This window comes from Streptomyces sp. NPDC044061, from assembly GCF_056434305.1.
In genome coordinates this window covers 259,906-307,497 of the sequence record NZ_JBWKFL010000006.1, presented here as the reverse complement: position 1 = coordinate 307,497, position 47,592 = coordinate 259,906, and the positions used below count along the sequence as shown (strand labels likewise).

General features: G+C 72.5%; 32 protein-coding genes. 14 read left to right on the top strand and 18 right to left on the bottom strand.

Annotated elements, in window-relative coordinates; genetic code table 11:
- Positions 1-275 precede the first annotated feature (275 nt).
- Positions 276-1,832, bottom strand: a complete 1,557-nt coding sequence (locus AC07CM_RS12745; protein WP_478876376.1) for a hypothetical protein — start codon at positions 1,830-1,832, stop codon at positions 276-278.
- An 80-nt stretch (positions 1,833-1,912) separates the two neighbouring features.
- On the opposite strand from AC07CM_RS12745, the gene AC07CM_RS12740 reads away from it, so the two are divergent.
- Together AC07CM_RS12740 and AC07CM_RS12735 are read left to right on the top strand one after the other, a co-directional pair.
- Positions 1,913-3,076, top strand: coding sequence for a hypothetical protein (locus AC07CM_RS12740; RefSeq protein WP_478876375.1), 1,164 nt, complete (start codon positions 1,913-1,915; stop codon positions 3,074-3,076).
- A gap of 37 nt (positions 3,077-3,113) precedes the next feature.
- A complete protein-coding gene (locus AC07CM_RS12735; RefSeq protein ID WP_478876374.1) occupies positions 3,114-3,419 on the top strand; it encodes a hypothetical protein in 306 nt (101 codons plus the stop codon).
- Here the strand turns inward: AC07CM_RS12735 and AC07CM_RS12730 are convergent.
- From AC07CM_RS12730 to AC07CM_RS12715, 4 genes are read right to left on the bottom strand one after another with little or no spacing between them, the layout of a single operon-like run.
- Positions 3,400-4,170, bottom strand: coding sequence for a succinate dehydrogenase/fumarate reductase iron-sulfur subunit (locus AC07CM_RS12730; protein ID WP_478876373.1), 771 nt, complete (start codon positions 4,168-4,170; stop codon positions 3,400-3,402). The two genes, AC07CM_RS12735 and AC07CM_RS12730, sit on opposite strands and share 20 nt — an antisense overlap.
- Positions 4,167-6,098, bottom strand: a complete 1,932-nt coding sequence (locus tag AC07CM_RS12725) for a fumarate reductase/succinate dehydrogenase flavoprotein subunit (protein WP_478876372.1) — start codon at positions 6,096-6,098, stop codon at positions 4,167-4,169. The genes AC07CM_RS12730 and AC07CM_RS12725 overlap by 4 nt, the downstream gene beginning before the upstream one ends.
- A 17-nt stretch (positions 6,099-6,115) precedes the next feature.
- On the bottom strand, positions 6,116-6,937 hold the full coding sequence (locus AC07CM_RS12720) for a hypothetical protein (protein ID WP_478876371.1): 822 nt from the start codon (positions 6,935-6,937) through the stop codon (positions 6,116-6,118).
- A gap of 25 nt (positions 6,938-6,962) precedes the next feature.
- On the bottom strand, positions 6,963-7,253 hold the full coding sequence (locus AC07CM_RS12715; protein WP_478876370.1) for a hypothetical protein: 291 nt from the start codon (positions 7,251-7,253) through the stop codon (positions 6,963-6,965).
- Between the two features lie 312 nt (positions 7,254-7,565).
- On the opposite strand from AC07CM_RS12715, the gene AC07CM_RS12710 reads away from it, so the two are divergent.
- The 7 genes from AC07CM_RS12710 (at position 7,566) to AC07CM_RS12680 (ending at position 18,445) form a co-directional block, all read left to right on the top strand.
- On the top strand, positions 7,566-9,746 hold the full coding sequence (locus AC07CM_RS12710; RefSeq protein ID WP_478876369.1) for an ABC transporter family substrate-binding protein: 2,181 nt from the start codon (positions 7,566-7,568) through the stop codon (positions 9,744-9,746).
- Between the two features lie 138 nt (positions 9,747-9,884).
- The gene (typA, locus tag AC07CM_RS12705) at positions 9,885-11,792 is read left to right on the top strand and encodes a translational GTPase TypA (RefSeq protein WP_478876368.1); all 1,908 of its coding nucleotides are present in this window, start codon (positions 9,885-9,887) and stop codon (positions 11,790-11,792) included.
- A gap of 414 nt (positions 11,793-12,206) precedes the next feature.
- Positions 12,207-13,253, top strand: coding sequence for an ABC transporter permease (locus tag AC07CM_RS12700; protein WP_478876367.1), 1,047 nt, complete (start codon positions 12,207-12,209; stop codon positions 13,251-13,253).
- A gap of 103 nt (positions 13,254-13,356) precedes the next feature.
- Complete coding sequence (locus tag AC07CM_RS12695) at positions 13,357-15,165, top strand: ABC transporter substrate-binding protein (RefSeq protein WP_478876366.1); 1,809 nt, start codon at positions 13,357-13,359, stop codon at positions 15,163-15,165.
- Positions 15,166-15,264: 99 nt separating this feature from the next.
- Positions 15,265-16,242, top strand: a complete 978-nt coding sequence (locus tag AC07CM_RS12690) for an ABC transporter permease (protein WP_478876365.1) — start codon at positions 15,265-15,267, stop codon at positions 16,240-16,242.
- 15 nt (positions 16,243-16,257) lie between these two features.
- On the top strand, positions 16,258-17,319 hold the full coding sequence (locus tag AC07CM_RS12685; RefSeq protein ID WP_478876364.1) for an ABC transporter ATP-binding protein: 1,062 nt from the start codon (positions 16,258-16,260) through the stop codon (positions 17,317-17,319).
- A 13-nt stretch (positions 17,320-17,332) separates the two neighbouring features.
- Positions 17,333-18,445, top strand: coding sequence for an ABC transporter ATP-binding protein (locus tag AC07CM_RS12680; RefSeq protein WP_478876363.1), 1,113 nt, complete (start codon positions 17,333-17,335; stop codon positions 18,443-18,445).
- 15 nt (positions 18,446-18,460) lie between these two features.
- On the opposite strand, the gene AC07CM_RS12675 is transcribed toward AC07CM_RS12680, so the two are convergent.
- The gene (locus AC07CM_RS12675; RefSeq protein WP_478876362.1) at positions 18,461-19,240 is read right to left on the bottom strand and encodes a class I SAM-dependent methyltransferase; all 780 of its coding nucleotides are present in this window, start codon (positions 19,238-19,240) and stop codon (positions 18,461-18,463) included.
- 56 nt (positions 19,241-19,296) lie between these two features.
- A complete protein-coding gene (locus AC07CM_RS12670) occupies positions 19,297-20,589 on the bottom strand; it encodes an MFS transporter (RefSeq protein WP_478876361.1) in 1,293 nt (430 codons plus the stop codon).
- Positions 20,590-20,811: 222 nt separating this feature from the next.
- On the opposite strand from AC07CM_RS12670, the gene AC07CM_RS12665 reads away from it, so the two are divergent.
- Genes AC07CM_RS12665 through AC07CM_RS12650 form a run of 4 tightly spaced genes read left to right on the top strand, consistent with a single transcriptional unit; the run spans position 20,812 to position 28,471 of the window.
- Complete coding sequence (locus tag AC07CM_RS12665; RefSeq protein WP_478876360.1) at positions 20,812-23,712, top strand: condensation domain-containing protein; 2,901 nt, start codon at positions 20,812-20,814, stop codon at positions 23,710-23,712.
- Positions 23,713-23,759: 47 nt separating this feature from the next.
- Entirely contained in the window at positions 23,760-24,476 is a 717-nt protein-coding gene (locus AC07CM_RS12660; RefSeq protein WP_478876359.1) for a thioesterase II family protein, read from the top strand.
- Between the two features lie 22 nt (positions 24,477-24,498).
- Positions 24,499-26,973 carry an amino acid adenylation domain-containing protein gene (locus AC07CM_RS12655; protein ID WP_478876358.1) on the top strand — a complete coding sequence of 825 codons (2,475 nt, stop codon included), beginning with the start codon at positions 24,499-24,501 and terminating at the stop codon, positions 26,971-26,973.
- Between the two features lie 13 nt (positions 26,974-26,986).
- Positions 26,987-28,471, top strand: a complete 1,485-nt coding sequence (locus tag AC07CM_RS12650; protein WP_478876357.1) for a condensation domain-containing protein — start codon at positions 26,987-26,989, stop codon at positions 28,469-28,471.
- 90 nt (positions 28,472-28,561) lie between these two features.
- Here the strand turns inward: AC07CM_RS12650 and AC07CM_RS12645 are convergent, their stop codons facing one another.
- The 11 genes from AC07CM_RS12645 to AC07CM_RS12595 form a co-directional block, all read right to left on the bottom strand.
- Positions 28,562-29,797, bottom strand: coding sequence for a phospholipase D-like domain-containing protein (locus AC07CM_RS12645; RefSeq protein WP_478876356.1), 1,236 nt, complete (start codon positions 29,795-29,797; stop codon positions 28,562-28,564).
- 41 nt (positions 29,798-29,838) lie between these two features.
- Positions 29,839-30,348 carry a DinB family protein gene (locus tag AC07CM_RS12640; RefSeq protein WP_478876355.1) on the bottom strand — a complete coding sequence of 170 codons (510 nt, stop codon included), beginning with the start codon at positions 30,346-30,348 and terminating at the stop codon, positions 29,839-29,841.
- Between the two features lie 14 nt (positions 30,349-30,362).
- Positions 30,363-31,127 carry a 3-oxoacyl-ACP reductase gene (locus AC07CM_RS12635; protein ID WP_478876354.1) on the bottom strand — a complete coding sequence of 255 codons (765 nt, stop codon included), beginning with the start codon at positions 31,125-31,127 and terminating at the stop codon, positions 30,363-30,365.
- A gap of 77 nt (positions 31,128-31,204) precedes the next feature.
- The gene (locus AC07CM_RS12630; RefSeq protein ID WP_478876353.1) at positions 31,205-31,927 is read right to left on the bottom strand and encodes a thioesterase II family protein; all 723 of its coding nucleotides are present in this window, start codon (positions 31,925-31,927) and stop codon (positions 31,205-31,207) included.
- A complete protein-coding gene (locus AC07CM_RS12625) occupies positions 31,924-33,195 on the bottom strand; it encodes a cytochrome P450 (RefSeq protein ID WP_478876352.1) in 1,272 nt (423 codons plus the stop codon). Before AC07CM_RS12625 ends, AC07CM_RS12630 begins: the two co-directional genes overlap by 4 nt.
- A 16-nt stretch (positions 33,196-33,211) precedes the next feature.
- The gene (locus AC07CM_RS12620) at positions 33,212-35,536 is read right to left on the bottom strand and encodes an amino acid adenylation domain-containing protein (RefSeq protein ID WP_478876351.1); all 2,325 of its coding nucleotides are present in this window, start codon (positions 35,534-35,536) and stop codon (positions 33,212-33,214) included.
- Positions 35,533-40,092, bottom strand: coding sequence for a condensation domain-containing protein (locus AC07CM_RS12615; protein WP_478876350.1), 4,560 nt, complete (start codon positions 40,090-40,092; stop codon positions 35,533-35,535). The genes AC07CM_RS12620 and AC07CM_RS12615 overlap by 4 nt, the downstream gene beginning before the upstream one ends.
- 62 nt (positions 40,093-40,154) lie before the next feature.
- Positions 40,155-40,913, bottom strand: a complete 759-nt coding sequence (locus AC07CM_RS12610; protein WP_478876349.1) for a thioesterase II family protein — start codon at positions 40,911-40,913, stop codon at positions 40,155-40,157.
- Positions 40,910-41,749, bottom strand: coding sequence for a 4'-phosphopantetheinyl transferase family protein (locus AC07CM_RS12605; protein ID WP_478876348.1), 840 nt, complete (start codon positions 41,747-41,749; stop codon positions 40,910-40,912). Before AC07CM_RS12605 ends, AC07CM_RS12610 begins: the two co-directional genes overlap by 4 nt.
- Before the next feature lie 56 nt (positions 41,750-41,805).
- A complete protein-coding gene (locus tag AC07CM_RS12600) occupies positions 41,806-43,188 on the bottom strand; it encodes a serine hydroxymethyltransferase (protein ID WP_478876347.1) in 1,383 nt (460 codons plus the stop codon).
- The gene (locus tag AC07CM_RS12595; RefSeq protein ID WP_478876346.1) at positions 43,188-46,508 is read right to left on the bottom strand and encodes a non-ribosomal peptide synthetase; all 3,321 of its coding nucleotides are present in this window, start codon (positions 46,506-46,508) and stop codon (positions 43,188-43,190) included. The genes AC07CM_RS12600 and AC07CM_RS12595 overlap by 1 nt, the downstream gene beginning before the upstream one ends.
- Before the next feature lie 209 nt (positions 46,509-46,717).
- Between AC07CM_RS12595 and AC07CM_RS12590 the strand changes: the two genes are divergently transcribed.
- On the top strand, positions 46,718-47,449 hold the full coding sequence (locus AC07CM_RS12590; RefSeq protein ID WP_478876345.1) for a hypothetical protein: 732 nt from the start codon (positions 46,718-46,720) through the stop codon (positions 47,447-47,449).
- The last annotated feature ends 143 nt before the right edge of the window (positions 47,450-47,592 follow it).

The window sequence follows — 47,592 nt, the reverse complement described above, 5'->3', positions numbered from 1 at the left end:
GACGCCCGCCGGGGGCCGGGGCGAGTGGAGTCGGTGGCGGCCGTCTGTTTCCGGGCTGCCGACGCCCACCGGGGCCCGCCCGCTCCCGGACCGAGGGAGTCGCCGAAGTCCCCCGTCGGCTACTGGAGTCGTCGGCGGCCGCGCCTCTGGTCTGCCGACGCCCGCCGGGGGCCGGGGCGAGTGGAGTCGGTGGCGGCCGTCTGTTTCCGGGCTGCCGACGCCCACCGGGGCCCGCCCGCTCCCGGACCGAGGGAGCCGCCGAAGTCCCCCGCCGGCTACTGGAGCCGTCGGCGGCCGCGCGTTTCCGGTCCGCCGAAGCTCACCGGTGGGCCCGCGTCCGGGTCTTCCGTCAGGAGGATGCCGCCGAGGACGGCGCCGGGGAGGCCGACTATGTGGCCGGCCGCTTCGGTGTAGGGGTTGCCGCGGGCCCGTACGTCTCGTTCGGCCAGGTCACGGGCCTGCCCGGCGAGTACGTCCGCCTCGGCGCCCGCGTCCGGCGCCCGTACCGCCTCGGCCAGCCGCGCCCGCGCCTGGGCGCCCACCGCGCCCCGGTGCACGGCGACGAAGTCCTCCGCCCCGCCGACCGCGCTGCGCGCCACCAGCAGCGCGGCCGCCTCCACCGCCCCGGAGCGCCCCACCTCCAGCCGCTCCACCGCCCGTGCGAGGCGCCGCAGCGCGTCCACGGGGTCGTACGGCCCGCCGGTCAGCTCCGTGCGTACGGCGGCCAGCACGCCGTCGGCGTGGGCCAGCCGGGCCTGCAGCTCACCAGTGGCCACTGAGGTCCGCCCGCCGTTCTTCCGCGCCTCGGCGATCTCCGCCTCGCCGCCGGTCAGCGCGGCCGGCAGCAGCCCGGCCGCCTCCCGCAGCTCAGCCGCGAGCCGCTCGACCCCGCCCACCAGAACACCGGCCTGGATCACACCGCCCTCGGCGGAGCGCAGATGCCGGGCCGCCCGTGCCCCCTCACCCGAATCGGCGGCCTGACGTGCCTCGTTGAGCTGTGAGGTCGCGAACACCAGCCGGTCCTTGGCCTGCTCGACGTACCCGACGACCGGCGCGCTCGCCGAGGGCGCGTACCGCTCGTGCAACTCCACCGCCGTGGCCTGGGCCACCGCCGTGCGCGCGGTCAGCTCCCGGAACCGCCGCTCGGCGACCTCCAGCGCCTCCCCCAGCCCCTCCTCCAGCCCCCGCAGCCGGTCCAGCTCCGCCGCCTCGGCGTCCAGCCGCCGCCCGGCCTCGGCGCACCGCCCGATCACCCCCACCAGCGCCTGCCGCCGGGCACCCTCGTCCCCCGGAACCCCCTCCTCGTACCGCCGCCATATCGCGAACGCGGCCGCCAGCTCCGTCCGGGCGGCGCGCAGGGCGTGCGTGAACGGCTCGACCGCCGCGGCTCCGAACCGCTCCCGGACGAAGGAGAGTTCCTCCTCGCTGCCGCGCACACAGTCGTCGGCGAGCACCAGCGCGGCCCGGGCCTGCCGCTCGCTCTCGAGCGAGGTGGGCACGGGCGGCGCCGCCGACACCACGCCCGGCGTCGTCCGGGTCCGGGCCCGCCGGGTGCGCCGCAGGTACCCGTAACCGGCCAGCACCCCGGCCGCGCCGACGGCGGCGAGGGGCAGCACGAGGTCGGTGGTGGACGTCTCGTCCTGATGCGGCGCGGAGGCGCTCGCGACGGGCCCGCCGGGGGAGGCGGGAACCGGATCACCGTCACCGGCCGTCATCATCGGCAACACCAGCCACCCGGCTCCCACCACCGCGCCCACCACGGCATGCGCCACCCGCACCCGTATGTGCGCCTTGGCACACCGGGACCGGCCCCGGGTCAGGGAGGACGTCACATTTCGGAGCGTATGGGCAGGTAGGCGGCTCCGCGAGTGGGGCGGACACGGCTGGGGGAACAGAGGGACAGGGGGTCGGAATGGACGCGGAACGACACCACGGGCGACCGGAGCCCGAGCAGGGAGCAGCACACGATCCGGCCCCGGCCACCACCGAGACCGACCCACACCGGTCACCGGCACCCCCCGACGGGGAGAACTCCCCGGAAGGCGACGGCGCAGCCGGGCCGAAACGCGCCCGCCGCCGCCCCCGCCGCCGCACTCTCGTCGCAGCCGCCCTGCTCCTCCTGCTCCTCCCCCTCCTCGCCGCGGAGACGGCCCTCCGCCTCAACTACACCGGCGACCCCGCTCCGGGCACCCGCACCCGCCACAAGGACGCCCTCTGGCTGGGCCACGCCTGGGTCGACGGCCGCAAGACCGAAGCGGACGTGACCGCCCTCGCCCGCCGTCTGAACGACACCGGCATCCGCGACCTGTACGTCCACGCGGGCCCCCTGGAGCACGACGGCACCCTCCCGAAGTCGGCATACCCCAAGGCGCGTTGGCTGACAGCGGCCCTGCACCGGGCGGCGCCCGGCGTCCGGGTCCAGGCCTGGCTCGGCGACAAGCTGGCCAGTGAGAGCCCCGACGGCCTGCACCTGGAGCGCGCCGCCACCCGCACCGCCGTAGTCGCCTCCGCCCGCGGGATCCTCGCCGCCGGCTTCGAGGGAACCCACTTCGACCTGGAGCCCCTCCACTCCGGCGACCGCGACTACCTCTCCCTCCTGGACGACCTGCGCGACCTCACCCGCGCCCACCACGCCCTGCTCTCCGTCGCCGCCCACCAGATCGACCCGCTGCCCGCCTTCCACTCCTTCTGGGGCGCGACCACGGGCCACCCCAAGTGGTGGTCGCAGGCCTACTTCGGGCAGGTGGCCCGCCGTGTGGACCAGATCGCCGTCATGTCGTACGACACCATGCAGCCGCTGCAGAGCCTGTACGGCGGCTACGTCGCCCAGCAGACCAGCCTCGCCCTGGAGGTCACCCCGGACACCACCGACCTGCTGATGGGCCTGCCCTTCTACCACGAGAACCGTTTCGGCCACTGGGCCCACGCGGAGACCGTCCCGGCCGCCGTGCGCGGCGTCCGTCTGGGCCTGTCCCGCACCGACGCCGACCGCACCCGCTTCGGCGTCGCCCTGTACGTCGACTTCGCGGCCACCGAGGCGGACTGGCGGGCTTACCAGGAGGACTGGGCGGAATGACTTCCCCCGGGCCCACCCTGGTGGCACGATGATCGTCATGCACATGTACGTGGTGGTCGCGGCCTGGGTGGCCGTCGGGCTGCTCGCCGCCTGCGGTGTCGCGTCCGTCGTGGCGGACTGGGTGCCGTGGCCCGCCCGCCGCCGGGTGCTGCGGCCGCGGCTGTGGGGGTACGGCACTCTGCTGGGCGCGTTCGGGGTCGGCCTGTTCATGTTCCTGGGGCCGCTCGACGACGCGGGGTTCGGCGTCGTCGCGGTCACCGGCTGGTGCCTGTTCCTGGCCGGGACGATCCTCCAGGTCCTCGCTCAGCGCCCCGGCCGGGACACTACGAAGACCGCCTCCTGATCTTCGAGCCCAGCCACACCAGCGGGGCGTACTTGCGGTCGACGGCCCGCTCCTTCAACGGGATCAGCGCGTTGTCCGTGATCCTGATGCCCTCGGGGCAGACCTCCGTGCAGCACTTGGTGATGTTGCAGTAGCCGAGGCCGTGCTCGTCCTGGGCGGTGCGTTTGCGGTCCAGGCCGGTCTCGGCGGCCGCATCCAGCGGATGCATGTCCAGCTCCGCCACCCGCATCAGGAAACGCGGGCCCGCGAACGCGGTCTTGTTCTCCTCGTGGTCGCGCACGACATGGCAGGTGTCCTGGCACAGGAAGCACTCGATGCACTTGCGGAACTCCTGCGAGCGGTCCACGTCCTCCTGCATCATCCGGTACTCGCCGGGAGCGAGCCCGGGCGGCGGCACGAACGCCGGGACCTCCCTGGCCTTCTGGTAGTTGAAGCCGACGTCGGTCACCAGGTCCCGGATCACCGGGAACCCGCGCATGGGCGTGACGGTGACGGTCTCGTCGCGGTCGAACACCGACATGCGGGTCATGCACATCAGCCGCGGCCGCCCGTTGATCTCCGCCGAGCACGAACCGCACTTGCCCGCCTTGCAGTTCCAGCGCACGGCGAGGTCGGGCGCCTGGGTCGCCTGGAGCCGGTGGATGATGTCCAGCACCACCTCGCCGTCGTTGACCTCGACCTTGAAGTCCTCCAGGTCGCCGCTCTGCACATCGCCCCGCCACACCTTGAAGCGGGCCTCGTAGCTGCTCACTCGTACAGCTCCTCTTCGGCGAGGTACTTGACCAGCTCCTCCTTCTCGAAGAGGGCGAGCAGGTCGTGGCGGATGGGTTCGGTGGTCTCACGGGTCAGCCGGATCTGCGCGCGGGCGGGGTCGGCCGCCGCGAGGCCCCCGGTGGGATCGGCGAGGGCGCACAGGAGGTTCACGTTGCGCCAGGCGCGGTCCATCGTCGGATGGTCCTCGCGGGTGTGCCCGCCGCGCGACTCGGTGCGTTCCAGCGCGGCCCGCGCCACGCACTCGCTGACCAGCAGCATGTTCCTGAGGTCCAGGGCGAGGTGCCAGCCCGGGTTGAACTGGCGGTGCCCCTCGACACCGGCCCGGCGGGCGCGTACCCGCAGCTCGGCGAGCTTGTGCAGGGCCTGCTCCATCTCGCCCTCGCGGCGGATGATGCCGACCAGGTCGTTCATGGTCTGCTGGAGTTCCTGGTGCAGCGTGTAGGGGTTCTCCGGCGGACCGGCCTCGCCCTCCGTCTCCGCGGAGAACGGCCGCAGGGCCTCGGCGGCCGCCAGGTTCACCTGGGCGTCGTCGACCGCCGGGCGCCGCCGGTCCGTTTCCCGCGCGTACTCGGCCGCGTGCCAGCCCGCCCGGCGCCCGAACACCAGCAGGTCGGAGAGCGAGTTGCCGCCGAGCCGGTTGGAGCCGTGCATGCCGCCCGCGACCTCACCGGCCGCGTACAGTCCGGGCACCCCGCGCGCGGCCGCCGTGTCGGAGTCGACCGCGATGCCGCCCATCACGTAGTGACAGGTGGGCCCGACCTCCATCGCCTCCGCGGTGATGTCGACGTCCGCCAGCTCCTTGAACTGGTGGTACATGGAGGGCAGCCGGCGCCGGATGACCTCCGCCGGCATCCGTGTCGACACGTCCAGGAAGACACCGCCGTGCGGTGAGCCGCGGCCCGCCTTCACCTCGGAGTTGATCGCCCGGGCCACCTCGTCGCGCGGAAGCAGTTCGGGGGGTCGCCGGTTGTTGTCGGGGTCGTCGTACCACCGGTCGCCCTCCTCCTCCGACTCGGCGTACTTCTCCTTGAAGACGTCCGGGATGTAGTCGAACATGAACCGCTTGCCCTCGGAGTTCCTGAGCACCCCGCCGTCACCGCGGACCGACTCGGTGACGAGGATGCCCTTGACCGACGGCGGCCAGACCATGCCCGTCGGGTGGAACTGCACGAACTCCATGTTCAGCAGGGGCGCGCCCGCGAGCAGCGCCAGCGCGTGCCCGTCGCCGGTGTACTCCCACGAGTTCGACGTGACCTTGAAGGACTTGCCGATCCCGCCGGTCGCCACGACCACGGCGGGAGCCTCGAGGACGAAGAAGCGGCCGGTCTCGCGGTCGTAGGCGAAGACGCCGGAGACGCGTCCGTCGTCCTTCAGGACCCGGGTGACCGTGCACTCCTGGAAGACCTTCAGCCGGGACTCGTAGTCCCCGGTCTCCTTCTTGTCCTCCTGCTGCAGCGCGACGATCTTCTGCTGGAGGGTGCGGATCAGCTCGAGGCCCGTACGGTCGCCGACGTGGGCGAGGCGCGGGTACTCGTGGCCGCCGAAGTTGCGCTGCGAGATCCGGCCGTCCTTCGTTCGGTCGAACAGCGCGCCCCAGGTCTCCAGCTCCCACACCCGGTCCGGGGCCTCCTGCGCGTGCAGCTCGGCCATCCGCCACTGGTTGAGGAACTTGCCGCCGCGCAGGGTGTCGCGGAAGTGGACCTGCCAGTTGTCGTGCTCGTTGGCGTTGGCCATGGCCGCGGCGATGCCGCCCTCGGCCATCACCGTGTGCGCCTTGCCGAACAGCGACTTGCAGATCACCGCCGTACGGGCGCCCCGCTCGCGCGCCTCGATCGCCGCCCGCAGCCCCGCGCCGCCCGCGCCGACCACGACGACGTCCCACTCCTGCCGGTCCACCACGGACATCAGAAAGCCCCACTCATCTAGAAGAACCGCGGATCGTCGAAGACGCCGGACGCGATCAGGTACACGTAGAAGTCGGCGAGCGCCACGCTCAGCAGGGACGCCCAGGCGAGCTGCATGTGCCGGGCGTTCAGCTTCCCGACGAACTGCCACGCCCGGTACCGCACGGGATGCCTGGAGAAGTGTTTGAGCTTGCCGCCGACGATGTGTCTGCAGGAGTGGCAGGAGATCGTGTACGCCCAGATCAGCACGATGTTGACCAGGAAGACGAGGGTGCCAAGACCCATGTGGCCCCAGCGGTAGTGCGGGTCACGGAAGGACAGCACGGTGTCGTAGGTCAGCACGCCGGCCACCAGCAGGGCGGCGTAGAAGAAGTACCGGTGGACGTTCTGCAGGATGAGCGGGAAGCGGGTCTCGCCGGTGTACTTCCGGTGCGGCTCGGCCACCGCGCAGGCGGGCGGTGAGGCCCAGAAGCTGCGGTAGTACGCCTTGCGGTAGTAGTAGCAGGTCAGCCGGAAGCCGAGCGGGAAGATCAGGATGATGACGGCGGGCGAGATGGCCCACCAGCTCCCGAAGACGTCGGCGTTCGGCCCCGCGTGCATGGTCTGGCAGTTCTCCGCCAGGCAGGGCGAGTAGAACGGGGAGACGTACGGCGCCGCGTAGTAGTGCGCGTTCGCGAAGGCCCGCCAGGTCGAGTAGACGACGAAGGCGAACAGACCGGCCGCGGTGACGGCGGGCGCCAGCCACCAGCGGTCGGTCCGCAGATGCGGTGCGGCGATCGCGGCGCGCGTACGGGTGCGTACGCCGCCGCTGTTCTGTTGGGGTTCCGTACCAGTGGCCAACGGATGACTCCGGTCGGGTTCGAGGTCAGGGAGCGTGCCGGTCGCGGGCGCCCAGGCCCTCGTCGTCCGAGTCCGTCCACAGGCTGATGTCGTACGGAGTGTCGGAGATGGTGACGAGGTCGGGCCGGTGCGGAGCGGCCGGGGTGCTGGCCGCTTCCCGCAGCAGCGCCAGGCTCTCGCGCAGATGGTCGGCGTCCATGCGGACCCGGCGCATCTCCAGGCCTTTGCTGCCGAGTTGCTTCTCCAGACGCGCCAGCGACCGGTAGAGGTCGTCGAGGTTGCGCTGGACTGATGTCAGTTCGTCGTGCACGGACATGACTTGCCCTCACTTCCACGGGTCCTGCGGGCCCTGGTGGCAACGTTCATGCGCCTTGGAGTGTTGCGCGTCACACCTGTCGCTGTGAAGAGATGTGCACCGATTGGCCGAGGCGTACGGATGCACATTCGGTGTGTTGCGCCGCACGGGTGGGCTTACCCTCTGTCGCCGCCGTGTCGCCCGCTGTTGCTGGATCCTTTCCTCTTCAGTGGTTGCATAGATCTGATCAGCTCCATATACCGCCAAAAGTGACGAACGCCATATATCGACAAAAGTGAGCATAAAGCCCGCGGCTTTCCGGAGGTAGCAGAGATGTCCCACGACGGCGTCGGCCTGCGCGCGGTCCTGCGCTCGGCCGCCTTCCTGACCGCGGGCGCCCTGGTGGTGCCCCTCCTCGCCGGCTGTGGCTCCGACGAGGAGCCCAGCCGCCCGCTGGCCGGGCAGGACATCGCTCTCGTCGCCCGTGACAAGGTCGCCGAGGGGGGCACCCTGAAGTGGGCCGTGGACGCCGTACCGGAGACCCTGAACGCCTTCCAGGCCGACGCCGACGCGGGCACCACCCGTATCGCCCAGGCCGTGCTGCCCTCGATGTTCCAGCTCGACGCCGCCGGACGCCCGGTGGCCGATCCCGCCTATCTGGAGTCCGCCAAGGTCATCGAGACCGAGCCACGCCAGGTCGTGCTGTACAAGCTGAACCAGCAGGCCGTCTGGAGCGACGGACGGGAGATCGGCGCCCCCGACTTCGTCGCCCAGTGGCGCGCCCTGTCCGGCAGGGACAGCTCCTACTGGACCGCCCGCAACGCCGGCTACGACCGCATCGCCAAGATCGAGCGCGGGGCGAACGACCTCCAGGTCCGGGTCACCTTCTCCCGTCCCTACGCCGACTGGAGGTCGCTGTTCTCCCCGCTGTACCCGAAGGACGTCATGGGCACCCCGGACGCCTTCAACGACGGCGCCCGGCGCAAGCTGCAGGTCACCGCCGGACCCTTCAAGGTCGAGAAGGTCGACACCGCCCGCAAGGACGTCGTCCTCACCCGCAACCCGCGGTGGTGGGGCAAGCCCGCCAAACTGAACGAGATCGTGCTGCACGCCGTGGCTCGCGACGAGCGGGCGGCGGCGCTCGCCGACGGCAGCGTGGACCTGGCCGACATCGACCCGGCCGAGGCCGAGCGGATCGACCTCGCCTCCCGCCAGAAGGGCACCGGCACCCCGCTGCAGGGCGGTGGGAAGACCTCGGCGAAGAAGCTGCGCTCCTGGGCGCTCGCCCACGGCTTCGACTCCGACGAGGTCAAGGTCGGCAGGAAGAAGCTGCACAAGGCGATCACCCGGTACCTGGAGCAGCAGCAGGAACTGCGCGCCTTCGACGTCCGCAGGTCGCTGGAGCCCGCGTACACCCAGCTCGCCCTCAACGGCGCCGGCGGAATCCTCGCCGACGACCGGGTCCGCCGGGCCGTCGCCCGCGCGCTCGACCGCACCGAGCTGGCCAAGCTCGTGCTGACCCCGCTGGGCCTGCCCGCCGTCCCGGTCGGCAGCCACCTCGCCCTGTCCGGACAGGACGCCTACGCCGACAGCAGCGGCGCGCTCGGCGGCCAGGACACCAAGGAGGCGCAGGCCCTGCTCGCGGACGCCGGCTGGGTGCCCGGGGGGCCGGTGAAGGAGGAGAAGAAGGCCGAGAAGGCGGCCGGCGCCGAGCGGGAGAAGAGCGAGCGGGAGAAGAAGTCCGACGGCGGGCCGGACGGCGAGTACATCGTCGGCGAGGACGACAAGGGCAAGCACCACGAGTCGGCCGAGGAGAGGCGGGAGAAGGGCGACGAGGGCGGCCGGCACCTCGCCCAGGACGGCAGGCAGTACAGCGGCAACGGCGGCGCGCCGGGCGCCTACGCCCCGCAGGGCACCGCGGCCCCGGCCGGCGCCGTGACCGGCCCGCTCGCCAAGGACGGCAAGGCGCTCGCCCTGCGCTTCGTGCTCCCCTCGGGGCCCGGCTCGGAGACCCTGAACACCGTCGCACTGCGGATCTCGGCGATGCTGGAGAAGGTCGGCATCCGCACGACGATCACCAAGGTCTCGGACGAGAGCTACTTCAAGGACCACGTCGCCGCCGGCGACTACGACCTCGCCCTCTACTCCTGGCCCTCCTCCGCCTTCCCCGCGACCGACGCCCGGTCGATCTACGCCAAGCCGGTCCCGGCCGCCGACGGCTCGGTGAACGTCGAGCAGAACTTCACCCGGGTCGGCACCGACCAGGTCGACCAGCTCTTCGACCAGGCGGCCTCGACGCTGGACGAGGACGAGGAGCGCGACCTGATCCGCAAGGCGGACTCCCGCATCTGGGCCTCGGCCGGGTCCATCCCGCTCTATCAGCGGCCGCAGCTGGTCGGTGCCCGCAAGACCCTGGCCAACGCGGGAGCGTTCGGATTCCAGACGCCGGTCTTCGAGGACATGGGCTTCCTGAAGAAGGGCGTGAAGGTCGCTCCGGGCCCGTCCCGCGGCTGAGGCCCTTGGCCCTGAGGAGGCCGACTCGCTCGGGGCCACGTACCATGGGGTGAGGCCGTGGCATGTCAAGCCCGGCAGGGCCCGCGTATCACAGACGTACGCGCAGGCTTTCCTCACACTCCGGGAGTACGCCGCAATATGGCCACGCGCCACGACATCCGCAACGTCGCCATCGTCGCCCACGTCGACCACGGCAAGACCACCATCGTCGACGGCATGCTGAAGCAGGCCGGCGCGTTCGCCGCCCACCAGCTCGACCAGGTCGACGACCGGGTGATGGACTCGAACGACCTGGAGCGTGAGAAGGGCATCACGATCCTCGCCAAGAACACGGCGGTCAAGTACCACCCGAAGGACGGCGGGGACCCGATCACCATCAACATCATCGACACCCCCGGCCACGCCGACTTCGGCGGCGAGGTCGAGCGCGGTCTGTCGATGGTCGACGGGGTCGTCCTGCTCGTCGACGCCTCCGAGGGCCCCCTGCCGCAGACCCGCTTCGTGCTGCGCAAGGCCCTCCAGCAGCGCCTGCCCGTCATCCTGTGCATCAACAAGACGGACCGCCCGGACTCCCGGATCGACGAGGTCGTCAACGAGACCTACGACCTCTTCCTGGACCTGGACGCGGACGAGGACCAGATCGAGTTCCCGATCGTCTACGCCTGCGGCCGTGACGGCGTCGCCTCGCTGACCAAGCCGGACGACGGCACGGTCCCGGCCGACAGCGACAGCCTCGAGCCGTTCTTCTCCACGATCCTGGAGCACATCCCGGCCCCGAACTACGACGAGGAGGCCCCGCTCCAGGCGCACGTCACCAACCTCGACGCCGACAACTTCCTCGGCCGTATCGCGCTGCTCCGTGTCGAGCAGGGCGAGCTGCGCAAGGGCCAGACGGTCGCGTGGATCAAGCGTGACGGCAGCGTCGGCAACGTCCGCATCACCGAGCTGATGATGACCGAGGCGCTCACCCGCAAGCCCGCCGAGAAGGCCGGACCGGGTGACATCTGCGCCGTCGCCGGTATCCCGGAGATCATGATCGGCGAGACCCTCGCCGACACGGAGAACCCGATCCCGCTCCCGCTGATCACGGTGGACGAGCCGGCCATCTCCATGGTCATCGGCACCAACACCTCCCCGCTGGTCGGCCGCGGCGGCACCGGCAAGGGCGCCGACGCGAAGGCGGCGGTCAAGGACCGCAAGGTCACCGCCCGCCAGGTCAAGGACCGCCTGGACCGCGAGCTGATCGGTAACGTCTCGCTGCGCGTCCTCGACACCGAGCGTCCGGACGCCTGGGAGGTCCAGGGCCGTGGTGAGCTGGCGCTCGCCATCCTGGTGGAGCAGATGCGCCGCGAGGGCTTCGAGCTGACCATCGGCAAGCCGCAGGTCGTCACCAAGGACGTCGACGGCAAGACCTACGAGCCCGTCGAGCGCATGACGATCGACGTGCCCGAGGAGCACATGGGTGCCGTCACGCAGCTCATGGGCGTCCGCAAGGGCCGGATGGACAACATGTCCAACCACGGCTCGGGCTGGGTCCGCATGGAGTTCGTGGTGCCCTCCCGCGGCCTGATCGGTTTCCGGACGGAGTTCCTGACCCAGACCCGCGGCACGGGTATCGGCCACTCCATCCACGAGGGCTTCGAGCCCTGGTTCGGGCCGCTGCAGACCCGCAACAACGGCTCGCTGGTCGCCGACCGCTCCGGCGCCGTCACCGCGTTCGCGATGACGAACCTCCAGGAGCGCGGCGTGCTGTTCACGGAGCCGGGCACCGAGGTGTACGAGGGCATGATCGTCGGTGAGAACTCGCGCTCCGACGACATGGACGTGAACATCACCAAGGAGAAGAAGCTCACGAACATGCGGTCCTCGTCGGCCGACTCGTTCGAGGCCATCGTCCCGCCGCGCAAGCTCTCCCTGGAGCAGTCCCTGGAGTTCTGCCGCGACGACGAGTGCGTCGAGGTGACCCCGGAGGCCGTTCGCATCCGCAAGGTGAACCTGGACGCCCGCGAGCGCGCCCGCGCCGCGAGCCGCGCCAAGCACGGCTGACGGTCTCCTCAGCCGCTCCCTGAGACCCGGTCCTCCGCCGTCAGGAGGGCCGGGCCTTCGGCGTGCCCGCCGGCATGTCCGCACCTCGTGCGGGTATCCATGAGCCGACTGTGCGGTCAGCGGGACGGGGACGGAGCAAGTGTTCGCATACCGGGGACGTGCGCTTCACGTTTCGGACATGTAAACCGAAAAAAGTGACAGCCTGTCCGATTTGCCGGGTTGTCGTTATTCATGTCAAGCGCGCACAGGTGTCGATCTTTGCAATTTTTGCTCAAAAAATTGAAGGTAGGGAGATCCCTATGTCTTCCGCCCTTGACGCGCGTTGAACACATTGGCGAAAGTTCCCCCAAACCGCAGAACTCTCCGGTATCTGCGCTGCGCTCAGCTCTCCAACCCCCCGGGGGAAGAACACACATGACCAGTCCAGCCAAGGCTGAAGGCTCCGGGCCGTCGGTTGCCTTGGAGCCCGAACTCGAGTCGAAGCCCGAGCCTGTCAAGGTCGAGAAGAAGCTCGAGGGTCGCTCTCCCGGCCAGTTGATGTGGCAGCGCTTCAAGCGTGACCGTACCGGTGTCATCTGTGCCGCGATAGTGATTTTCTACTTCGTCATCGCCGTGGCGGCGCCGCTGCTGACGAAGCTCAGCGGGACGGACCCGTACACCCTGTACGGGCAGGACCCGACCTACCAGGACACCCCGGTCCTGGACGACTTCGGTCTGCCGCTCGGCTACTTCGGCGGCCTGTCCGGGACGCACTGGTTCGGCGTCGAGCCGCAGTACGGACGCGACGTGTTCGCGATGCTGGTGTACGGCATGCGTACCTCGCTGTACATGGCGGTGGGCATCACGGTCCTGATGATGGTGACGGGTGTCGTCCTCGGTCTGATCGGCGGCTACTTCGGCGGCAAGACCGACTACTGGATCGGCCGCGTCACCGACTTCTTCCTCGCCTTCCCGCAGCAGCTGTTCTTCATCGCCTTCATGCCCGTGGTGACCGCGTTCTTCGTGGACCCGCGGGAGGAGACGCCCACGTACTTCCGTGCGGTGGCGATGCTGCTCGTACTCTGGCTGCTCGGCTGGATGGGCATGGCCCGCCTCGTCCGCTCGACCGTGCTGTCCCTGCGTGAGCGCGAGTTCGTGGAGGCCGCCAAGGTCTCCGGCGCCTCGCCCTGGAGGATCGTCCGCAAGGAGATCCTGCCCAACGTGGTGACGCCCATCCTGGTGCAGTTCACGTACACACTGCCCAGCACCATCCTCACCATCGCGTTCCTGTCCTTCGCCGGTGTCGGCTTCGTCGAGCCGACCCCGGACTGGGGCAAGCTGTTCGCCGCCGGCTCCAGGTACACCGAGCAGGACCCGGCGTTCATCTTCTTCCCCGGTATCGCGTTGGTGATCTTCGTCCTTGCCTTCAACCTCCTCGGAGACTCGGTGCGGGACGCGTTCGACCCCAAGTCCGGGCGGTAGATCGTCCACTTGTGGGGGGATGACTGCCACCCCCGGAGTCGGCCTACCAGCCGCGTCAGGCAGTACTCAGGAATATCAACCGACAGGTAGGTGCATTCGCCTCATGAAGTCGTTCAGCTCGCGCAGAGCGCAGGCCATCGTCGTCGCGATCGCGGCCGGTTCCCTCGCGCTCACCGGGTGCTCCGAGAACAAGGGCACCAACACCGGCGACAACTCCAAGAAGGACCAGAAGGAAGCCTCGGTCCAGTCGAAGGCGGTCACCTACGCCGACGCCGCCGGCTCCACCGGTCCGGCCAAGGACGTCGCCGGTGCTCAGAGCGGCGGCACCATCACGGTGTACCAGGAGGCGGGCCTCTCGCACCTGGACCCGGGCCAGATCTACGTCTCCGACGCCGGTCAGGTCGCCAACCTGCTCTTCCGTCGCCTGACCCAGTTCCAGGAGGACGGCAACGGCAACGTCTCGGTCGCGGGTGACCTCGCGACCGACTCCGGCAAGATGTCGGACGGCGGCAAGACCTGGACGTTCACCCTCAAGGACGGCATCAAGGACGCGAAGGGCAACGCCATCACGTCCGCCGACGTCCGCCACACCGTCGAGCGCCAGTTCGCGAAGTTCATCTTCGACGGCCCGCCCTACCTGCAGAACTGGCTGGCCGGCAAGAAGTACGCCAGCGACTACCGCAAGCTCCTGCCGGGCGGTGGCTTCGACGGCAAGCACCTGCCGAAGTCCGTCCTGGACACCCCGGACGACAAGACCGTCATCTTCCACTTCGACCAGGCCCGCCCGGACCTGCCGCAGACGCTGGCCATGGCCGGCTACGCGATCGTCCCCACGAAGGGCGACACGAAGGAGAAGTACGACAAGGCTCCGGTCGCCACCGGCCCGTACAAGATCCAGTCGTACAAGAACGGCAAGTCCCTGGTGCTCGTCAAGAACACCAACTGGGACCCGAAGACCGACTCCGTGCGCCACCAGTACGTGGACGGGTGGAACTTCCAGTTCGGCGTGACCGAGTCGACCCAGACCAAGCGTCTGATCGCCGACCAGGGCAGCGACAAGAACTCCATCCAGCTCACCGGCGGCGTCGAGGCCACGCAGATCCAGGACGTCATCAAGAACCCGGCGGTCAGCAAGCGCACGGTCAAGGGCTACCAGCCCTACGTGATGCAGCTCACCTTCAACCTGGACCGCGTCAAGGACCTGAAGGTCCGCCAGGCCATCACGTACGCCGTGAACTCCAAGTCGCTCATCGCCGGTGAGGGTGGTGTCTACGGCGGTGACGTGGCCCCGAACTACTTCGCCCCGACCCTGCCGGGCTACGAGGCGAAGTACGACCCGTACGGCCGTCTGAAGACGCCGCAGGGCAACATCGCCAAGGCCAAGGAGCTCCTGAAGGACGTCCCGGCGTCCGAGAAGAAGGTCGTCTTCGCCTACGCCAACAGCGAGAACGGTCAGAAGCGCAAGGTCGCCATCGAGGACGCCCTGACCAAGGTCGGCTTCAACGTCGTCTCCAAGGAGGTCGACGCCGCGAGCTACTACGAGCAGATCGGCAAGCTCGACAACCCGTACGACATGTACATCTCGGGCTGGGGCCAGGACTGGCCGTCCCCGGGTACGGTCGTCACGCCGGTCTACGACGGTTCGCAGGTCGCGGACGGTTCGCCGAACTACTCGCACATCAAGGACGCCAAGCTCGACGCCCTCATCAAGAAGGCGCTGACCCAGAAGCCCACCGCGGCTGCCGCGACCTGGAAGGAAGCCCAGCACTACATGCTGGAGAAGGTCGTCCCGGCTGCTCCGCTGTGGTACACCAAGCAGTTCCAGCTCTCCGGGTCGAACGTGGGCGGCGCCCGCTACGGATCGGTGTCGAGCCTCATCGACATCAACCAGCTGTACCTGAAGAAGTCGTAACTCTCTACGGCTGAACGCGGGGACGCGCACCAGGCGGAGCGCGTCCCCGTACCTCCGTGAAACCTCCCACTCGTCTCCGCAGAGAGCAGCCCTCCCGCCATGCTTCAGTTCATCCTCCGGCGCACGGTCGGTGCCCTGGTCACCCTGTTCCTCATCGGCGCCGTCACGTTCTTCCTGTTCGTCGCCGCGCCATCCGATTACGCCTCCCTGGCCTGTGGCAAGGACTGCTCTCCCCAGAGGCTGGAGGACATCCGCCAGGCCCTCGGCCTCAACCTGCCGATCGCCCAGCAGTTCTGGGACTTCATGTCCGGCATCTTCGTCGGCCGTGACTTCCCGACCGGCCACTGCAGCGCCCCGTGCCTCGGCCAGTCGTTCTACTCGGGCGACATGGTCTGGTCGACGATCATGGACCGCTTCCCGACCACCCTGACGCTCACCGCCGGCGGTGCGGTCGTCTTCCTGGTGATCGGTGTCGGAGCCGGCATGATCGCCGCCTACCGGCGCGGCTCCACCGTCGACAAGGTCGCCACCGGCGTCTCGATGGTGCTCAGTTCGTTCCAGATCTACTTCCTCGGCCCGATCGTCCTGTGGATCTTCGTCTACAGCACGGGCTGGATGGACAACCCCTCGTACGTGCCCATCACCCAGGACCCGTGGGGCTGGTTCATGGGCATGCTGCTGCCCACGCTGGTGATGGCCACCATCTTCACCGCGCAGTACACCCGTATGGCGCGCTCGTCGATGATCGAGCAGCTCGCCGAGGAGCACGTGCGCACCGCCCGGGCGAAGGGCATGTCGCGCAAGTACGTCTTCTTCCGCTACGCCTGGCGCGGCGCGCTCATCCCGATCGTCACCGTCCTCGGCATCGACATCAGCAGCATGCTCGGCGGTGCCGTCGTCACCGAGCTGACCTTCTCCCTGCAGGGCATCGGTCGCCTGGCCGTGGACGGCGCGATCCACAAGGACCTCCCGCTGACCATGGGCGTCATGTTGTTCGGTGCCTTCTTCATCCTGATCTTCAACATCTTCACCGACATCGCGTACGCCTGGATCGACCCGCGCGTCCGGCTCTCCTAGGAAGAACGAACCACCGTGACCACACTGACCAAGACCGAGGACGCGTCGGCCCCGACCGGTCCGGAGAGCTTCCTCTCGGTGCGCGATCTGAAGGTGCAGTTCTCCACCGAGGACGGCATCGTCAAGGCGGTCGACGGCCTCTCCTTCGACGTCGAGCGCGGCAAGACCCTGGGCATCGTCGGCGAGTCCGGCTCCGGAAAGTCCGTCACCAACCTGACGATCCTGGGCCTGCACAACCCCCGCACCTCGACCATCGACGGCGAGATCGTCCTCGACGGCAAGGAACTCGTCACCGCCAAAGAGAAGGAGCTGGAGCAGCTCCGCGGCAACAAGATGGCGATGATCTTCCAGGACCCGCTGACCGCCCTGTCGCCGTTCTACACGGTGGGCCGCCAGCTGTCCGAGCCGTTCATGAAGCACCGCGGCGCCTCCAAGAAAGAGGCGAAGGACCGGGCCATCCAGATGCTGGAGAAGGTCGGCATCCCGCAGCCCAAGGTCCGCTTCGACGACTACCCGCACCAGTTCTCCGGGGGTATGCGCCAGCGCGCCATGATCGCCATGGCGCTGATGTGCGACCCCGACCTGCTGATCGCCGACGAGCCGACCACCGCGCTCGACGTGACCGTGCAGGCGCAGATCCTGGACCTGCTCAAGGACCTGCAGCAGGAGTTCGGCTCCGCGATCATCTTCATCACCCACGACCTCGGCGTCATCTCCCACATGGCGGACGACCTGCTGGTGATGTACGCCGGCCGGGCCGTGGAGCGCGGCACCGTCAAGGAGGTGCTGCACGACCCGAAGCACCCCTACACCTGGGGCCTGCTCAGCTCGATGCCGCGTCTGGACAGCGACATCAACACGGCGCTGACGCCGATCCCCGGCAGCCCGCCCTCGCTGCTCAACCCGCCGTCGGGCTGCCCCTTCCACCCGCGCTGCGCGTTCAAGGACGAGGTGCAGGGCAACCTGTGCTCCGAGGTCCGGCCGCCGCTGGGCGAGGGCCGCTCCACCGCGTGCCACCTCACGCCCGAGCAGAAGCAGACCATCTTCATCGACCAGATCCAGCCCCGGCTGCGATAGGGAGAACCGAGACATGAGCGACAACCTCACCCTCCCCGCACAGCAGGGCACCACCGGCACCTCGTCGGAGACGCTGCTCGAGGTCAAGGGACTGACCAAGCACTTCCCGATCTACGGCGGCTTTCCGATCAAGCGGAAGGTCGGCGCGGTGCAGGCCGTCGACGGCATCGACCTGACCGTCGGCGTCGGCGAGAGCGTCGGCCTGGTCGGCGAGTCCGGCTGCGGCAAGTCGACCACGGGCCGGCTCATCACCCGGCTGCTGGAGCCGACCGGCGGCACCATTCACTACGCGGGGCGGGACATCACCACCGCCTCGCGGCGCGAACTGGCGCCCGTCCGGTCCGAGATCCAGATGATCTTCCAGGACCCGTACTCCTCGCTGAACCCGCGCCAGACCGTCGGCACGATCATCAAGTCGCCGATGGAGGTCAACGGCATCGAGCCGGAGGGCGGCCGGGAGAAGAAGGCGCGGGAGCTGCTGGAGCTCGTCGGTCTGAACCCGGAGCACTACAACCGCTTCCCGCACGAGTTCTCCGGCGGTCAGCGTCAGCGCATCGGCGTCGCCCGCGCCCTGGCGCTGAGCCCGAAGCTGATCGTGGCGGACGAGCCGGTCTCCGCGCTGGACGTGTCCATCCAGGCGCAGGTGGTGAACCTGCTCCAGGAGGTTCAGAAGGAACTGGGCATCGCCTTCCTGTTCATCGCCCACGACCTGGCCGTCGTGCGGCACTTCTCGCAGCGCGTCGCGGTGATGTACCTCGGCAAGGTGGTCGAGGTCGGTGACCGGGACTCGATCTACAACCGGCCCCGGCACCCGTACACCCACGCCCTGCTCTCGGCCGTCCCCGAGGTCGGCGTGGACGAGGAGACCGCGGACCGCGAGCGGATCCGTCTCTCCGGCGACGTCCCCTCGCCGATCCACCCGCCGTCCGGCTGCCGCTTCCGCACCCGCTGCTGGAAGGCCCAGGACAAGTGTGCGACCGAGGAGCCGCCGCTGGTCCAGATCTCCGGGAACCGGGACGGCCACCTGACGGCCTGCCACTTCCCGGAGGAGCCGACCACCGAGGCCCGCGACGAGGACATCGTCCTGGACCCGGCGCTGGCGGCGCTCGAGGACACGGACAAGTAGGGACTTTCTTTCGGATCAGGCCCCGCGACCCCGGCAGGATCCGAAAGAGAGGCCCTGGTCCTTCGGCCGGGCGACGGTGACGATCTCGGGGCTGGCGGGGGTGACGGGCCCCCGCCCCCAGTCCCCGTAGCGTTCGGCGACGGTCAGGCCGGCCTCGCCGAGGAAGCCGTCCAGGGCGTCGGCGTCCAGGAACCGCAGGGTGCTCCGGCACACCTGCGGCCGGCGCCAGCGCGTCCCCGCGTAGGTCTCCGTGAACGTGACCCGGTCCCCGGTGGGGGCCGGGTCGACGTCGTGCCAGACGCGTACCGGCTCGCCGTCCCGGTCGGTGATCTCGTGCACCCGGTCCGGGGTCCAGCGCTCCCAGGCCCGGGCGGCCGGGTTGCGGGTCTCGAAGACGAACCGGCCGCCGCCGGCGAGCGCCCGGCGCACTCCGTGCAGCAGGCCGCGCACCTGTTCGTCGGCGAGGATCTCCTGGAAGGCGTGACCGGTCATCACGACCAGGTCGAACGACCCGTCCCAGGCATGGGTCGTCAGGTCCCCGAGCACCCATTCGGCGCCCGGCTGCGCGCGCCGCGCCTGTACGAGCATGGCTGCCGCCGGGTCCAGGCCGGTGAGCCGGCCCCGGTGCCCGGCCCTCCGGGCGCCGCGCAGCAGCCGCCCGGTTCCGCAGCCGACGTCGAGGACCGCCTCGGCCGCCATGACGAGCTCCAGGTAGAAGTCGTCGTCGGGGCCCCATGGGTTCAACCTGTCGTAGAGCGCGGCGAGTTCGACGTCACGGAAAACGCTGTCCACCATGCCCGCAGTGTGCCTGGCGACCGGGCGGCGGTGTCGGTGAACGGCAGGACCGGAGGTCAGTTCTCACCGGATTCGGGAGCCCCGGTCCCGGTGCCGGGCTCCGGGAGCGTGTCGAGCGCGCGGCGAGGGAGCAGCGGCAGGGCGAGAAGGGTGCACAGGAGTAGCAGGCCGGCAGCGAAGAAGAACGGCGCCCGCAGCCCGAACCGGTCCGCGACCAGCCCGCCGGCGAGCCCACCGAGCGGCGTCAGACCGTTGATCACCAGCCGGTAGGCCCCGTTGACCTGGCCGAAACGCTCCTTCGGGACCAGGGTCTGCCGCAGCGTCGCCGTGATGACGTTGCCGAGCGTGATGGCGGCGCCGACGAACGTCAGCGCGAGGGCGGCCACCATGGGGTGCGAGGTCCAGCCGGCGACGGCGAAGGACGCCGGGCACAGGGCGAAGGAGAGCTGCAGGGCCCGGCCGCGGCCCAGCGCGGAGACCACCATCGGCGCGGTCACCACGCCGATCAGTCCGCCGCCGGCGATGACCAGCATCAGCAGTCCGTACATGGTTTGGCTGAGCCTGAGCGTGTCCAGGGCGTAGAGCACGGCGATGCCGAGCACCGCCAGGACAGCGAAGTTGAACAGGGCCACCAGCAGGCACACCACCCGCAGCAGCCGGTGCCGCCACAGCCACACCATCCCGGCCGCGGTGCGCGACCCCAGCGTCCGCAGCGTGAGGGGCGCGCCCGGTACGGCCGCGCCGTTCGGGCGGACCTTGAGGACGAGGAGCGCGGACACCGCGAAGCACGCGGTGGCGACCCCGAACGGCAGCACGTGCGCCATCGTGAACAGGGCCGTGCCCAGCGGTGGGCCGAGGAACTCCATCGTGATCAACTGGCCGGTGAGCAGCCTGCTGTTGGCCGAGTCGAGGGCGTCGGTGACGGCCATGTCGGGCACCACGGCCTGTGCCAGGTTCTCCGCCATCGTCTCGACCGAACTCAGCAGGAAGGCGACCACCACCAGGGCGGTGAGACTCACCCGGCCGGTGAGGAGCACCGTGACCAGGCCGGCCAGGACGGCGGTTCTGGCCGCGTCGCACAGCCACAGCAGGCGGTAGCGGTCCCAGTGGTCGATGAGCGTTCCGGCGAAGGGGCCCACCAGCACCCAGGGCAGTTGCCCGGCCACCGTCACCAGCGACACCTGCAACGGATCGCTGGTGACCGTGGTCGCCAGGACGGCCAGAGCGATCATCCGGACCCCGTCGCCCAGGCCGGAGAACGTCGTCGCGGCCCACAGTCGGCGGAATCCCGGGCCGAAGCGGCGCTGGGCGGACGGGCGTGCGTGGGCGGCGAGGGCTTGTTCGGCCACCTCGGGTGACCCCCTTCTGGTCCGGGCTGCTGGCAGCCGTGGCCTGGGTGCGGGCACCCGATGCTGCCGGGGCCCTGCGGCACCGGACAGTCGGGGACTCTCCCGACTGCCGGTCGGTACGGCGCCGGTGCAGCATCCGGTGCGGTGCCATGCAGCGGAGCAGCGCAGTCACCGGGAGGCGCGCGGCCGCCCGGCCGGCGCGACGAGGAGAGACGGACGCCGATGACCGAAGAGAGCCTTGTGGCCGACACATCGTTCGCGCAGCAGAGCCTGTGGCTGCAGAACGAGATAACCCCGGGCCAGTCCGCGTACAACGTCACCGCGGCGGTACGGCTGCGCGGCTCGCTGGACATCCCGGTGCTGGAGCGCGCCCTCGGCCTCGTCGTGGAGCGTCACGAGGTGCTGCGCACCACCTTCGACCTCGACGGCGGCGATCCGGTGCAGGTGATCCACCCGGCGGGGCCGGTCGACGTCGCGGTGCTGGACACCACGGAGGAGGACTTCGAGGAGACCGCCCGCCGTGAGCTGGAGACGCCCTTCGACCTGCGGCAGGGCCCGCTCATGCGGTTCCGGCTGCTGCGCCTCGGGCCCGACCACCATGTGGCGCTGCTCGCCATCCACCACATCGTCACCGACGGCCTGTCCTCGGGCATCCTCTTCCTGGAGCTGACCGCGGCCTATGCGGCCCTCCTGGCGGGACGGGCTCCACAGCTGCCCGAACTCGCCATCCAATACGCCGACTTCGCCGCCTGGCAGCGTGACCGGCTCAGCGGGGAGCACCTGGCGGAGCTGCGCGCGCACTGGGCCCGTGAGCTGTCCGGCGCGCGGCCCCCGGAGCTGCCGACCGACCGGCCGCGGCCCGCCGTCGCCAGCGGCCGGGGCGCCGCCCACCACTTCCCGCTGCCGTCCGCTCTGGTGCAGCGCGTGGAGGCGCTCGCCCGCCGGCGCACCGCGACCCCGTTCATGGTGCTGCTGGCCGCCTTCAACGTGCTGCTCGCCCGCTACGCGGGACAGGACGACATCACCGTCGTCTCCCCGCTGGCCGGTCGCACCAGGCCCGAACTCGAGGGACTCATCGGCTACTTCGTCAATCCGCTGTTCCTGCGTACGGACCTGTCCGGCGACCCCACCTTCCTCGAACTGCTCGACCGGGTGCGGACGACCTTCCAGGGTGCCGTGGCCCATCAGGAACTGCCCTTCGAGCAGGCCGCCGACCTGCTGCGCCGGCACGGGCCGGGCGCCGGCGAGGACCCCGCCCGGGTGCTGATGGTGCTCCAGGCCAAGGCCCCCGAGCGCTGGCACGCCGCCGGACTCACCTTCGAGATGGTGCACGTCGGCACCGGCACCGCCAAGATGGACCTGGCCATGGACATCCGGCCGGGCGACGACGGCCACCGGGTGGTGCTGGAGTACAGCACCGACGTGTTCGACGCGGACACGGTACGGCGCCTGGCCGGTCACTTCGTCGCCGTCCTCGAGGCGATCGCCGAGCAGCCGGACCGCCCCGTGTCCCGGCTGCCGCTGCTGGACGCCGAGGAACGCCAAACGGTCCTGGCCGCCGCGCCCGGCGCGCTCGGCGAGCCCGTCACCGGCCCGGTCCACGGGGCCGTGGAGCGGTGGGCGGCCGCGACACCGGACGCCCCGGCGCTGACCACACCGGAGACCGAGCTGTCCTACCGGCAGCTCGACCAGCGGGCCGAGGAGCTGGCCGTGCGGCTGCGTGCGCAGGGCGTGCGCCCCGGCACACCGGTGGCCCTGCGCAGCGCGCCGTCGGCCGACCTGGCGGTGGCCGCGTACGCCGTCCTCAAGGCGGGCGGCGCCTGCTTCCCGCTCCATCCCGGCCTGCCCGAACCGCTGGCGCACACGCTCCTCACCGAGTCCGGGGCCTCGCCGACCCTCCCGGAGAACACCGGGCCGGTGCCGGTCTCCACCCCGAGGGCACCCGTGCCGGGCTCGGCGCCCGCCCTGCTGGCCTGGGCGGTGACCGGCCCGGGCGCCGTCGCCACCGTGCCCATCGGTCACACGGAGCTGCTCGCCGCCGCCCTGGGCACCGCGGCCGCGCTGGACCTCGGCCCCGGCGGCCGCTGGAGGTGCGCGCCGGACAGCCCCGAGCAGTTCCTGCGCGAGCTGCTGCCGGCGCTGACCAGCGGCGCCACCCTCGACCTCGCTCCCGCGGCGGACGCGCAGACCGCCGAAGGGGAACAGCCCGCACCCCGGCTCCGGGTCCTGCCCGGTACCGCCGGCGCGTACGCCGTGGCTCCGCCGTCCGCCGGCTCGGACCCGGTGGCGCACCGGCCGGCGGGCTACGCCCTGTACGTCCTCGACGAGCACCTGGAACCCGTGCCCTTCGGCGCCGTCGGTGAACTCCACCTCGGCGGGCCCGCCGTCGGCACCGGGCCGGACGGCGCCCCCGGCCGGACGACCGCGACCCACCTGCCCGATCCCTACGGCGACCGACCGGGCGGCCGGCTGTTCAGGACCGGCGAGCGGGCCCGGCTGCGCCCCGACGGCACCGTACTGCTGCTCGGCCGGACCGACGGCCTGCTCACCCGCCAGGCACTGCCGGTCGACCCGGCCGCGGTCGAGTCCGCCCTGGCCGGCCTGCCGGGCGTCGCCTCCTGTGCCGTCGTCCTCCGCGCCGTACCGCAGAGCGGCCCGTGCCCCGTCGCCTACGTCGTGCCCCGGCCCGGCGAACACACCGACCCCGAGGCACTGCTGAAGCTGCTGCGCGACCGGGTCCCCGGTCCCTGGCTGCCCGCGGCCGTCGTCGAGGCCGAGGCCCTGCCGCGGACCGCGTCCGGGGACCTCGCCGTCGACGAGCTGCCCGCCTGGCCCGCCCCGAACAGCCCCGCCGGCACGGGGGACCGCGCGCCCCGCACCCCGTTCGAGGAGGAGGTCGCCCGGATCTGGGCGGAGGTGCTGGAGGTGGACGCGGTCGGCATCCACGACAACTTCTTCGACCTGGGCGGGCAGTCGCTGACCGCCGTACGGCTGGCGGCGCGGCTGCGCGACACCTTCGCCGTCGAGCTCGCCCTGAGCGACCTCTACGCCGACTTCACGGTCGCCGAGGTCGCCTGGACGATCCTGCGGCGGCTGACCGGGGACCATCCGGCGGCCGACTGAGCCATCGGCGAACGGCCGCGGACAGAACACGAGAAGCGAGGAAAGACATGTCTGGCACCACTCTGCTGTGCCTGCCCCCGGCCGGCGCGGGCGCCGCGTTCTTCCGGCCCTGGGTCGGCAGCCACCCCGACCTGCGCGTCGTCCCCGTCCAACTGCCGGGCCGGGAGAAGCGGTTCGCCGAGCCGGAGTGCCGGGACGTCGGCACGCTGCTCGACGTGATCGTGCCCGAACTGCTGCGGGAGACCGAGGGCGCCGACCGGGTCGCCGTCTTCGGCCACAGCTTCGGCGCCTTCCTGGCGTACGAGACCGCACGCGCCCTCGCCCGCGTGGCACCCCACCTGAACCTGGTACTGGTCCCGAGCGGCGCCACCCCGCCCGGCACCCCGCGTGCCGAGCGCATCACCGGGCTGCCCGACGACGCGTTCGTCGCCGGCGTACGACGGATCGCCGGCTACCACCACCCGGCCCTGGACGACCCCGAACTGCGCGAACTGCTGCTCCCGCCGCTGCGCACCGACATCGCGATGCAGGAGAGCCACCGGCCGGATCCGGCCGAGCGGCTGCCCTTCCCGGTGCTGAGCGTGCGCGGCGCCGACGACGACGTGGTCTCCGCGGAGTCCGCCGGTGCCTGGCGGGGCGCGACCACCGGGCCCTTCCGCCTCGTCGAGCTGCCGGGCGGCCACATGTACCTGGTCGACTCCTGGCCCCTGCTACTGGACCGCCTCGCGCAGGAACTGCACGGCCTGATGACCGGCGCCCACTGAGCACCCCCGCACTGGAGACCTCATGTCGGATCACGCAACCGTGCACGCCGCGCCCCCGGCCGACGCCGGGCTGACCGCCCGCATGACCGCCGTCTGGGAGGAGGCGCTCGGCTGGAGCGTCACCGATCCCGGGGCGAGTCTGTTCGACCTGGGCGGCAACAGCCTCACGGCGGCCCGGATCGCCAAGCTCAGCCGCGCCGAGTTCGGCGTGGACATCTCCGTACGCGCGCTCTACGAGCACCAGTCGCTCGACGCGTTCACCCGCCATGTGGCCGGTGCGGCCCCGGCACGGACCGAGCCCTCCCGACCGCGTCGGGCCCGGCCCGCCCCCGAGCCGGATGCCGGGGAACCGGCGGGCGCGGGGACCCGGCTGCGGCCACGGCTGACCGGGCCGGGCGAGCGCGGGCGCGTCCGAGCCGGCGCGGCACTGAGCGGTCCCGCGCGCGCGGCCCTCGCCTCCTTCGGCGGCGGCCGTGGCGACGGCGAGACCGTGCTGCTCGGCGCCGCCACGGGTGTGGCGGTCGCCGCGGCGGAGGACACCGACGAGGCGGTGGTGCACCTGTGGCGCGCGAACGGGCCGGTCCCCGTCCCGGTCGGCAGACGGCGGGCGGCGGGCACCGAGGAGTTGCTGCGAAGCGTGGCCGACTCCGCGTGTACGGCGGGTGCCGCCGAGGCCGGGATCGACGTGCTCGTCGCCGGCGCACCCGTGGTCCTGCCCAGTGCGCCCCCACCGCTCGTGGTCACCCTCGAAGGCGACGCGGACGGCGGACGCCGGCTGTGCGTGGACGCCGACGGCGGGCGGTTCGAACCGTGGTTCGCGCAGGTGCTGGCCGAAGTGATCGACCACGTACTGGGCGGCCTCGGCGGTCCGGACACCCCGCTCGACGCCCTCGGCCTGGTCCCGCCGGACGCCTCCTGGGCGGACGCGCTCACGCGGTGGGAGATCCCCGACGAGCCGGAGCCGCAGGGCACCGGCACCCTGCTGTCCGGATTCCTCGCGCACGCCGCGGCCCATCCGGACGACATCGCGGTCGCCGGAGCCGACGGTCCGGAGGTGACCTACGGCGAGCTTCGCTCGGCGGCCGAGCGCGTGGCCCGGCAGCTGCTGGCCTTCGGCGTCCGCGAGGGCGACCCGGTGGCGCTGCTCGCCCGCAAGTCGTGGCAGGCGGTGGCGGTCATGCTCGGAGTGCTGCGCGCCCGGGCCGTCCACGCCCCGCTCGACCCGGACCTGCCCGCCCCCCGGCTCGCGGCGATGCTCACCACCCTCTCCCCGGCCGCGCTGGTGACCGAGGCGGGCACAGCCGTACCGGACGCCGAAACCCTGGCCGGCCGGCCCGTGTTCGACGTGGCCGGACTCGTCGGGCGGCCCCGGGACCCGGGCGCCGACCCCTCGGTGCCGCCCCCGGGCCCGGACGACACCGCCTACGTGATCCACACCTCCGGCAGCACCGGTGTGCCCAAGGGCGTCGCCGTACGGCACGGCGCCGTCCACGCCTTCGTACGGTGGCGCGGCCGGTACCACGGGATGGACCGCGAGAGCCGCTGCCTGGTGATCTCGTCCCTGTTCTTCGACAGTTCGCTGGCGGAGATCTTCCCCGCCCTCACGGTCGGCGCCCGCCTGGTGCTGCTGCCGGAACACCTGCGGCTCGACGCCGCCCGGACCGGCGCCCTGCTGCGCGCGCACGGCGTGACCCACGCGACCGTCGTCCCCAGCCTCTACCGGATCCTTCTGGACGACCTCGCCGACGGCACCGCCCTGCGCTCGGTCACCGTCGCCGGGGAGGCCGCCTCACCGGAACTGATCGTCCGGCACCGGCGGTTGCTGCCCGGCGTCCGGCTGGTCAACGAGTACGGGCCGACGGAGAACTCCGTGGGCTCCACCGCCCTGGACTACGGCGCCGGCCATGGCGTGGGACACCCGGTCGGCCGGCCGGTGGCCGGTTCGGTCGTCCATGTCCGCGACCCGCGCGGGCACCGGCTGCCCCCCGGCTTCGCCGGCGAGATCCTGCTCTGCGGCCCCCGGCTGGCGGAGGGCTACCGGAACAACGGCGAGGCCACCGACCGGGCCTTCGTACCGGCCCCGGACGCACCGGGCGGACGTGTCTACCGCACCGGGGACCGCGGCTGGTGGCGGCCGGACGGCATCCTCGAATTCCTCGGCCGTATCGACTCGCAGGTGAAGATCCGGGGCCACCGCGTCGAACTCGGCGACATCGAGGCCCAGCTCGGCGCACTGCCCGGAGTGGAGACGGTGGCCGTCGTCCCGGTCGGGGACGGTGTCGTCGCCGAGGCGCTGGTGGCCTACGTCAGCGGACCGGCCGAGGAGGACTCGGCGACCCTGCGCGAGCGTGCCCGGCGCACGCTGCCCGCCGCGATGATGCCCGCACTCCTCGTCGTCCTGCCCGCGATGCCCCTGACGCCCAACGGAAAAGCCGACCGACAGGCACTGGCCCGAAGAGCGCCGGGCGATCTGCGTCCGGCGCCCGCGACGACATGAGGACGAGACGAGCGTGACAGCGACGAACTCGACGAACTCGACGAACTCGACGAACCCGGTGAACCCGGTGAGAACGGCGGCACCGGCGAGTCCGGTGTCCAAGGACGACCTGGAGGCCCGCAGGCGGCTGGAGGCGGCGCTGCTGCGGGCCCGCCGGCGCCCGCCCACGCCCGCGGCCGCGCCGGACGCACCGGCCGGAGCAGCCGAGGCCGCCGGGGAGACGCGGTTCCGGGCCTCGCTGGCCCAGGAGGGCATGTGGGACTCGCTGCAGGGCGGGTTCGGCTCCACCCCACCCCTGCTCCTCGGCGCACTCCGGCTGCGCGGCCCCCTCGACGTACCGGCGCTGGACGCGGCCTGGCAGGACGTCGTGGCCCGCCACGACAATCTGCGCGGCACCCTGCGCCGGGCGGACGACCGGCTGGACCTGGTGATCGCCCCGTCCCTGCGGCTGCCGGTCACCGTCACCGAACTGGACCACGCGGACTACGACCGCTTCACCCGGGAGCAGGTCGATCTCCCCGTCGACCTGGCCGAAGGGCCCCTCGCCCGGCTGCACCTGCTGCGCCTGGCGGACGACGACCACCTCGCCTTCCTGCTGATGCACCACATCATCGGCGACGGCCGGTCGGTCGAGGTCCTGGTCCGCGACCTGAGCGCCTGCTACCTGGCCCGGATCACCGGCACCCCCGCGGCCCTGCCCGAACTGCCCCTGCGCTACGGGGACTACGCGGCCGAGCACCGGGCGCGCATGGCCGGGCCGCGGGGAGCGGAGGTGACACGGTACTGGCGGGAACGCCTGGACGGCGCCGAGCCGGCCGTCCTGCCCACGGACCGCCGGCCGGACGGCGAGCCGGGCTCGCCGCTCGGCGGCTTCCTCGAGACCGAGCTGCCCGCCGACGTCTTCGACACCCTGCGGGACCTGGCCAGGGGTGCCCGTACGACCTTCCACACCATCGGTCTCGTCGCCTTCCAGACGCTGCTCGCCAGGGAGTCGGGACAGCGGGACGTCAGTGTCCGGGTGCCGGTCTCCTACCGGGACGGCACCGAACTGCGCGACCTGATCGCCGACTTCTCCAACGACGTCGTCGTCCGCACCGACCTGTCCGGGAACCCCGCGTTCGGCCCGCTGATCGCCCAGGTGCACGAGCAGAGCGCGCGGGACTTCGCCCACCACGACCTCCCCGCCCATCTGCTGGAGCCGCATCTGCCGGCACCGGGCCTGCTGGACCGGCTCTTCCACGTGCAGTTCACGACGGAACGCGATGTCGAGGCCCCGGTCCGGCTCGCCGGCCTGACGCTGGAGCAGGAGATGCCGGCGGACCCGTACATCTCCCGGCCGCTGAGCCTGCGGCTGCGCCACGACGACCGGCGCGCACGCGTCCTGGTCGCCTACGCCCTGGACCGGTTCTCCCCCGAGCGGATCGCCCGGCTGGCCGACGCCTACGCCGAGTTGCTCCGTGAGATGGCCGCGCACCCGGAGCACCGGGTCTTCGGCTGAGCCCGAGGTGGCCGGCGACGGCGAAGGGGTGGCACATCACCGATGTGCCACCCCTTCGTGCTGTCCTACGGAACTCGTCACTCCGCGGACTCACAGGAACCGGCGGATCGGCAGCACCGACGCCTCCCGCAGCCGCTGCGAGAGGGGCCGCCGCTGCCACTGCTCCTCGTCGACGGCCTCGCTCAGCGACCGGTCCCGCTCGAAGTGGCCGTCCAGGGTCGCGGTGAACTCCTCGTCCAGCACGGCCAGCATCACCTCCTCGTCGTGCTCCAGCGAACGCCGGTTCAGGTTGCTGGACCCCACCAGGGACAGCACCCCGTCCACGGTGACGATCTTGGCGTGCATCATCGTCGGCCGGTACTCCCATATCCGCACCCCGGCGGCGAGCAGATCCCCGTACAGGCGCCGGCCGGCCGACCGGCAGACGGGCTTGTCGGTGTGCGGACCGGGCACCAGCAGGTCGACCTCGACGCCGCGTCGCGCCGTCGCGCCCAGCAGCGCGGCGAAGGACGCGTCCGGCGAGAAGTAGGCCGTGGTCAGCCGTACCCGCTCCTCGGCCGACTCCAGCACCAGCCGGAACAGGGTCTGCATGTCCTGCCAGCCGTGGCCGGCGGATCCGCGGATCACCTGCACCGCGGCCGTGCCGCTGGGCGGCTGCTCGGGGAACCGGTCGTCGGCGGACACGAGTTCGCCGCGGCACTCCGCCCAGTTCTGGGTGAAGGCCGCGGCGAGTCCGTCGACGGCGGGGCCGCGCACGCTCACATGCGTGTCGCGCCACTCGGCGGCGGAGCGTGCGTCGCCGCACCACTCCTCGCCGATCCCGACACCTCCCGTGAAGGCGACCGTCTCGTCCACCACGAGCACCTTGCGGTGACAGCGGTGGTTCTGCTTGAGCGGGGACAGCGACAGAGGTCTGCGGAACCAGCCGATCCGGACCCCGGCCGCCTCCATCAGCGTCAGCAGGTCGCGCTCGATGAGTCTGCTGCCGAAGCCGTCCAGCAGCAGCCGTACCCGCACACCGGCCCGGGCCCGGCGCGCCAGCTCGACCGCGAAGGCACGGGCGACCGACCCCCGCCAGTACACGAAGGTCATCAGGTCCACGCTCCGCTCGGCCGACCTGATGGCCGCGAGCATCGCGGTGAAGATCTCGTCGCCGTTGCGCAGCGGCACCAGCGCGTTGTCCTGCGTCATGGGCACGCCGAGGAGCCGTTCCAGGCGGCGCCGGAACCGGTGCGCGCGGGCCTCGAAGCGGGGCGGGGGAGCGCCGGAGGGCGCCTGCGGCCCCGGCCGCCCGGCCGCGACCGGGCCCTGGGCGGTCTGGGTCATGAGCTCTCCTCCTGGACGGCGCCGTGCGGCTCGACGGCTCCTCAGATACCGGTGACGCCGTCCGCCAGCTCGCGGAGAACGTCGATGTGTCCGTTGTGCCGCGAGATCTCCTCGACCAGGTGCAGCAGCACCCAGCGCAGCGGCGCGTGGCGGCCGTCGCGCAGCGGCCGTGCCGCGGTGGCGTCCAGGTCGACGTCGGCGAACCGGTCCCGCAGGTCCCGGCTCTGCTCCTCGTACTCGGCGAGGAGCTGGTGCAGCGGGACGTCCAGCGCGATCCGCATCTCGCGGTCCGGGTCGTCCTCGGTGGCGGGGTGGTGGTCCTCCTCGCCGAGGAACACCACCCGCAGCCACCAGTACTCGACCCACCGGACATGGCTCACCAGCCCGGCGACGGTCATCAGTGGGGAGCCCGGCAGGGGCGCCAGACGGGCGTCCTCGTCGGACAGCCCCTCGCACTTGGCGGCCACGGTGGCCCGCGCGTAGTCGAGGAAGGTGGTGACAGTGGTGCGTTCGTCGAAGGAGACGGGAGTGTCGGTGCGCTCCGGGCTCATGCCGGCGGTGCCTTTCAGTTGGGGGTGACGTAGGCGGAGGACAGGCCGCCGTCCACGAGGAACTCGGAGGCGGTGATGAAGGAGGAGTCGTCGCTGGCCAGGAAGGCCACCGCCGCCGCGATCTCCTCGGGCTCGGCGAACCGGCCCACCGGAATGTGCACCAGACGGCGTGCCGCCCGCTCCGGGTCCTTCGCGAACAGCTCCCGCAGCAAAGGGGTGTTGACCGGCCCCGGGGACAGGGCGTTGACCCGGATGCCCTCCCGCGCGAACTGGACGCCCAGCTCGCGGGTCAGCGCCAGTACGCCGCCCTTGGACGCGGTGTAGGAGATCTGGGAGGTCGCCGCCCCCATCCGGGCCACGAACGACGCCGTGTTGATGATGGCGCCCCGGCCCTGTCGGCGCATGTACGGCAGGACGTGCTTGCAGCACAGGTAGACGGAGGTCAGGTTCACCTCCTGGACCCGGCGCCAGGCGTCCAGGCCGGTGTCCAGGATGGAGTCGTCCTCGGGGGGTGAGATGCCGGCGTTGTGGAAGGCGACGTCCACGGAGCCGTACCGGTCGTGCACCTCCTCGTACAGGGCGCGCACGTCGTCCTCCACCGCCACGTCGGCCCGGACGAACAGGCCGTCGACCTCCTTGGCCGCCGCACCGCCGGCCGTCTCGTCGATGTCGACGGCGACCACCCGGGCGCCCTCCGCGGCCAGTCGGCGTACGGAGGCCAGGCCGATCCCGCTGCCCGCGCCGGTGACGACGGCCACGCGGTTCTCAAGTCGCTGCATGATGCCTCGTCTTCTCGTTCTCTCGTTCTCTCGTTCTCTCGTTGCCGCGCTTCCGCGCTTCTTCGGGCCCGGTCCGTTCACCCGGCCATGTCGGCGACGAAGGCGTCGAGCAGGTCGTCGGGGGCCTCCATGAACCGGTAGTGCGGCCCGTGCAGGACGCGGAAGGTGGTGTCACCGCACTCGGCCCAGGTGTCCATCAGCCGGTGGTCGACCTCCACGTCCTCGTCCCAGCCCAGCGCGGTGACGGGGCAGTTCAGACGCACCGGTTCGGCGGGGTGATAGCGCTTGTTGGTCTCGACGTCGGCGCGCAGGATCTCCAGGCTCAGCTCGATCAGGTCCGGCCGGGGCGTGCCGCCCAGCTCGACGATCAGGGTGCGCACCTCCTCGGCCAGTTCCTCGTCGGTCATCCGCAGGAAGCGGCCGTGCGGGCCCTTGTGCGGGGCGATCTGCGAGGAGACGAACAGCCGGGCGGGCGCGGGGTGACCGCGCTCCTGCAGTCGGACGGCGGTCTCGTACCCGGGCAGCGCGGATCCGCAGTGCCCGAACAGGCCGAACGGCCGGTCCAGGTACGGCAGCAGCGCCTCGACCAGGTCGTCCGCCAGTTCCTCGTACGTCGAGTACGACGGCTCCCGGAAGCGGTTCTCCCGGCCGGGCAGCTGGACGGGCACGATCTCGGTGTCGCCCACGAAACGGGGCCACTTGCGGTACATGCTCGCCCCGCAGCCCGAGTACGGCAGGCAGAACAGGCGGGAGGCGGCCTCGGCGGAGGGCTCGCGCAGGAACCAGCGGGAGGCGCTCATGCGACCAGCTCCGCATAGCGCGCGGCCGCCGCGTCGCGGACCTTGGCGACCATCGGCATGTGCTTGATGCCGGCCACGAAGTTCGAGTGCAGGTGCTCGATCTCACCGGCGAGTTCGAAGGACTCGAAGCTCTCGAACAGCTCGGTGAACAGGATCTTCAGGCTCATCCGCGCCACGGTGTGCCCCACGCAGTAGTGCGCCCCACTGCCGAACGCCATGTGCCGGTTGGGCTTGCGGCGGATGTCGAAGGTGAACGGGTCGTCGAAGGACCCGGCGTCGCGGTTGGCCGAGCCCAGCCACACCACGACCGCGTCGCCGGCCCTGATCTTCCGGCCGCCCAGCTCGACGTCCTGCAGCGCGTACCGCATGAAGTGGTTCGCCGGCGACGACCAGCGCAGGGCCTCGTCCACCCCGGTGTTCAGCAGCTTCGGGTCGGAGCGCCACTCGTCCAGCGCGGGGGTTCCGATCAGCTCCGCCATCGCGCCGGTCGGCACGAACGGAGTGGTGACGTTGGCGCCGAGGATCAGGCTGTAGCAGTTGGACAGGATCGCACCGGTCTCCAGGCGCCGGCCGTCGATGTCCATCTCCAGCAGCAGGCTGATGAGGTCCTCGCCCAGGTTGTCGCGGCGCTCGCGCAGGATGTCGTGGAAGTAGGCGAACAGTTCGCGGTGTGCCGCCTGCAGGGTCTCCTCGACCCCACCGGGTCCGGCGAACTCCGGGTCCTCCGGGGCGATGGACATCGTCGTGAGCCGGGTCAGCCGGGACCAGTCCTCGCGGGGCAGGCCCATCATCGTGCCGGCCGTCGCCATCGGCAGGGACATCATGGCCTCGGCGAAGTCGAAGGGCTCACCCTCCAGCGCCGGGGTCAGCAGCCGGTGCACCTCGGTGGTGACCGCGTCGCGGTACTTCTCCACCTGCTTGTTGGTCAGGGCGCGCTGCATCGGCACCCGCATCCGGGTGTGCCGGGGCGGGTCGGTCGCGGCCATCTGCCGGCCGCGCGCAGGATCGTCCTTGCCGAGCAGGAAGAGCATGGTGCCGCGCTGCGAGGTGAACAGGGTGTGGTCGCGCAGCACCAGGTCGGCGTCCTCGAACCTGGTCACGGACCAGAAGCCCAAGGTGTCGTCCACCTGCTGCCAGCGCACCGGGTCGCGGTGCCGCATGGCGTTCCAGACGGAGTGCGGGTCGCCGTGCGCGTACAGCAGCGAGTCGGTCAGGTCGACCGCGTCCAGATCGATGTCGTCCGGATGCACCGGCTTGTTGAGCCTCATCGGGTGAACTCCTGGGTCAGGGGGCGGGCGTGGCGGAGGGTGCGGGCCGGTCGACGAGCTCCTCGGCGAGTTCGGCCACCGTGGGCCGCAGGTAGAGCGAGCGGGCGGACAGTTCCACGCCGAAGCGCTCGTGCAGGCGGGCGAGCAGGTCGGCGGCGATCAGCGAGTGGCCGCCCAGCTCGAAGAAGTCGTCGTCGACACCGACGGGTTCGACACCCAGCAGATCGGCCCACTCCTCGGCGACGGCCGCCTCGGCCGCGCTGCGCGGGGCCGTGTACTCGGTGGTCAGCGACCGCGCGGCGCGGCGCGCGGCCGGCAGGGCGGCGCGGTCCACCTTCCCGTTACGGGTCAGCGGCAGCTCGGACAGGGTGAGGACCGCCCAGGGCACCATGTAGCCGGGCAGTTCACCGCGCAGCCATTCGCGCAGCCGTCGACCCAGCGCGGCCGGCTCCTCGGCCTCGGGGTCCTGCGCGGTGACGTAGGCCAGCAGCCGCTTGCCGCCCGTGCCGTCGCTCTGCGGCATCACGACCGCCTGGCGCACGTCCTCGTGGCCGGCGAGCACCGCCTCGATCTCCCCGGGCTCGACCCGGTAGCCCTGCACCTTGATCTGGCGGTCGGCCCGGCCGAGGAACTCCAGCGAGCCGTCCGGCAGCCGCCGCACCAGGTCACCGGTGCGGTACAGCCGGGCGCCGGGCTCGGCGGCCAGCGGGTCGGGCACGAAACGGTCGGCGGTGGCGGCCGGCCGGCCCAGATAGCCACGGGCCAGTCCCTCGCCGCCGGCGTACAGCTCGCCCGGAACCCCCGCGGGCACCGGCTGCTGGTCGCGGTCGAGGACCAGGGCCCGGGTGCCGCCGATGGGCCGGCCGAGGGGGACCGCGTTGCCGGCCGGCGGCTCGCCGGAGGTCCAGCAGGCGGTGAAGGTGGTGTTCTCCGTGGGGCCGTAGCCGTTGGTGAACAGCAGGTGCGGGTGGGCCGTCAGCAGCCGGCGGACGTGGCTCGCGGAGACCACGTCTCCGCCGGCCAGCACGTGCCGCAGTCCGCCGAAGGCGTCCAGGTGCTGGTTGACCATCTGGTGGAACAGCCCGGCCGTCATCCAGGCGACCGTGACCCCCTCGCCGGCCAGGGTCGCGGCCAGCGCCTCGGTGGACAGCGGCCCCGCCGGATGCACGGCCAGCCGCCCGCCGTTGACCAGCGGGGCCCAGATCTCCAGCGTGGAGGCGTCGAAGGCGACGGGCGCCAAATGCAGGAACACGTCCTCGGGGCGGAACTCGGCCCAGTCCGGCCGTACGACGAGCCGGGAGACCGCCGCATGGGGCACGCACACGCCCTTCGGCTCGCCCGTGGACCCCGAGGTGAAGCTGACGTAGGCGGCCGCCGAGGCCGGTACGTCGACGCACACGGGCGCCGGCTCCGGGCCACCGGCGGCCGTCCGGTCCAGGCCGAGCACCCGCACGGAGGCGGGCAGCCGGTCGGCGAACCGCTCCTGCGCCAGCGCGATCCGCGCGCCGGTGCCGGCCAGTTGCGCCGCGAGGCGCTGCGCGGGCAGGTCGGGCTCGAAGGCGGCATAGGCGCCACCGGTCTTCAGCACGGCCAGCAGGGCGACGACCAGTTCGACGGAACGTTCGGCGACGATCGCCACGACCTGCTCGGGACCCGCGCCCGCCGCCCGCAGCCGCGCCGCGAGCCCGTCGGCCTCCCGGGTCAGCCCCGCGTAGGTCAGCGAACGGCCCGCGCAGCTCACCGCCACGGCGTCCGGGGTGCGGGCCGCCTGCTCCTGGACCAGGACGTGTACCGGGCGGGCGGCCACCGGCGCGCGGCCGGTGCCGGCCAGGGCGGCGGCCTCCTCGAGCGCGGCCGCCGTGGCCAGCGGGAGCACGGACAGCGGGACCTCGGGGCGTACGACCATGAGGGCGCACCGCAGCTGGTCCTCCAGTCGCTCGGCCTCCGGTGGGGTCAGCGGGCCGGCGCCGGTGACCGTCACCAGGGCGTCCGGACCCGCGGTGACGGTGAGCCCGGGCACGGGCCCGTCCGGGGCGGTGTCCCACAGGAACCGCGCGTCCACGGCGGCCCCCGGCTGCTCGTCCTCCGTGTCGTCCGAGAGCGCACGGAGCATCCCGGCGGCCTGGGCGGTCAGCGCGGACAGGGTGGGGTCGTCCGACACCTCGAAGGTGAGCACTCCCTCGGTGCCGGCGTCCCGGTGGGCGATGCGCACCGTTTCCTGGAGCGTGCGGCGGTGGGTGACGGCGACGAGTGCCGCCAGTGCCGCGGCGGGCGATCCCGCGGCCGTGCCGTGCGGAGCCGCGGGCGGGGCCAGGGGCTGCGAGTCGGTCAGTGAGATCACTGGTTCTCCTTGGAGGGGGCGGGGCCGGCCGCGGCCGTCGCGGGCCGGCGACGCAGGGTGGAGCGGTCGACGCGCCGGATCGCCGGCGTCTCGATGCGCGGCTTGGCCCGCTGCTGGTCCACGTAGGCGGCGACCGCGGCGATCGTGGGCGTCTCGAAGAGCAGGCCGAGCGGGGCGTCGACCGAGAACTCCTGCCGTACCCGGTCCATGACCTCCGAGCCGAGCAGGGAGTGTCCGCCGAGCGCGAAGAAGTCGTCGTGGACGCCGACCCGGTCCACGCCGAGGGCGGCGGACCAGATGCCGGCCAGCGTGGTCTCGGTCGGTGTGCTCGGCGCGCGGTGCGCCTCGCTCGCGGCCGCCGCCAGGTCCGGTCCGGGCAGCGCGGCGGGATCGACGGCACCCGAGCGGTCGCCGGGGAAGCCCGCCACGACGAGCAGATGGGCCGGTACGGCGGGGAAGGGCAGCCGGTCCAGCAGCCGCTGCTTCAGTCCGGAGACGACCCGGCGGCCACGGGTGACCGCCCGGGGGTCGTTCGCCAGGCGGCCGGGTGCCCGGCAGCCGTCGGCGGGGCGGTCGCCGAAGCCCTCCGGCAGCACCGGCTCGGCCTCGGCTTCGTCGTCGGCCCGGCGCAGCAGCAGCACGTCCACGGTGCCGGGGCCGTCGGCGCCGTACCGGACGAGCGGGACGTAGCCCGCCCGTTCGGCCGCCGTGGCCAGGACGGCCGGGTCGAGCGGGCCGCCCGGTCCGGCCGGGCGCGGCGCGAGCGCCGCCGTCACGTCGGCGGCCGTGCCCGCCGTGCCCGCGGCCAGCTGGGACAGCGCGGCGAGCCGTCCGTGCACCCGGGCGTCGGGCACGGACCGCAGCAGCAGCCGCTGCGGGGCGTGTTCGCCGAGGTGTGCGGTCAGCGCCTCCGGGGTCAGCCCGTCCGCCTGCCAGTCGAGTTCCCGGTCCGGCCGGGCCCCGGTGACAGGGGCGCCGGCGCGCAGCACCACGTCGTAGCGGTACGCGCTCAGCTCGTTGCGGTGCCTGCCGTACCGGGGCAGGACGTACACCTCGGCGAGCCCCTCGAGCCGCTCGGTCAGTGCGGTGAAGTACCGCGGGTCCAGAAGCAGTTCCTCCTCCTGGCCGGCGCGGGCGGTCAGGGCGCTGCGCACCGCCCCCGCCCCGTCCTCCGGCTCCAGGGCCTCCAGCCGGCCGGGCAGGTGCAGCGCGTCGAGCAGCGGCAGGCTGCGGACGGCACCGAGGTAGACGTGGCCGCCCGGGCGGAGCACCCGCAACGCGCCGGACAGCACCCGCTCCAGGTAGTCGGTGCCGGGGAAGTACTGCACGACCGAGTTGAGCACCACGGTGTCGAACCCGCCCTCGGGCAGCCCGGCGAAGTCGTCGGCGGCCCGCTCCAGCAGGCTGACGTCGTCGGCCTTGCTGGCCAGCCAGTCCTGGTGGTCACGGATGTGCCCGAGGGCGTGCCCGGACAGGTCCGTCCCGGTGTAGCCGGCGCAGCGCGGGGCGAGCCGGAACAGCAGGGCACCGGTCCGGCAGCCGATCTCCAGCACCTGGGAGGGGTTCAGGGCCAGGATGCGCCGGAAGGTGGTGTCGGCCCACTCGCGCATCTCGGCGCCGGTCAGGTACTCGCCGGTGTGCGGGCTGTTCCAGCCGGTGACGTTCAGCACCGGGTCGTCCTCGGCGGACCGGCCGGAGTACGTCTCCTCGAACAGGGCGCGCAACCCGTCCTGGCCGTCGGTGTCCTGCGGGCGCAGGGAGACGTGGGCGAGCAGTTCGGACTGCCCGTCGCCCTCGGTGCGCAGCTGGACCAGGGCGCGTTCGACGTCGGCGCAGCCGTGCAGCACCGTCTCCACGTCGGTCGGCTCGACCTGGTGGGTGCGGATCCGGATGTCCTCGCCCAGCGGTTCGACGGTGCCGTCGGGCAGGATCCGGGCGCGCAGCCCGGTGCGCAGCAGAGGCTCGCCGTCCTGCGGGTCGGCGACCAGCAGGCGGCGGATCTCCTGGGGCCGGCCCAGGACACCCTTGGGCAGCGGCACCCCGCCCACGCACAGTTCGCCCGGCACCGAGCCGGGGAGAGGCAGGCCGGCGGCGTCCAGCACCCGCAGCCGCGCGCCGGGCAGCGGGCTGCCGAGCGGCGAGAGCGTCCCGGGGGCCGGGGCGTCGGCGACCGGCTGGACGATCACGTCGAGCGCCAGGTGGGCCGGGCCGGAGCGCAGCTGTACGGCACAGTCGGGGGCGGTCCGGCGCAGCCGGGCGATCAGTGCGGGCCACGGCCGTTCGCCGGCGCACACCGTCCGGCGCAGCCCCGGCTGTCGGGGCGCCCGGTCCAGGAACGCGTTCAGCGCGGTCGGGGGGCCGACCAGCACCGCGACCCCGTCCCCGGCGTCCGGTTCCGCCGGCGCGTCGCCGGCGGTCGGCAGGACGAGGGGCGCCCCGGCCGCGACCGGCCACAGCAGGTCCCAGGGGGACAGGTCGAACCCGGCGGACAGCGACAGCACACCTCGCGCCCGCTCGCCGGGGGCGAGTCCGTCCAGGTGAGCGGCGGCCGCGTGGGCCAGCCGGTGGGCGACGCCGGCGTGGGAGTGGACCGTGCCGCGCGGCAGCCCGTCCGAGGGCGGCAGGTAGGCGACGAACGCGTCCTGCTCCGGACCGGGGACGGCGGCGGGCCGGTCGGCGGGCCGTGCCGAGAGGTCGGTGCCGATGTCGACGGCCTGCACCATCGGGTCCAGCCCGTCGGGGCCCGCCCCGTCGGTGATCACCACGGCCGTCGAGCAGTCCAGGAGGATGTCGTTGAGGTCGCCCACGGAGGTCCGCGGGTCGAGCGGGACGGCCGCACCCCCGGCCTTGAGCACACCGAGCAGCGCGACCAGCAGCCCGGGCGAGGCCGGCAGGCAGACCGCCACGGGCTGCCCGGACGTGACGCCGAGCTCGGCGAGCTGCCAGGACAGCCGGTTGGCCCGGGCGTCGAGTTCGGCGAAGGTCAGGGCGGTCGAGCCCTGCCGGACCGCGAGGTCGGTGGCACGGACCCGGGCCTGCGCCGCGAAGAGCTCGGTCACCGTACGGGCCGGGGCCTCGGCCGCCGGCCGGGAGACCGGCCGCGGCAGCCCGGCCGGCTCGGCCGCGCCCACGATCGGCAGGCTGCCCACGGGCGCGTCCGGGTCCTCGGCCACGGCGGTGAGCAACGTGGTCAGCGAGTCCAGCATGCGGCGCACGATGTCCTCGGTGAAGACGTCCGTGGAGAAGTACACCGTGCCGCGCACCCCACCGTCCTCCGCCGGCTCCAGGTCGACCTCCAGGTCGAACCGGGCGGTGTCGGTGCTGAGCGGCTCGACGGAGAAGGTGACGTCGGGCAGCTCCACGCTCCAGCGGGGCGAGTTGTCGTAGCCCATCTGGTGGCGCACCAGCGGAACCCGGGCCCGGTTGTCCCGCTCCGGCGTGATGACCTCGACGATCCGCTCGAAGGGCACGTCCTGGTGCTCGTAGGCGCCCAGGCACACCTCCCGGGACTGGCGCAGCAGTTCGCGGAAGGTCGGGGTGCCCGAGAGGTCCATGCGCAGGGCCAGCTCGTTGACGAAGCAGCCGGTGAGGTGCTCCAGTTCGGCGCGCCGACGGCCGGCCACGGCCGTGCCGATGACGATGTCGTCCTGGCCGCTCCAGCGGGAGAGCACCACGGACTGCGCCGCGTACAGCGCCATGAAGGGCGTGGCGCGCTCCGCTTCGGCGAGGCGGGTCAGCCGGCCGAAGACCTCCGCCGGGAGCTCGTAGCGGATCGTGCCGCCCTGCCAGGTGAGCTCGGTGGAGCGGGGCAGGCCGGTCGCGATGTCCACCAGCCGGGTGTCGGCGAGCCGTTCCCGCCAGTAGTCGAGCTGCCGCTCCACCTCCGGGCGGGCCAGCCAGTCCCGCTGCCAGGCCGCGAAGTCGCCGTACTGCACGGTCAGTTCCGGCAGCTCCGGCTCCCGGCCCTGGACCCGGGCGGCATAGCGTTCGCCCAGTTCGCGGATGAGGACGTTCATCGCCCAGCCGTCGGTGGCGATGTGGTGCTGGCACATCAGCAGGAGATGCTCGTCCTCGGCCAGGCGCAGCAGCACCGGCCGCAGCATGAGGTCGCGTTCCAGGTCGAAGGGCCGGTTGATCTCCTCGGCGCACATCTGCTGCGCCCGGGCCTCCCGGTCGTCGGCGGGCAGCTCGGTGAGGTCCACCAGCGGCAGGTCCAGGCCCGTGAACGGGTTGGCGGACTGCACGGGCACGCCGTCCACCTGGTGGTAGGTGGTGCGCAGCACCTCGTGCCGTTCGACGATCTCGCTCAGGCAGCGGTGCAGCAGGGCCCGGTCGAGCCGGCCGCGCAGCCGGGCCGCGCCGGCCACGTTGTAGAACACGGCCTCGGGGTCGAGCCGGCTGAAGAACCAGATGCGCTGCTGGGCGGGGGACAGCGGCATGCCGCCGCGGTCGCCCTCGTACCGGGCGATGCGTCCGGACGAGGCCGCCGACGCCTGACGCGCGATCAGCCGGTCGAGCAGTTCTCGCTGTTCCGCTGTGAGAGTGGCCGGTCGCATGCGTGCCTCACCCTTCGGTGGCTGGGAGTCGGTGGGGGTACTGGAACGGGTCGGTGGCGCTGTCATGCCGGCCTCCGGGCCGGCAGCCGCAGGTGCTCCACGTCGGCGCGGAGCCGGCCGACGGTCTCGGCGGGATGCTCCTGGACGAAGAAGTGGCCCGCCGCGAAGGTGTGCACGGTGAAGTCGCCGTCGCTCTCCTCACGCCACCGGGCGGCGCGCTCCGGGGCCACCCCCGGGTCGTCGGCGCCGAGATAGAGGCGCACGGGGCAGCCGAGCGGCCGGTCGTCCGGATGTCTGGGGCCGGCCAGCACGGTGAGATCGGCGCGCAGGACCGGCAGGATCATGTCCAGGTAGGCCCTGCTGGCCAGCAGCTCCGGCGGCGTGCCGCCCATGTGGTGCAGGAAGGCGAGCGCCCCGTCGTCCGTCAGCCAGCGCGCGTAGTCCTTGCGGGGCTCCCGGCGGGGCGCCTCGCAGGCGGCGGCCACCATCAGCTCCGGGGTGACGCCGTGTTCCCGGCGCAGGCACCGGATCAGTTCGGCGCCGATCGTGGCGCCCATGCTGTGGCCGAACACCACCAGCGGACGGTCGGCCAGCGCCGCGGCCTCCGCGGCGAGCGGCGCCACGATCTCTTCCATGGAGAGCGCGGGCCGCTCCCGCAACCGGGTGCCGTGGCCAGGCAGTTCGACCGCGACCACCCCGATGTCCGGTGGCAGCAGCCGGGGCCAGCGGCGGTAGACGTGCGCCGCTGCGCCCGCGGGCGCCAGACACAGCACCCTGAGGGCGACATCGTCGCTCGGCGACCAATCGCGCAGCCACGTCATGCGAGTTCCTCTCCCGGCCGGTCCGGCTTCCTGTGTCCAGCTTCGTGATCGGGCGCCGGCAAGGCAGTCGGGAGAGTCCCCGACAGGGGCCCGGGGCACTCGGGCCGGCAGCTCCAGCGCAGGGTCCGGGTGCCGCCCGCGGGGACGTCGTTGACGGCGAGCGCGGCGGCGAAGCCCACCGGCGCCTCCACGGCGCGTACGAACCACACGCCGGGCACTCCGGGCACGCGGGCGTCGGCCCAGCCGTCCCGGCCCGGTTCGCCGACGTCGGGCAGGTCCACCACACCGGTTCCGGCGGCCTTTCCGACGGCCTCCAGCCGGGTCCAGGCCTGGGTGCCGTCCAGGTCGGACAGGTGCGGGCCGCCCGCCCCGCCGGACAGCACGGCCGACCAGTTCACCCCGGCCCGGACCTGCTCCACGTCCACGCCCACCGCCAGCGGTGGGCGGCAGACGGCGACCATCGCCACCTGCTCGCTGTGGCTCAGGCTCACGTCCAGCGCGAGTCGGCCGGTGTCCACGGCCCACACCGGTTTTCCGTGCACGGCGGGACCGCATCGCGGGCAGAACCGGTGGAACCGCAGCGCGGCGGGGCTCTCCCCGGTGTAGCCGGCCAGGATGTGCCGCAGCGCGCAGTGGGCGGCCCGGTAGCGGCGGCGGTCCACGGCCCGCTGCAGCCGGCGGGCCTTCTGCCGTTCGTCACCGTCCAGACAGTCCCCGCCGTCGGGCAGTTGCAGCTCGTCGAGTTCCAGGTACCACAGGTGCACCACACCCGTGCGCAGGTCGAGCTGGGGGACCGCCGGCGTCGACGGTTCCACGACCTGCCAAATCGATGACATGCGCGACTCCTCGCTGGACCGGGCCCGGCCGGGGTGCGGTCGGGCCCGGTCGGTGGTCAGACGGCCGCGGCGGTCCGGTCGGCCTCGACCGGGACCGGTCGGGGAAGGGGGTGGTCGGGCAGCGGGAAGCGCCGGCACAGATCGGCGGCCCGGGCGGCCACTTCGGCGCGTACGACGGGATCCAGGTCGTGGTGCCGGTCGCCGACCGGGCGTACGGTGCGCAGCACGGCGTCGACGAGCGCGGCGCACTCCGCCATCTCGGCCACACCCATGCCCCGCAGGGCCAGCACGTTGGTGCCCAGGCGGACCCCGCTGGTGACCCGGGGGCCGTGCGGGTCGCCCGGGATGCCGTTCTTGTTGACGATGACGCCGCAGCTCTCCAGCGCCTGTTCGGCGATGACGCCGGTCAGGCCACGTCGGCCGACGTCGAGCAGCACCATGTGGGTGTCGGTGCCCCCGGTCAGCACATGGTGACCGAGCCGGTCCAGTTCGGCCGCGAGCGCCCGGGCCGTGGCGACGATCCTGTCGGCCCGCTCCCGGAACCCGGGCGTGGCGACCTCGGCCAGGGCCCGGGCCTTGGCGGCGATGGTGTTCAGCCGCGGAGTGCCCTGCAGATAGGGGAAGACCGCGTCCTCCAGCGTCGCCCTGAGGGTCTTGCCGGAGGGCAGCCGCAGCTCGGCGTCGCGGCCGAGCAGGATCAGCCCGCCGCGCGGCCCGTACAGCTGCTTGTAGGTGCTCGTCGTGGTCACATGGGCCACGTCCACGGGGCTGGGATGGACCCCGGCGGCGACCAGTCCCGCGATGTGCGAGATGTCCGCGACCAGATAGGCGCCGACCTCGTCGGCCACCGCGCGGAACCGCCGGAAGTCGATTGTGCGGGGATAGGAGCTGGCCCCGCAGAAGATCAGGCGCGGCCGGTGCTCGCGGGCCAGTTCGGCGACCGCCGCGTAGTCGATCAGGCCGTCGGCGTCGAGGCCGTAGCGGACGGGTGTGAAGAAGCGGCCGGACAGGGACGCGGCAGCCCCGTGCGTCAGATGGCCGCCGGCCTTGAGATCCATGCCGAGCACGGTGTCGCCGGGCCGCAGCAGCGAGCACAGCACCACCTGGTTGGCGGTGGACCCCGAGTGCGGCTGGACATTGGCGTGCCGGGCGCCGAAGGCCTCCTTCGCGCGGCGCACCGCCAGTCTCTCCACCTCGTCGACCAGCTCGCAGCCCGCGTGGTAGCGGGCGCCCGGATACCCCTCGGTGGTCACGTTGCCGGTCGCGCTGGCCTCGCAGGCCAGCACGGACGGGTCGGCGTTGCTGGCCGCGGCGACCATGGCGAGCGTCTCGTGCTGGCGGATCTGCTCACGTTCCAGCAGCCCGTACAGCTCCGCGTCCCGTTCTGCGAGCAGGCCGATGCCGTGCGCCGCGGTGCGGGCCAGGATCCCGGTCCCCATCAGTGCGTCTCCTCGAGGGTTTCGAGCAGGTCCTGTGTCTGCGCGCTGTCCAGCGCCCGGACTTGCAGATAGATCTCCGCGACGGCCTGCGCGTCGATGCCGGCGGCCGCGCCCGCGGCCTCGGCGAGGGCCGCCTGGCCCGCCAGGGTGGGCGTCTCGAACACGTCCCGCAGGGACACGTCGAGCCGCAGATGGTCGCTGAGCGCGTAGGCGACCTGGGTCACGCCCAGGGAGTTGCCGCCCAGCTCGAAGAAGTCGTCGTCGCGGCCGACCCGCTCGCAGCGCAGCACGTCCGCCCAGACGTCGGCGAGGGCACGCTCCAGCGGGGTGCGCGGAGCCGCGTAGGGGGTGGCCGGGGCGAGCCGCTCCTCGGTCTCGGGCGCCGGCAGGGCCCCGCGGTCCACCTTGCCGTTGGCCGACAGCGGCAGGGCCGCCAGCTCGACGAAGGTGTCCGGCACCATGTAGTCCGGCAGCAGGGCGGCCAGATGACCGCGCAGGGCCCGCGGATCGGGGCTGCTCGGCCCGGCGGGCACCACATGGGCGGTCAGCCCGACCCCGTGGCCGCCGGCGTCGGTGCGGACCACGGTGACGGCCTCGGCGAGGTCCGGGTGCCGTACGAGGGCAGCGTCGATCTCGCCGAGCTCGATCCGGAAGCCGCGCACCTTCACCTGGTGGTCGAGCCGGCCGATGAGGTGGATGGTGCCGTCCTCGGCGTACCGGGCGAGGTCGCCCGTGCGGTACATCCGGCTGCCCGCGGGCACGTTCGGGAACGCGCCGGCGTAAGGGTGCGGCACGAAACGCTCGGCGGTCAGCGCGCTGCGGCCCAGGTAGCCGCGGGCCAGACCGACACCGGCCAGGCACAGCTCGCCGGCCACGCCGACGGGCACGGGCTGCAGCCGGTCGTCGACGATCAGCGCCTGCTGGTTGGCCATGGGGCGCCCGTACGGGATGTGCACCCACTCGGGGTCAGTGGCGGTGACGGGAAAGACGATCGAGTGGATCGAGGCCTCGGTGGCGCCGCCCATCACGACGACGTCGAGCTCCGGGAAGAGCGCCCTGGCCCGGTCCGGCAGCGTCACCGGCACCCAGTCGCCGCCGAGGAACGCGGTGCGCAGGGTGGGCCGGGCCGGCCGGCCGGTGCCGTAGCCGTCCACCAGCGCCTCCAGCAGGGCCGGCGCCGAGTTCCAGACGGTGACCGAGCGGCGCTCGATCAACTCGGCCCAGTGCCGCGGGTCCTTGGCCCGGTCGGCGTCGGGCAGGACGGTCGTGCCGCCGGCCGCGAGCATGCCCAGCAGCTCGTACACCGACATGTCGAAGCTCAGCGAGGACAGGGACAGCACCGAGTCGCCGGCGCCGATGCCCTGGCCGCGGTTGAGGTCGGCGATGTTGTTGGCCGAGCCGCGGTGGGTGACGGCGACGCCCTTGGGACGGCCGGTCGAGCCGGAGGTGTAGATGACGTAGGCGAGGTCGTCGGGCCGGGCCCCGCCGGCGGCCGGCCCGGCTTCCGGGGTGGGTCCGGCCGGGTGGCCGTCGCCGTCCAGCAGCAGCACGCTCAGCGAGGTGTCCGCAGCCGCGTCCGCGTCCAGGACCCGCCCGGTCGTGGCGTCGACGGGCAGCCGGTCGACGTGGTCGGCGTCGGTGAGGAGCACGGCGGGCCGGGCGTCGGCGAGCATGAACGCGAGCCGTTCGGCGGGGTAGGAGGCGTCCAGCGGGACGTAGGCGCCGCCCGCCTTGAGGGTGCCGAGGACCGCGGTGGCCATGGCGGCCGAGCGGCCCAGGCACACCGCGACCGGGACGTTCGGGCCGACACCGCGGGCACGCAGCGCAGCGGCCAGCCGGTCCGCCCGCGCGTCCAGTTCGCCGTAGGCGAGGGAGCCGCCGGACCAGACGAGGGCCGGGGCGTCGGGGCGGGCCGCGGCCTGCCGCTCGAACAGCTCGTGCAGACAGGCTTCGGGAGCGGTGGCGGCGGTGGCGTTCCACTCCGACACCGCCCGCTCGATCTCGTCGGGGGTGAGCCAGGGCAGGTCGCTCAGCGGGCGGCCGGGGTCGGCGGCCGTGGCCGTGAGCAGCACCTCGAAGTGGTCCCACAGGCGGCGGATCGTCGACGCGTCGAACAGGTCCGTCGCGTACTCGACGAAACCGGTGTACACGCCGTCGACCTCGCGCAGCTGGACGTTCAGGTCGCACTGCGTGCCGTGCCGTTCGACGCCCGCGGCACCGGCCCGCAGCCCCGGCAGCTCCAGCGTGGGCTCGGGGGCGTTCTGCAGCAGGAACAGCACCTGGGCCAGCGGGGTGACGCTCAGGTCGCGGGGGATCCTCAGGTCCTCCACCAGCCGCTGGAACGGCAGGTCCTGGTGCTCCAGCGCCGCCAGCGTGGTCGTGCGCAACCGGCCGAGCAGCTCCTCGAAGGTGGGGTCGCCGGCCAGCGAGGTGCGCAGCGGCACGGTGTTGATGAAGCACCCGATGGTCTGCTCCGTCTCCGGCGTGCGGGTGGCGACACCGGTGCTCACCACGACGTCCTGCTGACCGCTGCTGCGCCCGAGCACCAGCTGGAACGCGGCCAGCAGCGTCATGAACGGCGTCGTCCCGCTGGACCGGGCCAACTCCCTCACCGATGCGGAGAGTTCACTCGACAGGGCGACCGGGAGCTGGCGGCCGCGCAGGGACTGCACGGACGGGCGCGGCCGGTCCAGCGGCAGCGCGAGGACGTGCGGGGCGCCGGCCAGCCGCTCACGCCAGTGGGCGAGCAGCTCCTCGACGCGCTCGTCGGACAGCCGCTCCTTCTCCCACAGCGCGAAGTCCGGGTAGTGCACCTCCGGTTCGGGCAGCGCCGCACCGGTGTCCCCGAGTGCGGCGGCGTAGTGGGCGCCCAGCTCGCGCAGGAGGATCCCGCTGGACCACATGTCCGACACCAGGTGGTGCACGGTGACGGTCAGGACGTGGTCGTCCTCCGCCGGCCGCAGCAGCGACACCCGCAGCAACGGCCCCTCGGCGAGGTCGAACGGCCGGGCCGCCTCGGCGGTCAGCGCCGCCTCCAGGCCGTCCTCCGGCACGTCCACGACCGGCAGTGCGACGGTGACGGACTCCTCGACCAGCTGTACGGCCTGGCCGTCGATCTGGACGAACCGGGTGCGCAGCGCCTCGTGGCGGTCGACGACCCGCTGCACGGCCCGCTCCAGCGCCGGCCGGTCCAGCGGGCCCCGCAGGCGTACCGCGAGGGGGATGTTGTACGCGGCGGTGCCCGGTGTGAGCTGTTCGACGATCCACAGGCGTTCCTGGGCGGAGGCCATGGGAAAGATGGTCGGCTGGGATGTCTGCATGGCCGTCTCCACACGTAGGCGTTGCGTCTGGCGCGTAGGCGATTTGGCACGTAGGCGCTGAGGTCGTGGCGATCACAGCTTCGCGACGGCGGAGGGGCACAGGTAGTCCGGGACTTTCCTGACGGCCCGAGGGGCCTTCGGGCCGCCCGTGTGCGGGCCCGGCCGGTCTAGGGTCGCCGGGACGACCCGACGGACCTCTGGGAGACACCTTGTCCGCAGCGCCCACGCTCACCCTGGCCCGCCGCTTCAACGGGCCTCCCGACAGCGCCAACGGCGGCTACGCCTGCGGCCGGCTCGCCGCGCACGCCGAGGCCGCGGGACACCTCACCGGTCCGGCGGCCGTCACCCTGCACCTGCCGGTGCCGCTCGACACCCCGCTGGACTACCGGCCGGCCGGCCGCAGGGGCCACGCCTGGGACGGTGACCTGCTCGTCGCCTCCGTCGCCGCGGCGGACGGTGGCATCGACGCCCCGGCACCCGTACGGGAGGCGGACGCCAAGGCCGCGGAGGACGCGTTCGTGGGGGAGGGACACCCCTTTCCGGGCTGTTTCGTGTGCGGCACCGAACGACCCGAGGACGGCCTCGGTCTGCGGCCGGGCCCCGTCGCCGGCCTGTCCGGCACCGTCGCCTGCCGCTGGACCCCGGACGCCCGTTGGGCCGACGAGCGGGGAAGCGTGGGCGCCGCGTTCGTGTGGAGCGCCCTGGACTGCCCGGGCGGCTGGACGGCCGACCCGGTCCGCCGCCCCCGCGTGCTGGGCCGGATGACGGCCCGCGTCGACCGCCTGCCCACCGTGGGCCGCACCTACGTGGTGGTGGGCCGGCTGGACCGCTCGGAGGGCCGTACGGCCACCAACACCACGGCCCTGTACGACCCGGCCGACGGCACCCTGCTCGCCGCGGCCTCCGCGGTGTGGGTCGCCCTGGACGGCTCGGCGGCGTGACCCGTGCGGGACTTCCCCGACAGGGCGGACCCCGCGCACGGGGAGGGGGGGGGGGGCGGGGGGGGGGGGGGGGGGGGGGGGGGGGGGGGGGGGGGGGGGGGGGGGGGGGGTGCGGAGAGTGGGGGGGAGGGGGGGGAGGCTTC

What these genes read in the sequence shown, in the direction of transcription:
- AC07CM_RS12740 (WP_478876375.1), top strand. Translation starts at nt 1,913, where the DNA reads ATGGACGCGGAACGACACCACGGGCGACCGGAGCCCGAGCAGGGAGCA.
- AC07CM_RS12735 (WP_478876374.1), top strand. Translation starts at nt 3,114, where the DNA reads ATGCACATGTACGTGGTGGTCGCGGCCTGGGTGGCCGTCGGGCTGCTC.
- AC07CM_RS12725 (WP_478876372.1), bottom strand. Translation starts at nt 6,098, where the DNA reads ATGTCCGTGGTGGACCGGCAGGAGTGGGACGTCGTCGTGGTCGGCGCG.
- AC07CM_RS12715 (WP_478876370.1), bottom strand. Translation starts at nt 7,253, where the DNA reads ATGTCCGTGCACGACGAACTGACATCAGTCCAGCGCAACCTCGACGAC.
- AC07CM_RS12710 (WP_478876369.1), top strand. Translation starts at nt 7,566, where the DNA reads ATGTCCCACGACGGCGTCGGCCTGCGCGCGGTCCTGCGCTCGGCCGCC.
- typA (WP_478876368.1), top strand. Translation starts at nt 9,885, where the DNA reads ATGGCCACGCGCCACGACATCCGCAACGTCGCCATCGTCGCCCACGTC.
- AC07CM_RS12700 (WP_478876367.1), top strand. Translation starts at nt 12,207, where the DNA reads ATGACCAGTCCAGCCAAGGCTGAAGGCTCCGGGCCGTCGGTTGCCTTG.
- AC07CM_RS12695 (WP_478876366.1), top strand. Translation starts at nt 13,357, where the DNA reads ATGAAGTCGTTCAGCTCGCGCAGAGCGCAGGCCATCGTCGTCGCGATC.
- AC07CM_RS12690 (WP_478876365.1), top strand. Translation starts at nt 15,265, where the DNA reads ATGCTTCAGTTCATCCTCCGGCGCACGGTCGGTGCCCTGGTCACCCTG.
- AC07CM_RS12680 (WP_478876363.1), top strand. Translation starts at nt 17,333, where the DNA reads ATGAGCGACAACCTCACCCTCCCCGCACAGCAGGGCACCACCGGCACC.
- AC07CM_RS12675 (WP_478876362.1), bottom strand. Translation starts at nt 19,240, where the DNA reads ATGGTGGACAGCGTTTTCCGTGACGTCGAACTCGCCGCGCTCTACGAC.
- AC07CM_RS12665 (WP_478876360.1), top strand. Translation starts at nt 20,812, where the DNA reads ATGACCGAAGAGAGCCTTGTGGCCGACACATCGTTCGCGCAGCAGAGC.
- AC07CM_RS12660 (WP_478876359.1), top strand. Translation starts at nt 23,760, where the DNA reads ATGTCTGGCACCACTCTGCTGTGCCTGCCCCCGGCCGGCGCGGGCGCC.
- AC07CM_RS12655 (WP_478876358.1), top strand. Translation starts at nt 24,499, where the DNA reads ATGTCGGATCACGCAACCGTGCACGCCGCGCCCCCGGCCGACGCCGGG.
- AC07CM_RS12645 (WP_478876356.1), bottom strand. Translation starts at nt 29,797, where the DNA reads ATGACCCAGACCGCCCAGGGCCCGGTCGCGGCCGGGCGGCCGGGGCCG.
- AC07CM_RS12640 (WP_478876355.1), bottom strand. Translation starts at nt 30,348, where the DNA reads ATGAGCCCGGAGCGCACCGACACTCCCGTCTCCTTCGACGAACGCACC.
- AC07CM_RS12635 (WP_478876354.1), bottom strand. Translation starts at nt 31,127, where the DNA reads ATGCAGCGACTTGAGAACCGCGTGGCCGTCGTCACCGGCGCGGGCAGC.
- AC07CM_RS12630 (WP_478876353.1), bottom strand. Translation starts at nt 31,927, where the DNA reads ATGAGCGCCTCCCGCTGGTTCCTGCGCGAGCCCTCCGCCGAGGCCGCC.
- AC07CM_RS12625 (WP_478876352.1), bottom strand. Translation starts at nt 33,195, where the DNA reads ATGAGGCTCAACAAGCCGGTGCATCCGGACGACATCGATCTGGACGCG.
- AC07CM_RS12615 (WP_478876350.1), bottom strand. Translation starts at nt 40,092, where the DNA reads ATGCGACCGGCCACTCTCACAGCGGAACAGCGAGAACTGCTCGACCGG.
- AC07CM_RS12610 (WP_478876349.1), bottom strand. Translation starts at nt 40,913, where the DNA reads ATGACGTGGCTGCGCGATTGGTCGCCGAGCGACGATGTCGCCCTCAGG.
- AC07CM_RS12605 (WP_478876348.1), bottom strand. Translation starts at nt 41,749, where the DNA reads ATGTCATCGATTTGGCAGGTCGTGGAACCGTCGACGCCGGCGGTCCCC.
- AC07CM_RS12600 (WP_478876347.1), bottom strand. Translation starts at nt 43,188, where the DNA reads ATGGGGACCGGGATCCTGGCCCGCACCGCGGCGCACGGCATCGGCCTG.
- AC07CM_RS12595 (WP_478876346.1), bottom strand. Translation starts at nt 46,508, where the DNA reads ATGCAGACATCCCAGCCGACCATCTTTCCCATGGCCTCCGCCCAGGAA.